Consider the following 57,671-nt stretch of genomic DNA (forward strand, 5'->3'; position numbering starts at 1 on the left):
GCCGATCCTACCAATGAATTTCAAGCGCTTGTCGAGGCTCCCTCTCAGCCTGGTGTAATTGGATTAACCAACGGAAATACGGTCACAGTGAATGTGAATGACGCCGATGCCGATCCCACCAATGAATTGATTACCTCCGGAACCCTCAATGGTACCGACCTGGAAATCGTCGATGCCGGTGGAACCACCACCGTAGACCTTTCCGCACTCGATAACTCCGGTACCGATGATCAGAACCTGACCTCGGCAACCATCTCCGGAAACATCCTGACCATTGAAATCGAAGATGGGGATCCCGTAACGGTCGATCTATCCGCTTACCTCGATAACACCGATGAGCAGGACCTGACTTCGGCAACTCTTGCCGCTAACAATGTGCTGACCATTGCCATTGAAAATGGGGCTCCTGTAAACGTAGACCTCTCTGCCCTGCTTAGCGACGGCTCTGAAACTGATCTTCAAGCCGGTACCAATGCCACTGTCACAGGTACAGGGACCACGGCCGATCCCTATATCGTCAGCGTGCCTAGTCTGGATGATGCCGATGCCGATCCTACCAATGAATTTCAAGCGCTTGTCGAGGCTCCCTCTCAGCCTGGTGTAATTGGATTAACCAACGGAAATACGGTCACAGTGAATGTGAATGACGCCGATGCCGATCCCACCAATGAATTTCAAGCGCTTGTCGAGGCTCCCTCTCAGCCTGGTGTAATTGGATTAACAAACGGAAATACGGTCACAGTGAATGTGAATGATGCCGATGCCGATCCCACCAATGAAATTCAAACCTTATCCGTCAGCGGTACTGATCTAACCATTTCAGGAGGGAACACTGTCTCCCTACCAGCAGCCGGACCTCCTGGAGATAGCTTTATCAAAGCCTTCGGAAAAGTCCGCGCAGATGGATCAACTGCTAAAATAAAAGGAGCTACAGCCACCCTTATTCAAACAGGGATTTACCGTATTGACTTTACAACACCAATGTCCGACGGAAATTATATCATTCAACTTACGAATGAAGCCGGGAATTCAATGGTTTATGGCACGCAAGATGCAACTGGATTCCTTGTTCTGATTAAAGGAAACAATGGAAAAGCAGAAAATACCGAATTTATGTTTACAGTGATTGATCTTTAGAGGCGTCCAATTTTCCTATAAACCCATAATCTTAACTCCATATGCAAAAAAATGGATCGAATTACTTTTTATGCAGCCCCAACATTTCTATAGGGTATGAATCAAAAAAGTGATCTAACCTCCAGCTCCTAAGGTGAAGGTAAACACTGAGATTAACATGAGTCGAATATTTTCCTGTTTATCCGAGAAGCAACTCCAAAAGTTCATAGGATTAGAAATTCGTAGAATAAACAATTAATACCCATACTTATCTCCCCAGTTTCTTTTTAGGTTTTTTCGGAGCTCATTTTCCCTGGCATTTTCTCCAGGTTCATATAACTTGGTTCCTTTGATTTCATCAGGCATGAATTCCTGCTCCACAAAGTTGCCAGGGTAATCGTGGGAATATTTATAAGCCTTCCCATAATTCAGATCTTTCATCAACTTGGTAGGTGCATTTCTCAAATGGAGTGGAACAGACAAATCTCCTTTTTCCCGCACTAAAGACTGCGCTTGGTTGATGGCCATGTAGGCGGCATTGCTTTTGGGAGAGCTAGCCAAATAGGTCACACATTGTGAAAGAATGATTCTGGATTCTGGGTACCCGATTAATTTGACCGCCTCAAAACAATTGGTCGCCAACAACAGGGCATTAGGATTGGCATTACCTATATCCTCTGAAGCCAAAATCACCAATCTCCTAGCAATAAATTTCACATCCTCTCCACCTTCGATCATCCGGGCCAACCAATACACGGCTGCATTTGGATCTGAACCTCGGATTGATTTGATAAAAGCAGAAATGATATCGTAATGTTGCTCACCGGATTTGTCATAAAGCGCGACTTTCTGCTGCGCAATTTGCATCACTTTTTCATCTGTGATCACGCATGGATCTTCGTTGATCCCATCAATGACTATCTCTAAAAGATTTAGCAACTTTCTTCCATCCCCACCAGAGATTCTCAACAAGGCATCCGTCTCTTTCAACTGTACATCCAGTTTCTTCAGCTCCAAATCCTTTTCCAAAGCCTGATGGATCATCGCCTCCAATTCTGGCTTCCCTAACGAGTTGAGCGTAAACACCTGACATCTGGATAAAAGGGCCGCGTTCACTTCAAAAGAAGGGTTTTCAGTGGTTGCGCCAATCAAGCGGATAATCCCTTTTTCCACTGCACCTAATAGCGCATCTTGCTGGGATTTGTTAAAGCGATGGATTTCATCGATAAAAAGTACCACTCCCATTTGAAACTTTGCTTTTTCAATCACCTCACGGATATCCTTGACCCCAGAGCTAATCGCCGAAAGCGTATAAAACGGTGCTTTGATTTCATTGGCAATGATATTCGCAATGGTCGTTTTCCCAACCCCAGGAGGGCCCCATAAGATCAATGAAGGGACATTTCCCGACTTGATGGCTTTATATAAAAATGAATTAGGAGAAGACAAGTGCTCTTGGCCAATCAGATCTTCCAAGCGGATTGGACGCATTCGCTCTGCCAGTGGTGTATTATTCATTTGTTGGAATCTAGATTCTATCGGCAAGATACAGAGAAATGAAAAAAGGGACCGCAAAGCCCCCTTTTTATGACAAAAACTGTCTCCGATTTATAATTCCCCAATTCGTTTTCCAAACTCTTCCAAGTGATCATCCCCAAAATCATGATGGGTAACAAATCGGACTAAGTCTGGACCGAATTTAACCGCTTTAATGTGCTTCTCTCCCAACTTCTCCAAAAAGAACTCTGGTGTGATTCCATCCAACCTGGCAATAGCGATATTGGTAGCAACTGGCAACACTTCAGGAACAAAAGATTTTTTTAATAACATCTCTCCTAAAGCTTTGGCTCTTCCGTGATCCTCTTTCAAACGCGCTACTTGATGGTCCAAAGCATAGATTCCAGCAGCTGCCAGAAATCCTGCCTGCCGCATTCCACCGCCCATTACTTTCCGTACTTTTCTAGCCCGCTTTATATCGGTTTTTGAGCCTACTAGAAGAGAGCCTACCGGACAACCCAAGCCTTTACTCAAACAAATGGATATCGTATCAAACTGGGCGCCCCATTCTTTTGGATTGTCTCCGGTTTCTACCAATGCATTGAATAATCTCGCTCCATCCAAATGCAATTTCAATCCATACTCTTCACAAACCTTTTTGATCGGGATGACTTCTTCCAATTCATAAATACTACCCCCTCCTTTATTCATGGTATTCTCCAGAGAAACCATGGTGGTCTCAGGAGCATGGATATCATCTGGATTAATAGAGGCAGCCACTTGAGAGGCTGTAATTTTACCTAGATTACCTTCCAGCAATTTGACGGAGGCCAGGGAGTTAGACATAATTCCTCCTCCTTCATACAAATAGATGTGGGAATATTTATGGCATATTACCTCGGTTTGAATTCGGGTATGAAGACGTATTGCTATTTGGTTAGTCATGGTGCCAGAAGGGCAGAAAATCGAAGCTTCCATCCCGAAAAGGCTGGCAATTTTCTCTTCCAGAGCCGAAACCGTAGGGTCTTCTCCAAAAACATCATCTCCTACAGGAGCTGAAAACATGGCTTCTTTCATGCCCTTAGTAGGCTTTGTGACAGTGTCACTGCGTAGGTCAATGATCATTTTATAAAATACTTAGATTTAGAACTTTGTGATGGAGTCAAGGTTTTTATAGCCTTCGCAGCTTCAATGGGCCTATCAGTGGCCAAGATATCTGCGCCATTTTGCACAAAACTAGCATAGATTTGATCTCCTCTGCTTACTGCACTTTGATCCAGGTTCCCCAAGACCCCTAATATGGTAAAAACACCTTTTTTATGAAGAGCCTGATTGAATTCCCTAGGCCTTTCGGCCAAACCTGTAAAAGCTATTACCCGGGTCCAAGGAATTCCTGTCTCCTCTAACCTTTTGATTTCTTCTTCATTTCTGATGGTAATGGAAAGCATTAAATCCGGAGCCATAGAATGTAATTTCTTCGCCGCCGGAAAAGTATAGGTGATCAATGCAGCATGTCCTTCAGAACCTGTACTGCGAACTTCCTCAATGATCTTTTCGAACGGAACAGATCGCTTGATATCTACGGTCAATAATGCTTTCCCTTTAGACCAGGTTAATGCCTCTCCTAAAGTCGGTACCCTAAAGCTGGTCAACTCCCCATTTTCATCCTCCAAAAATAGGGATTGAATATATTCATAGGTCACCTCCTCCACCTTGCCTGTTCCATTGGTTGTTCGGTCCAAGTCGTCATCATGCATTAATACCAATACCGAATCCTTGGTCATAGCCACATCCAATTCGATGATGGATGGAGTAAATTTCAATACGTTTTCAAATGTTTCAATGGCATTCTCCGGGAATCCAGGATAGGGTCCACCACGGTGAGCCGAAACCATAGGAATTCGATCAGAAGTCCAAGTATAAAAATCGTAGGAAGTCCCAACTCCTCCCAAATCGATGTAAAACCCTTCCCCAGTTGCCTCCGTGGAATTTTGTTCCACAGTTGCGGTTTCAACCGTTGATTTAGAATTACAACCAAGTAAACCAACGAGCCACAGGAAAGTTAAGAAAAGACTATTTCTCATCTTTTTTTGCCTCTTTTTTAAAGATAAAATCCAACCCACTGCTTCGGTTGTTAAAAACTTCTTCCATATCCTTCAATTCCAAATTCAATGCCTTAGTAGAAATTTGGATTTCTATTAATGACAAAGCCAAAGCAATCAACAAAGAACCCATACTACCAACAAACACCCAGTTGGCCGCTTCTATATATCCAAGGAACAACAAATACATACAGACGATGCATAATAAAAAGCTGAATACTCCAAAGAGCTGCATATTCTTGATCAATGTCAATCGTTTCCGTAGGTTATGGATTTGATCTACGATCATTTCTTGATCAGGCGCATCCATGTATTTTTTATGAAGCCCTCGAATCAAACTGGCTATCGCTAAAAAACGATTGGTAAATGCCAGCATGAGTAAGGTAATCGCTGAAAAAAGTAAGGCAGGTGTAGAGAGTTGAAGTTCCATAGGTCTAAATTAGCTTACTAAAGATCAATCAAAAACCTTTAAATGAAAAAAAGCCTGTCCTTTTCGAACAAGCTCTTTCTTAAATCTTCATTTCCTTACTTATGCCACCTCACCTAGCACTACTAATTTTTCAAGTGTTGGTGATTCAGAACCACCTTTAGGTTCAATGGTAATAGCAAATGCCCCAGCTTGAGCCACCGCTTCCATTTGTTGAAGGGTGAATTTTTCCCCAGGGTTAACCAAACCAATACCGATCGGCCCATCATCTCCGATGGCCCACAATTGGTAATCATATTCCTCACTTAGAGAATTAAGGTTATTGACTGCCACTAAGACTTCCTGGGCATTCTGATCCCAGTAGACATCTACTTTCGCGTCTTTTTGCATGTCAAAACCTTCGCCTTTCATCTCTACCCGTTTGTAATCTCCGGCAACAATTTTATCGAGTTGGCTTTCCTTCTGTTCAAATTCCATCTTCACCTGGTTCAAATTGTCAGCCATCACGCTTTGTTCTTGAAGCAATGCCGTAAACTGTTCATCTTTCTCGTAGAACTTATTTGCATAAAATAATGCTGCACCTACTGCCAATACTGCCACTACCGAAGCTGCTGCTGCATAGGCTTTCCAAAGGGATAGTCTGACTACTTTGGCTACTTTAGGTTCTTCTACTGCTGTAGTATCTTCTTCAGTAGACTTAAATTCTGATTCCAAGCTGGCAAAGATTTTATCTTTTACCGCTTTGGAAGGTTGGGTCCCGGTCAACTCATCAAAGGCAAACATGGTCTGCTCTAGTTCCTCCAGTTCTTTTTTGATCTCCGGATGCAATTTCGCCAAGGTCAGAACCTCCTCACGCTCGCGCTCATTGAGCTCTCCTAAGAGGAAAAGCTCTAATTTGCCTGATGCTATGTATGATTGAATATCCACTAGATTCTGTCTAAATTCTTTTTCAAAACTTGTAATGAAGCCCTTACTCTGGACTTGACGGTGCCGAGAGGAATTTCAAATTCCTCGGAAACTTCCGAATGTGTATATCCTTTGAAATAAATATACTCAATAATGAAGCGCTGGTCTTCATTAAGCTGGTCCATTAACTCACGTACACCGATTCCATCAGTCATTGCCTCCGTCCCAGATTTGCTTTCTAAACCATATACGAAGTCATCAATTGCGTTGGTCTTACTAGATTGAGAAATTTCCTTGGACCTCAATTTATCAATGGCTGAATTCCTGCAAATATTTGCCATCCATGTGTATAAACGGCCTTTTGACTCGTCGTAGCGATCTATTTTCTTGGTGATTTTGACAAATGCATCATGAAAAATCTCTTCGGCTATATCGGAATCATGGACTATTCTGGAAATGACTGCAAAAAGTGCGCGGGAATATTTCTCATAGAGGTAATCCGTGGTTTTCTTGTCTTTCGCTCTTAGCCCGGCTATTAATTGTTCTTCCTCCAAAAGTTGGTTGTTTACAATGGGTTTACCCTAAAAGTAAAACACAAGACCGAATGTTTTCAGTCTTGTGTCTTTTATTTTCAAAAATGTGAGTTTTTACAAATGGATCACCTCGTCGTATGCTGCAGCAGCAGCCTCCATAATCGCCTCTGACATGGTTGGGTGAGGGTGAACTGTTTTAATCAACTCATGCCCTGTAGTTTCCAGTTTACGGATGGCTACGATTTCGGCAATCATTTCAGTTACGTTAGCCCCGATCATGTGCGCTCCAAGCAACTCTCCATATTTCTTATCGAATACCAATTTCACAAAACCGTCTTTTGCCCCGGCAGCAGATGCTTTTCCAGATGCTGAGAATGGGAATTTACCAATTCTTAAATCATATCCTGCTTCTTTAGCTTTTGCTTCCGTCATCCCTACAGAGGCGATTTCTGGAGAGCAATAGGTACATCCTGGGATGTTGCCATAATCCAATGGTTCAGGAGAATGTCCTGCGATTTTCTCAACACAGATAATTCCTTCTGCGGAAGCAACGTGTGCCAAGGCAGGCCCCGGAATTACATCACCGATGGCATAATAACCCGGCATATTGGTTTTGTAGTATTCATCTACCTTGATCTTACCTTTATCTACCAAAATACCTACATCTTCCAAACCGATGTTTTCAAGGTTTGAAACGACACCAGCAGCAGAAAGCACGATGTCACACTCTAAAGTTTCCTCACCTTTTGCGGTTTTCACAGTCACTTTACAGCCTGATCCTTTGGTATCCACCGCAGTCACTTCGGATGAAGTCATGATCGTCATTCCTGACTTTTTATAGATTTTTTCCAAAGCCTTGGAAACTTCTGCATCCTCTACAGGAACAATTCTATCTAGGTACTCCACAATGGTTACTTCAGTACCAATGGAAGCGTAGAAATAGGCAAATTCCACTCCGATTGCTCCAGAACCCACAACCACCATTTTCTTTGGCTGCTTCTCCAAGGTCATTGCCTTTCTATAACCGATGATTTTTTTATCGTCGATTTTCATAGAAGGAAGTTCTCTTGATCTTGCTCCTGTTGCGATGATAATATTGTCTGCAGAATAGACTGTCTTCTTATCGTCTTTGTCAGTTACTTCAACTTTCTTGCCTGGCTGGATTTTACCCCATCCAGAAATCACTTCGATTTTATTCTTCTTCATCAGGAAGGTCACGCCTTTGCTCATTCCATCAGCTACTCCTCTACTTCTCTTCACCATTCCCTCGAAGTCAGCTGTAGCCTCCTTTACAGTAATGCCATAATCAGATGAATGGTTAATGTATTCAAATACCTGAGCACTTTTCAGCAATGCTTTCGTAGGAATACAACCCCAGTTAAGACAAATACCACCTAGTTCAGCCGCTTCTATTACAGCAGTTTTCAAACCGAGTTGGGAAGCACGAATAGCAGCAACGTATCCACCTGGACCACTACCCACCACGATCAAGTCAAATTTGGTCGAAGACATATCTAAATATTGTTTTATAACGAATTGAAACTATGCAAAAATAGACCTTTTGGCTTCAGAAAAAAATTTGTAGCCCTCCACAAAAAGTCAAATGATTTCGTAAATACTGTAGCAAAAGCCAGATGAAAATACAGAATTTTACCAAAGTCGACTTTCATCCAATTTTATTTTACAAAAACAATTTTTGAGAAAAAATACGAAGGGAGAAAGCCGATTTCCAAAAGGCTTTACTTTTCAAATCGGAAACTTTCAGTTTTTTTCTAATTTTGGCAAAACAAAATTTTAGAATCAATGGGATTACTTTCCGGAAAAACTGCTTTGATCACCGGTGCCTCTAAAGGGATCGGAAGAGCCATTGCGATCAAATATGCTCAGGAAGGCGCCAACGTAGCCTTCACTTTTTTGTCCAGTGTAGAAAAAGGCCAGGCGCTTGAAGGCGAATTGGCAGCTTTTGGTGTCAAAGCGAAAGGATATCGCTCGGATGCATCAGACTTCAAAGCTGCAGAGGAATTAGTAAACAGTGTAGTGGCTGATTTCGGCGGACTGGATATTTTGATCAATAATGCTGGAATCACCAGAGATAATTTATTGATGAGAATGACAGAGGAGTCTTGGGATGAGATCATGAATGTGAACTTGAAATCCTGCTTCAATACGGTGAAGGCTGCGACCCGAACTATGATGAAAGCTAAAGCAGGCTCTATTATCAACATGACTTCTGTGGTAGGTGCCAAAGGAAATGCAGGTCAGGCTAATTATGCTGCATCCAAGGCAGGAATTATCGGCTTCTCCAAGTCAGTAGCTTTGGAATTAGGTTCCAGAAATATCCGATGTAATGCCATTGCTCCAGGATTTATCGAAACTGAAATGACAGAGGTTTTGGATGAAAAAACTGTACAAGGCTGGAGAGATGCCATCCCAATGAAAAGAGGTGGTAAACCAGAAGAAATTGCAGATGCTTGCGTATTCTTGGGATCTGACATGAGTACTTATATTTCAGGTCAAGTGCTTCATGTGAATGGAGCAATGTATACCTAAATTGGAATTATGAAATAGGAAGCAAGCAATTTGAAATATGGACGGCTGAGGAAACTCAGCCGTTTTTTTTTGTTTCCGATTTTCATAATAAAAGAACTAGAAGCAAGACCGCTTTTCCTGAAACACCACTTGGGGCCATGTGATTTTTGCCCCCCTTTCTTAACAGGGAACTCTTCTTATTTAAAGAAATTGATAATTAATTGACTATCAAAACAATCCGATGATACAGTAGGTTACGTACATACTTTTATCAATTAACTAACCTAAATAATCGTCTTATGAAAACGTCTTTTCAAAAACTCGCATTGCTATCTTTTTTAGCATTTTTCGCATTTGCCTGCCAAAACTTTCAGGAGGAGACTCCAACCATGAATCAACTTGGAGATGACAATTCATCCGCTTTCGCATCTGAATCAGATCTTAACGCCAGAAAAGGACAGCTCGCTGAATTCGGGGCCTTTCTAATAGGGTCTGAAGAAGTTCCTTCAGTAAGTTCTCCTGGATCTGGTGCTGCCAAAATCTCTCAAATTGATGAAAGCACTTTAAAATTTGAACTTAGAGTAGCCAATACCTCAAATATTGCAGCTGCTCACCTTCATTATGCAGCTGCCGGTACCAATGGACCTGTCGTGGTTGCTTTACTTACCACTCCAATTCCTGGTCTTTCCAATGGATTGATTGCTGAAGGCATGATCGATGCGTCCAAATTAGTTGGGCCATTAGCCGGAATGTCGATATCTGATTTAACAGCCGAATTTGAATCAGGAAATATCTATGTCAATTTACATACCTCCGGTAATCCCAGCGGCGAACTTCGAGGACAGGTAAGTATGGTAGAAGCCAGTGATAATAAAAATTATGGCACCAAATTAAGCGGAGCTAATGAAGTGCCCGCTGCAATGACAGACGCCACAGGGGTTGCAAAATTCAATTTTTCCAACGACGGAACTGCCTTATCCTTCCAAGTAAATGTTGATGGCATTGAAGACGTACGATTCGCTCATATTCATTTAGCAAAAGCTGGATCCAATGGAGGAGTAGTATATACATTAAGGATGGATAAAGTGGTAGGTCCTGTTTCTGGAGTCTATGCAAAGGGTGAAATTATGCCCGCTAACTTTATCAACCAGCTTTTGGGAGGAGATCTAGAAATCCTTAGAGAAGCATTCCGAACAGGAAATGCATATGTGAACGTTCATTCTGACGATTTCCCAGCTGGGGAGTTAAGAGGACAAGTGAATTAAGTTGTTTAAATTCACCTCACCAATCAAGGCCAGCGATTGCTGGCCTTTTTCATTTATAAAAATAGCATGGATTAGCATAATAAATCAAACTAAAAAAGCCTCAGAAATAAATCTGAGGCTTTGAAAATTGAATTTGATCATATAAGGATTCTTAATCCTCTCCCAAGAAAGGGTATTTGTAGTCTTCTGGCGAAACGAATGTTTCTTTGATGGTGCGTGGAGAAACCCAACGAAGTAAGTTAATCATAGACCCTGCTTTGTCATTGGTTCCGGAAGCTCTGCTTCCTCCAAATGGTTGCTGTCCTACCACTGCACCGGTTGGCTTGTCATTGATATAGAAGTTACCTGCCGCATTTTTTAATTTAGTGGTCGCCAATTCAATCGCATAACGATCCTGAGAGAAAACGGCACCTGTCAAGGCATAGGGTCCTGTTTGATCTACCAATTCCAAGGTTTCTTCAAAATTCTCAGCATTGTATACATAAATGGTCAAAACTGGGCCAAAGATCTCTTCACACATGGTCGTGTACATCGGATCTTGTGTAACGATCACAGTAGGCTCAATGAAATAACCTTTTGACTTATCGAAATTTCCTCCAGCGATAATTTCAACCCCGTCTGTTTCTTTTGCTTTCGCAATGTAACGGGAGATCTTATCAAAAGCTTTCTCGTCAATTACCGCATTAATGAAATTGGTAAAGTCTTCCGTACCTCCCATTTTCATGGAAGCCAAATCTTCCAACATATACCCTTTTACCTCATCCCAAATATTGGATGGGATATAAGCTCTGGAAGCAGCGGAACATTTCTGTCCTTGGTATTCAAATGCGCCTCTCACCAAACCAACAGCCACTGCTTTAGGAATCGCTGATTTATGAGCAATAACAAAGTCTTTTCCACCGGTCTCACCAACGATTCTTGGGTAAGACTTAAATTTATTGATATTGGCTCCAATTTCTTTCCAGATGTGTTGGAATACGCCTGTAGAACCTGTGAAGTGGATACCTGCGAAATCTGGATGTTTAAAAATAATATCTCCAGCTGTCGGTCCATCTACGTAGATCAAGTTGATCACACCATCCGGCACTCCTGCTTCTTTGAACACCTCCATCAATACATTGGCAGAATATATTTGGGTGTAAGCAGGTTTCCATACGATGGTATTTCCCATCATTGCAGCGGATGCTGGCAAGTTACCGGCAATAGCTGTGAAGTTGAAAGGAGTCAAAGCAAAAATAAACCCTTCCAAAGGTCTTTGCTCCAATCTATTCCAAACTCCATTTCCAGAAACTGGGGGTTGCTGAGCATAAATCTCAGTCATGTATTTCACGTTGAAACGCAAGAAGTCAATAAACTCACAAGCCGCATCAATTTCGGCCTGCATCGCATTTTTCGATTGACCCAACATGGTAGCTGCATTGATTTTAGCTCTATATGGACCAGCAATCAAATCGGCAGCTTTTAAGAAAATAGCAGCTCTTTGTTCCCAAGCCATATTTTCCCAAGCATGCTTTGCTCCCAAAGCAGCATTGATTGCCTGCTCTACATGGGAAGCATCTCCTTCGTGGAAATGACCTAACACATGCTGATGATCATGAGGAGGAGACATAGATTTCTTATTCCCTGTTCTTACCTCTTCCGAACCAATATACATGGGTACATCAACTTGCATCGCTCTTGCTTTTGCTAAAGCTGCTTGCAATTCTTTTCTTTCCGGGCTTCCGGGTGCATATGCTTTTACCGGTTCGTTAACCGGAGTGGGTACATTGAAAAAACCTTTGAGCATGATATCTGGGGTTATGATTTTCTGATGTTGGCAAAGATAACCAACCGAATTTTATTGACTAGTGATTTTGATAACAAAAGCATCATAAGATGCTTTCTAGTTCCCGGAGATGTGAAATAGTATACGTTGGCTTCAATTCTATTGCTTTACCTTCAGGATTGAAATACACTTGATCTATGGATGCATTCTGGGCTCCCAAAATATCTGAATTGGGATTATCCCCGATCATGATGCATTGTTCCGGATCCGTACCAAGCGTCTCCATCGCATGAAAAAAAATCCTTGGATCTGGCTTTTTATGGCCTGTGGTCTCTGAAGTGACAATCAGATCAAAATATTGGTCCAAACCAGAAGCTTTTAATTTTTTGGCTTGGGACTCATTGAAACCATTGGTAATCACATGAAGAGGATATTTTTTTTTGAGGTAATTCAATATCTCTTTTGAATAAGGAAACAAATGTGGTTTAGAGGATGTACGATGCATGAAATCCTCCTCAAAAGGGCTAGGTACCGAGTCTTCATGTGCTCCAGCGTGTGAAAAAATGCGCTTAAACCGTTCTATTCTAAGATTATGTTTGTCTATTTTTCCCACATTGTACAAATCCCATAATTGGAAATTGACATGATGGAATGAACTGAAAAAAGTATCAAAAGTAGGGATTCCCAGTTCTTCCAGTTTATAAATTTCATATAATTCGGAAAGGGATTCTGAGACATTCCGGTCGTAATCCCAAAGGGTATGATCCAGATCAAAGAATATATGTTGGTAAGTCTTCAAGGTAATTATCTTCTATACTGATTATTCTGGATTTTATTAATCGCAAGTTCCCTGTTTGATTTCAGGATTTCGAATGTTTCCTGGTCTTTTATCAAACTGGAATCTTTTTGTATAAACTTAAAAACTGCTTGAAAGATTTCGAGGTATTCTTCCAGAATGTAATAAAACATCCATTGGTCTACCCTCCTACTTCCAAGCAAGCCTGCATTCTTTAAATAAATTAAGTGCCTACTTGTTTTCGTTTGGGTGAAATCCAGAATATGTTCCAAGTCAGAAATGGATAATTCCTTGTTCAACATTAATAAATGGATAATTCTTACCCTAGACTCCTCAGAAAGTGCTTTAAATATTCGGAGGCCATAGTTTAAACTTATATTTTTAAGTCTCATTTAGTAAGTTTTAACTCAGTTTCTGCTTATTAAATAAAATTTCAGACGAAATTAGGGTATAATCGCATCCGATTTACCAACCTTTCGTCGTTCAATTAGTTAATTTATTTGTGAATAATTCAATAATCATCAGATCCATTTTCATTTTCCTACTGGGATTAATTTTTTCAGTTCAGTTTGCTTCTGCCCAAGATCAGCAAGAAAAGAAGGTTATTCAGCTATCTGGAATTATCTTAAATGCCGATAGTACCGATGCGGTAGCAGGTGTAAACGTATACGTACCAAAGAAAGGAAGAGGTACAAGTAGTGGTCGATTTGGTTATTTCTCCATGCCTGTTTTGGAAGGTGATAGCGTGGTGTTCAGTTTCATCGGTTTAAAGCGTCAGACATTCAAAGTTCCTGAATCAGTCGAAAATGATAGAATCAGCTTGATTTTGACAATGGAAATAGATGAAATTGCGCTAGCCGAAGTAGAGGTTTTACCCTACCCTACAGAAGAAGAATTTAAGCAGGCAGTTATTGCTATGAATGTGGTAGATCCAATGTCGATCAGTAGAGCCAACATGAGCCCGGAGATGCTACTCCGATGGGCAGAAAGTATGCCTGCATCTGGTGGAGAAAACTTCAGGTATTTCCAGCAAGGCCAAGTACTTCAGAATCAGGATTTGTACGGACCTAGACCCCTTAGGCTTCTGGATCCATTTGCTTGGGGTCAATTCATCCGATCCATTAAGAGAGGTGATCTGAAGAAAAAGGATTAATCAATTAGATTATAGTTTCGTGAATTAAGACTCCCGCAAAGGAGCAAAGGCACTATTTTTTCTTGGCTAAATATATTTTTATGAATGAAAATGATCTTTCAAAAATCATAGTTGATACCGCTTTTAAAATCTATAAAAAGTTTGGCCCAGGTTTATTAGAATCAGTTTATGAAGGAATATTTGCCTATGATTTAAGACAAAAAGAATTACTTGTGGAAACTCAAGTAATTATTCCTGTTTTATGGAACAACATCAAATTCGATCAAGGGTATAGGGCAGACATCATCGTCAACAAGAAAGTATTAATAAAACTTAAGTCAATAGAAAAGCTAATGCATGTCCATGAGAAACATGTTCGTACGTACTAAGACTAACTGACTTGAAATTAGGCATGTTGATTAACTTCAATGAAAATCAACTTACGGATGGAATTAAGAGAGTTGTAAACGAACTTTAGGTTAACCTAAGATAAGTTGCGGCTTTGCAGCTTTGCAGGAAACCGATTGAATTTTATTTTAACTCTGGCAAGACCCACTCTTCCAAGACGCTTGGGATTTTCATCATTTGCTCTATTGCTGCCACCGTTCTAGGGGCATCTCCTGACAAATTAACCGGCCCTTCTTTGGTTACTAAAATATCATCTTCAATTCTCACCGCTATCCCCCACCATTTAGGGTCACAATCTGAACCATCAGGTATATAAATACCTGGTTCCACTGTAATAATCGCTCCCTCTTTTAACGGACCTCTTGCGCCTCTATCATGTACGTCTAACCCTACATGATGGCTGGTTCCATGAGGAAAATAAGTATGTCTTTGTCCTGCTTTAATAATTCCAAGCTCGACCAATCCCTCATCAATGATTCGTCTGGTTTCTGTTCCAATAGTAGCGAAATCCACTCCGATTTTACTGAGAGCAATTCCCGCATCCTGGGATTTCAATACCAACTCGTAAATAGCTTTTTCTTCCTCATTGAATTTCCCATTTACCGGAATGGTCCTGGTTACATCTGCAGTATACCCTTTCCATTCTGCTCCAAGGTCCATCAGCAATAACCTATCGCTGATATTCTCCATATCATTTTCTATGTAATGGAGAATACATCCGTTGTTTCCAGCCCCCACAATAGACGGGTATCCTACATCTTCTGCTCCATATCTTTTATAGATAAATTCATGAATTCCCTGAATCTCTCGCTCCGACATACCTGGTTTAGCAGCCTTCATCACCTCTATTTGTCCTATGGCTGAAATCCGAGCAGCAGCTTTCATTAATTCTTGCTCCTCCACCGTCTTCACTTCACGGAGCCCTTCCATAATTTCTGTCAACAGAAATAAATCAACTTTTTGCTGAGGCAGCTTTTCTTTGACCTCCATTCTTTTTTCTGGAGAGTCTGCATTCAAAAAATCTTTCAAAACCGGATCATCCTCTACTTCTGGATATCGTTGTTTCGCACGGTTGATGATTTGAACCACATTTGCAGCATTATCTGTGTTGCTTGCCCTAATCATCTCATACATCTGAAGGTTAATAGGAGCAACTTCCTTTGGGTAACCAGAAGAAGTTTTAAAAGAAGCTACCATCTTTTTCAAATCCGCATTGGCACTACTTCCTTCTATATCATCAGATAAATCAAAGGACAATATTTTATCAAAAGAGGAAAAATCTAGTTGTTGGTCGCCGGTAAACTCTTCATATAAATAGACATGTTCGAAGCCTAGTTTCTCTTTTACTCCTTCCACTCCCAATCTTTTTCCATTCCACATCTCTGACATGGGGTCTCTAGGCTGAACATAAATCATTTCATCGCGCATCACTCCATTCAGTTCTCTTTTTTCACTAAAAATCACCAAAACCGCATTGGGTTCCCTAAATCCTGTCAAGTAATAAAAATCGGTATTGGGGTGATAAATATAATCGACATCATTGGACCTGTTTTTTACAGGATTGTTAAAGATCACAGTAGCCGAGTTAGCAGGCATTTTACTTCTTAGTGCAGCTCTTCTTTCTTTGTGCCAGTCACTACTGAGGGCATCCTCAAAATAAGACTGGGCATGAATACTGAGTGATAAGAGGAAAACCGAAAGAAGAATGAAAATATTTTTCATTGTTAATAAAATTAAGACGCCTAATCTCACATGTTTTATCCATTTAACAAAGTCAGCGCACACAGATCGAAGCATATGCTTATCTTTAGGTTCAAATTTTACAGATTATGAAAAAAATCGGGATTTTACTTTTCCTTACAGTACTGGCTATTGGGCCCATATTGGCACAAACCAAAACTGAAAAGCCTAAACTAATTGTAGGAATCATTGTCGACCAAATGCGTCAAGAATATTTGTACAGGTTTGCTGACCGATACAAAGAGGGAGGCTTTAAACGTCTAATGAACGATGGCTACATGATGAAAAATGGTCATTACAACTACATCCCTACCTACACAGGGCCTGGACATGCTTCCGTTTATACTGGGACTACCCCTGCCACACACGGGATCATCAGCAATAGCTGGTATGTCAGAAGCCTAAAAGGATCTCTATACTGCTCAGGAGATTCAACAGTAACTGCTGTGGGAGGGTCTGCCGCAAGTGGTCAAATCAGTCCAAGGAATTTATTGACTACCACCATTACAGATGAATTGAGGTATGCCACAAATAAAAGGTCCAAGGTAGTGGGCGTTGCCATCAAAGACAGAGGGGCAAGTTTACCTGCTGGACATCTGGGAGATGCCTATTGGTATGATAGCGGAACTGGCGAATTTATGACTTCTACCTATTATTATGATTCTTTACCTTCTTGGGTTCAGAATTTCAATGAGGAAAAATTAGCTGAAAAGTATTTAAGCCAAACTTGGAATACACTTTACCCAATTGAAACTTACATACAAAGTATTGAGGATAACAACGCCTTTGAAGCGCCTTTTGCTGGTAAAGACACACCTACTTTTCCATATATTCTAGACTCTCTCAAACAGGGCAATGGGGAACTGGGACTGATTGCGTCCACTCCGTTTGGCAATACTTTAACGCTGGATTTTGCTATTGCAGCAATGGAAGGCGAAGACCTTGGTAACAGAGGGGAGACAGACTTTTTAGCTTTGAGTTTCTCTTCTCCTGACTACATCGGTCACCGATTCGGCCCCATGTCCAAAGAAGTTGAGGACAATTACCTTAGGCTAGATTTAGAGTTTGAACGATTGCTAAACTACCTGGATGAAAAATACGGTAAAGGTGAATACCTTGTATTTCTTACCGCTGACCATGCCGTGGCAGATGTAGCTACACATATGATCAGTGAAAACATCCCAGCAGGCAATCTTAACAACAGCTATATCTATGCGCAGCTCAGGGGATATACTCAACTGGCTTATGGTGAAGGAAATTGGATAGAAAACCTTTCAAATGAACAAGTTTTCTTGAATCATGAATTGATCAAAGAAAAAGGAGTGAATCTAAAAGATATGCAAGATGACCTAGCTAATTTCTTGTTGAAATTCCGTGGTATTAAAGAAGTTTATACTGCTTATGCCATGAAAAATTCCGAGTTCACCTCTGGTAGGGCAGGTAGACTACAAATGGGCTACAATCAAAAATCTTCAGGAGATTTATTGATTACTCTGGAGCCAGGCTGGTTAACAGGTGGTGCAAAGGGGACCTCCCATGGGACAGGCTACAGCTACGACACGAATGTCCCTATGGTATTTTATGGATGGAATATTCCAGCTGGAGAGACTTCTCGGTACGTTTCAATCACCGACATAGCTCCTACACTTTCCATGATGTTGGACATCAAGTTACCAAATGGTACTACAGGGAATCCAATCACCGAAATAACTGATCAAAAATAAACTAAAAGGCCTGAATTTATACTTCAGGCCTTTTTTTTCACTTATTCGGTCCAACTCATTGGATAGTTTTTATCTACAAATTCCATGGCTTCGGTAGTAATTTGAAGAGACTTAAAAGTATCCAACATAACTGCATATTCCTCCGTAGCTTTGGCTCCGATTGATTTCTCAACTGTTCCAGGATGAGGACCATGCGGTAAACCACCCATATGGATCGTAAATGAGCCTCGATCTATCCCTTTTCTACTCATAAATTCTCCTTCAGCATAATACAGTACCTCATCAGAATCAATATTGGAATGATTGTAAGGTGCAGGGATCGCTAATGGATGGTAATCAAAAAGCCGTGGGACAAATGAACAAATCACAAATCCCCAAGCTTGAAAAGTCTGATGAACCGGTGGTGGCTGATGAATTCTTCCAGTAATGGGTTCGAAATCGAAAATCGATAGCGCATAGGGATATAAATAACCATCCCAACCCACGATATCCAATGGACTATGTGCATAAGTATAGGGATGCAACATTCCCTGCTTTTTTATTTGAACCAGATAGTCCCCTTTCTCCCGCTCAATTACTAATTCTTCTGGAGTCCGTATATCCCGTTCACAGTATGGAGAATGTTCTAACAATTGACCTACTTCATTTCTATATCGTTTGACTGTCTCAATCGGGCCATGAGATTCAATGACCAGCAGTCGTAATGGGCCTTCTTCTTTAAATTCAAATCTATAAATAGTTGTTCTTGGGATGACAATATAATCTCCTTTCCTCACAGGCAATTTGCCAAATTGAGAATACAACACTCCTTCTCCATCATGAACATAAATTAATTCATCTCCATCTGCATTCTTGAAAAAGAAATCCATCTTGCGTTTTCTAGGAGTACAAATTCCCATCATTACATCGGAATTCATCATAAGCATTTTCCTGGCGCTTAGATAATCTTCACCTGTAATTTCCACCCCAGAGGTTTTTAGATGAGTTTGACTTAATCCATGCTCTTTGACTGGCTCCCAAGAATACTTCGAAGGCTTCCCTATGGCCTTTACTTCATTGGGGTTAAAAATATGGTACAAGTTGGAATAGATGCCTGAAAAACCTTTTGAACTTACTAATTCCTCTTTGTAAAGGCTCCCGTCGGGCTGTCTGAATTGAGTATGTCTTTTGGGAGGAATCTCTCCCAATCGATGATAATATGCCATTTGTATTTGGGTTTATATGCTAGCTAAATTACGAATATTGTGAATACAATGATGAAACATGCAAATGAGATTTATCCTTATATTAAAACAATACTTAATCATTTAAGTTTTTGTATTTTCCCGTAATCAATAAGCCCATGAAAAAAATTCCATTCATAATTCTTCTTATTTGGAGCTTTCAGGTTCATGCCCAAAAAGCAAAATTACTTTGGTCTGATGAATTTAATCAAGAAGGTTTGCCAAATCCTAAAAATTGGAGTTATGATGTAGGAGATCATGGTTGGGGCAATGATGAATTAGAATATTACACTGAAGCAGATCTGGAAAATGCGAGGGTTGAAAATGGTGTTTTAATCATAGAAGCAAAAAAAGACCCTTCCTATCCAAAAGGATATACTTCTGCCAGATTGGTCACAAAAAATAAAGCCTCTTGGAAATATGGTTATATAGAGGTGAAAGCTAAACTTCCTACAGGAAGAGGAACTTGGCCAGCCATCTGGATGCTGTCAGAAAAAAACAAAAATGGAGGTTGGCCAGCAAATGGTGAAATAGATATCATGGAGCATGTAGGTTATGACCCTGGAAAAGTTCATGGAACCGTTCATACAGAAGCATTTAATCATAAAATCGGGACGCAAAAAGGAAATTATCTTATGGTTGCTGATTTCGATTCTGAGTTCCATCTTTACGCCATCAATTGGACCAAAGAGAAAATCGATTTCTACATAGATCAAAAACTCTATTTCTCATTTGAGAATACAGGGGGAGATTTTAAGGAATGGCCTTTTGATCAACCCTTTCATTTGATTTTAAATATTGCCGTGGGTGGCGGATGGGGAGGTCAAGAAGGAATAGATCCTAGTATTTGGCCTCAGAAAATGGAGATTGATTATGTTCGGGTTTATAATAAAAATCCCTTTAATTAAGAATTTGAATTAAAAAATTGATTATGATTAACCCTGGTTTAAAAAAAAGAAGATTTCAGGCAATAGCTATTATCTCCGTCCTTTTGCTTTTGATTTATGGCAAAAATCTAACAGAGAGACAGGCTTTTAAAAGTATCAGCAAAACTTTTACGGAAGTTTATCAGGACCGCCTAGTGGTGGAAGGATATATTTTTGAAATATCAGATCGCCTTTTCTCAATTCAAAAGTTGATAGATCATTGTAATCTTGACTATGACTACACTCGAGTAATCAATGAAATCCAAAATCATGAAGAAGGAATCATGGAATTAATTGAGGAGTTTGAACAGACCAATTTGACAGTAGAAGAATCAGATTATTTGATGGATTTCAAAAGAATTATTGAAAACGACCTAACGATCAAAAACTACGACCTTTTATATACAGACTCTTCAGGAGTTAATGAAAAGCAGGTAAAATTATATGACAAAAAAATCGCTTTGGCGAAACAAGACCTGGAAAATCTGAGCAAAATCCAGATGAGTGAAGGAGAAAAATTAATCAGCAAAGCAAAAGTCCAAATTAACCGTTCCCAAATATGGGCTCAATTTGAAGTTGCTTTACTGATTATTCTGATTATTGTGATTTATATCTTCTTATTTAAAAGACCAAGTACCAATCAAGAAACATTTTCTTAATTAATATACAAAGGTGTTTTTCAGATAGGCTGCGTTTTTCTCAGCAGCTTCCATTGGAGTGGTATTTACAAAACGCTCCTGTTCGATAATGAAATATTCCATTCCCAGAGATTTGGAATCTTTTACTATTCCTTCAAATGGAATTTCTCCTGAGCCAAATAAAACACCTCTTTCTTCTCCATTTCCTTGATCAGATTCCGCATCTTTTAAATGACATAATTTGAATCTTCGAGGGTATTTCGCAAGGTATTCAGCTGGATTTACTCCTGCCACATATACCCAATACATATCCATTTCAAAATCCACCAAAGCAGGATCTGTATTATCCATCAACACATCTTGGGGAAGCACTCCTTCCAACATTTCAAATGTATAATCATGGTTATGATAGGCAAACTTCAAACCATGCGATTTTAAAGTCTCTCCGGCCTGGTTAAATTTCTCTGCCATTATTTTATACTCATCAATGGTTTTCTGAGCACCTATCCATGGGCAAATCAAATACTCCAACCCAGCCTCTTTGGCTTCTTCTGCTTGGGTGTCAAGATTTTCAAAAACATTGGCATGAGATGCTACCATTTTCACTCCAAGGTCTGTAGTCAAGCTTTTAAACTCTGCAGGCTTCATACCCCAAAGCACTCCTTTCCCTCCGTCAAAACCTTCAAATTGGGAATATCCAAAACCAGCTAATGCAGTCATGGTTGCTTTCGCATCCGCTGCCATTTCGTCTTTTACGGAATAGAGTTGAATTCCAAAAGATTCCAATTTGGATTTGGCTTCTTCAGAAGTTTCTAATGCAACACTTTCTTCTTTTTTTGCGGGGGAACAAAACTGTAAAGGCATGAAGGCAGAGCCTACACTCAGCATCGCTCCCATTTTAATGAATTTTCTTCTAGGGTTGTTCATCATGTAAAAAGCCTGCCCCTTTTCTGGAGCAGGCATGATTAGTATAGTTTAATTATTAAATCGCGTACGCTTTATCCCCTGAGTTGTAAGGAATACATGGATCGTATCTACCAGGAACTTCTATATAATTCAATGCTTGAGTTGCACCAATCTCTGAAGTAAAATAACCTAGTACAGTAAGATCCTTTAACATGTAGATGATTTCAGGTTTTCTATCCCCACTGGCTTTGGCTGCTTCATACATCTTATTCAAATAAGCTGTTCTATCCTCTGCAGAAGCCTCCGCGAATGGTTTACCATATTCAGCTTTAAACTCTTTGTTGATGGTATTCAATCCATCGACAAAAGTTTTCTGTTGGTTTGCATCATAGCAATCCTTCACCATCATTACCATAAAGGAACCAATACCCACAGCTTTTGCACCAGGAGTATCTGTAGTTGGGATAATGGTATCTCCAAGTTCATCGAGGAAAGCAATATCCTCTGGCATGAAATCAAGTCCTTCGATTTGATACTCAGGAGTACAACCCGTGAGGATGGCGGTAGCACCTACCATTGTTCCTCCCATCATTAGGACAACGCTTTTCAATGCGTCTCTTCTATTCATAGTCATAGTTTCCGTCGTTTAAATTAGAGATTTCCTTTTTTCAATTCATCTACTGCAAATGCTGCAGCTCTAGCAGTCAAAGCCATATAAGTAAGAGATGGGTTTACTGCAGCTGCTGAAGTCATACAAGCTCCATCAGTTACAAAAACATTCTTCGCTTCCCATACCTGATTGTTTCCATTCAGTACAGAGGTTTTAGGATCTCTACCCATTCTTGCAGTCCCCATTTCATGGATACCTTGACCAAAGGTATATCCGGCATCCCATTGGTTTACATTTTTAAATCCGGCAACTTCCAACATTTCAGCTGCATCAGCCATCATATCCTTACGCATTTTAAGTTCATTATCCTTAATCTCTGCGTTCATCACCAATGCTTCCATTCCCCACTTATCTTTGACAGTATCACTTAATTTGATGGTATTGTCATGATAAGGCAGAATTTCACCAAATGCGGTAATACCCATGGACCATGGCCCTGGTTTTGTAAGGGCTTCTTTCAATGGGGCTCCAAAATTGATTTCAGCTACATCTCTACTCCAACCACTTCGGCTAGCTCCTCCTTGATAACCAAAACCTCTCAGGTAATCCCGCTTGTCTCCATTGACATTTTGGAATCTAGGTATATAAAGTCCAGTTGGTCTTCTTCCGAAGTAATATTTATCATCATACCCTTCCATAGTACCACTAGCACCTAGACGAAAATGGTGATCCATTACATTATGTCCAAGTTCTCCGGAGCTACTTCCTAATCCACCTGGCCAAATATCCGTAGCAGTTCTCATTAAGATCGCTGTGGAGTTGAAAGCAGATGCACATAAGAATACCACTTTTGCATCGTACTCTACAGTTTGATTGGTCTCTGCATCCAATACTTCTACCCCTGTTGCTTTCTGAGTATCTTTATCATAGATCAATCTTCTTACAATTGACCATGGCCTTAAGGTCAAATTTCCGGTAGCTACTGCAGCAGGTAAAGTAGATGCCTGAGTACTAAAATACCCCCCGAAAGGACAGCCCAAAGAACACTTGTTTCTGTATTGACAGCCCGGTCTTCCAGGAAGTGGCTGGGTAATATTGGCAGGTCGACCAATAGTCCAAGTTCTGGCTCCTTTATAATGTTCTTTAATTTTTGCTGCCGCATCCTTTTCAACACAATTCATCGGCATAGGAGGCATAAATTCGCCATCAGGCAATACATCTAAACCATCCTTGGAACCGGAAACCCCAGCAAACTTTTCAACATATGAATACCAAGGTGCTATATCTTTGTATCGAATCGGCCAATCCACAGCAATTCCTTCTTTAGCATTTCCTTCAAAGTCCAGGTCTGACCATCTGTAGGACTGTCTTCCCCAAAGTAGAGAACGACCTCCTACTTGATACCCCCTGAACCAGGTAAATGGTTTTTCTTCCACATAAGGAGATTCATCCTCATGCGCCCACCAATCCAAATTCAATTCATTCAGAACATAGTCCCTTCTCAAGTTTGGATGGTTTTCCAACTGTTCTTGAGTTCTTCTACCTCTATGTGGCACCTCCCAAGGGGCAAGGGTAGCCGATTTATAATCCTTGACATGTTCTACCATGGGGCCCCGCTCCAATAGGAGGACTTTGAGGCCCTTTTCTGTAAGCTCTTTTGCAGCCCAACCTCCACTTATCCCGGAGCCAACTACAATTGCATCATATGCTTGATTTGCCATAAATATGGTTTTGTTAGTTATTTGGTTTATACATCACAGATTGCAACTCCCTCTGCAAGGGAGGCCATTTTATCTTCTTTTTTAGGTATGAATTCATGTGAAACATACCCGTCAAAGCCAGTTTCATAGATGGCTCTCATTACTGCTGGGTAATTAATTTCCTGATCATCACCAAGTTCATTCCTACCAGGATTTCCTGCTGTATGATAATGACCGAAATATTGATGGTAATCTTTTATGTTTCTGATCAAATCTCCTTCATCAATCTGCATATGGTAGATATCAAACAACAATTTGAAGTTAGGACTATCCAATCTTTTACATAATTCAACTCCAAAAGCAGATTTGTCACAGAGGTAATCTTTATGATTGATTTTACTATTCAACAATTCCATTTGGATCATGATCCCATGCTTCTCTGCCAAAGGCAAGATTCTTTCCAAACCTATCTGACAGTTTTTTAAACCGGTTTCATCATCCATTCCTCTTCTGTTACCGGAGAAACAAATAAGATTTTTATAACCTGCTTCTGCCACCATTGGAATCATCTTGGTATAGTTCTCTACCAATTGATCATGGTATTTTACTTCTCCAAACCCTTCAGTCAAACTTATTTCAGCGCCATTACACATGGATGAATCCAACCCATGCTTCTTTAGGGTATCCCATCCGTTTGGTCCTATTAGATCCACGCCTTTAATTCCGATCTTCTTGACCTCTATACAAAAATCTTCTAAACTATAATCACGAAAACACCAATGACATACTCCGTGATTGATATTTCCTTTTAAAGCTTTAGGCTCTTGTTTCATTTCAAAGGATGATAGGGAGCCAAATGCGGCACCACCCAGAATTAATTTTTTGAAAGAATCTCTTCTTCCGTTGTCAATAGGTTTGGACATTTTGAATTATTGTAGGGGTTGAACTCGCTCTTTCTTAAAAAGTGCCGTGAAAAGTAACAAAACCATTACAGAAATACCAGAAGGAATCAACCAAATTGACTTCCAATCATGATTCCCAGCCAAATCTGCATAATTCTCAGAAATCAAACCTGCAATCCAAAACCCTATCAGCATCCCAACACCATAAGTAGCTAAAGTAATCATTCCTTGGGCTGAGGATTTGTATTTCTCCCCTGCATGGGAGTCAGTATATATCTGACCGCTCACAAAAAAGAAATCATAACAAATCCCATGCAATGCAATCCCAATTAATAACATCCAAACTCCTGATTCGGCATCTCCAAAAGCAAATAAGAAATACCTCACTGCCCAGGCAAACATTGCCAGCATCAAGGTTTTTTTCACTCCAAACTTTGAGAAGAAAATAGGAAGGGCCAACATAAACAAGACCTCAGAAACCTGACCTAATGCCATTTTGCCTGTAGAATTTTCTAAACCAATCTCAGTCAAAAAGGGACTCGTGTTTTGGTAATAAAATGCCAAAGGGATACAAATCAGAATAGAACAAACAAAGAAGATTGCAAAATTTTTATGTTTCAGTAAAGACAACGCATCTAACCCTAAGGCTTTTGAAATCTCAAATGGACCCGAGTCTTTCCCTTTTGGAGGTGTTTTAGGCAATGAAAAACTATAAACTCCAAGAAGCATTGACATTGCAGAAGCCATTAACAAGGTGTTCTCGAGCAACCCCTGGCTTAACCCTTCCTGGCTATCCCAACCAAAAAAACTAATGATAAACCCTGCCGTAATCCATCCCACAGTACCCCAAACCCTAATGATAGAAAACTCCTTTTCAGGATTGGACATTTGGTTAAATGAAATGGAATTTACCAAAGCCAAAGTTGGCATAAACAATATCATATAGCCCAAGAGGATCGGGAAAAAGAGACTAAAGTCACTGGTCTTGTAGAGCCAAAACATTAAGGCTCCTCCAATAATATGAATCAACCCTAAGATTTTCTCAGCATTAAAATACCTATCGGCAATCATCCCAACTATAAAAGGGGCAATGATCGCTCCAAATGATTGGGTGGAGAAGGCCAATGAAATCTCCGAATCCTTTGCCTGTAAATTCGTTCCAACGAAGGTTCCTAATGTCACGAACCATGCCCCCCATATGAAAAATTCTAAAAACATCATAAAAGAAAGCTGGAACTTGGTCTTGAGTATCATTTGAGAAAGTTTGGGGATAAACGGGTTGATTCTATTTAAAGGGAATTTTAAAGTTTTGGCAAATTGCCGTATTTTAAGCCCCTGATTGATAAATCAAACATCGGGTAAAGTGGGGATTATTAACAGCCATTCATAACTCGATGAGGCAATTAATCAATTAATGGTTCGCCTCAATTAAAGTATCAAGGAATTTCAGCATTTAATCAATTATTTCAAAAAGTTAAACCCTCAAAATAAACTCTCTTTTACCCATGTCAACAACAAAGAAACTAAAACTTGGATTAGTCGGAGGAGGCCCCGGATCATTTATTGGCGCTATTCATTTAAATGGAGCATTGATGGACGGAATGTTTGAACTTGCCGCTGGGGCATTTAGCTCAGACCCCGAAAAGTCCAGAATTAGAGGAGAGGAATTAATGCTTCCTCCTAATAGGGTTTATGGAAGTTATGATGAGATGTTTGAAAAGGAATTGGAACTTCCCGAATCCGAACGGATTGATGTGGTATGTATTGTCACCCCAAACAATGTGCATTTTGACCCGACTATAAAAGCACTGAAATATGGATTTCATGTTGCACTTGACAAACCCTTGACCTTAAATTATCAAGAGGCCAAAGAGCTTTATAAGGCGGTAAAAGCCTCAGACAAGTTATTCCTGCTTACCCATACTTACTCAGGATACCCAATGATCAAACAAGCCAAGCAAATGATTGCAGAAGGCCAAATTGGAGAGGTAAGAAAAGTATATGTGGAATACCCACAGGGGTGGCTTTGGAAATTGCTTGAATCGGAGGAAAATAAACAAGCTGCTTGGAGAACAGACCCAACAAAAAATGGATTAGCGGGTTGTATGGGTGATATTGGAACACATGCCTTTCACATGGCTGAATACATTACTGGGCTAAAGGTAAGCCAACTTTGCGCAGACCTTTACATCAAAATAGAAGGCAGACCTATTGATGATGATGGAGTTGTGTTGATGCGGTTTGAAAATGGAGCTTCCGGTGTGTTGATGGCTTCTCAAACCGATACAGGAGCAGAAAACAATTTGAAAGTTCGTGTGTATGGAGATAAAGGTGGTTTAGAATGGGAGCAAGAGCTTAACAATTCTCTACTTGTACGTTGGCCGGACCAACCTGATCAAATCTACAGAGCAGGAACAGGTTATTTAGGATCCTTGGCAAATGAAAATACCCGAACTCCTGCAGGTCATCCTGAGGGATATGTCGAAGCCTTTGCTAACTTGTACCGAAATTTCGCAAGGTGCATTTATGCTCAACAGAAAGGAGAAACCCCTAAACCTGAATGGGAGGATTTCCCTGGAATAGAAGATGGAATCAGAGGAATGGCGTTTATTGATCATGTTTTAAAAAGTAATAAATCTGATCAAAAATGGACTCCATTCATCGTTGAAAAATAAAATTAAATAAACTCAAAAATTCAAACCTTAACCCAAGTCTTACTTCTGAAAATATTTTGACTTGGAAAAAACCAAATTTGAAAATGAAAACTATAAAAGGACCCGCCATTTTTCTTGCACAATTCGCAGACGACAAGGCTCCATTTAACAATCTTGAAAACATTTGTAATTGGGTAGCAGGCCTTGGATACAAAGGCGTTCAAATCCCCACCTGGGATAGTCGCTTGATAGATCTCCAAAAAGCTGCTGAAAGTAAAACTTATGCTGAGGAGGTAAAAGGAATCGTAGAAAATGCTGGGATGCAGATAACGGAACTATCTACTCACCTTCAAGGGCAATTGGTGGCAGTTCACCCTGCTTACAATGAATTATTTGATGGTTTTGCACCAGCAGAGTTAAAAGGGAATCTTCAAGGCAAGACTGAATGGGCAATCCAACAATTGAAGTATGCAGCTAAAGCTTCCCAAAACATGGGATTAACAGCTCATGCGACATTCAGTGGAGCCTTAATGTGGCATACCGTTTATCCTTGGCCTCAAAGACCAGCAGGGTTGGTAGACACAGGCTTTGGAGAGTTAGCAAAAAGATGGACTCCAATTTTGGATGAGTTTGATGCCAATGGTGTGGATGTATGTTATGAACTTCACCCAGGAGAAGACCTTCATGATGGAGTGACTTTTGAAATGTTCTTAGACAAAGTCAATGGACATAAGAGAGCCAATATCCTATATGACCCAAGTCACTTTGTCCTTCAATGTTTAGACTACTTACAATTCATTGATTTTTACCATGAAAGAATCAAAATGTTTCATGTTAAGGATGCTGAATTTAATCCTACCGGTAAGCAAGGTGTCTATGGAGGTTTCCAAGGTTGGGTAGAAAGAGCTGGACGTTTCCGTTCTTTAGGAGATGGACAAGTGGATTTTGCTGGTATATTTAGCAAACTTTCTCAATACGATTTTGATGGATGGGCCGTTCTCGAGTGGGAATGCGCAATTAAGCACCCTGAACAAGGAGCTGCCGAGGGGGCACCATTTATTGATTCACATATTATCAGAGTTACAGAAAAAGCATTTGATGATTTCGCTGGTGTAGGCGCCGACGAAGCATTTAACAAGAAAATTTTAGGAATTTAAATACCCATATTAATCAAATAAAAATGAAAATCACAAAACCGTTAAACCTAGGACTTGCAGCATTGGCAGGATTGGCATTTGCTTGTGGTGGTGGAGAAAAATCAACTGACACTTCAACTCCTGCAGTTTCTGAATCAAAACCAGCTGAGCCAGCACAAGAAATGAGCCTGGAAGATAAGTACAAGGATGACCCTATCTATATCAAGGGAATTGCGAAGGTTAAAGCTTCTGACTGTACTTCATGCCATATGGTAGAAAGAAAAATTGTTGGCCCTTCTTATGCGGATGTTGCAGCAAAATATGAAAGCACTGATGAAAATATCACCATGCTTGCTGAAAAGGTAATTGCTGGCGGTGTAGGCACTTGGGGAGAAGTCCCAATGCCTCCTCACCCTAACTTGAGCCTTGAGGATGCAAAAGACATGGTCGCTTATGTTCTTTTGCTAAAGTAATTCAAGTATGAAGAGAAACTATTTAGCAATTGCCGCTCTGGCAGGAATGTTAGCCTCTTGTTCAGGAGAAAAAACTGTGGAAACCGAAGCTGAAGAGGCTACGGAAGTTAAAGAAGATGCATCTGAATGGATTTCCTTATCCGATGGAGCCACCTTTGATGGTTGGCATAAATACGGAGGCGGAGAAGTAGGAAAAGCCTGGAAAATCGACGAAGAAGGAGCAATATACCTGGATGCAGTCAATAAAGATGGATGGCAAACTGGAGACGGTGGTGACATCGTCACTGATGAAGAGTTTGATAATTTCCACTTCAAATACGACTGGAAGATAGCTCAGAATGGAAATAGTGGCGTCATGTTTTATGTTCATGAGGCACCAGAATACCAGTATCCTTGGAACACGGGTCCAGAAATGCAAGTATTGGATAACGAAGGACATCCAGATGCTAAGATCGTTAGCCATAGAGCAGGTGACTTATATGACTTAATTGTAAGTAGCGAAGAGACTGTAAAACCTTTTGGTGAATGGAATCATGCTGAAATCATAGCTGATCATGGCAAACTTGAGCTAATCCTTAATGGAACAACAGTGGTAAGCACTACCCTTTGGACTCCAGAATGGGAAGCACTCATTGCAGACAGTAAATTCAAGGATATGCCAGGCTTTGGCACCTTTAAGAAAGGACGAATTTCATTGCAAGATCATGGAGATCTGGTTTATTTCAAAAACCTCCTCATCAAAAAGCTATAACATAAAAAAGCTCCCGAATTAAGTTCGAGAGCTTTTTTTATAACCTAGTCACATTATCCTTTTTGATGTATGCTTTTTGATTTTTCCATTCCACTTCATACCAAATATCTTTACTGGATTTAATTTTTACTCGGTGGCCAGGCTCCACTCGATCGACTAATTCCCCCCCTGCTGTAGGCTTAGAAACGATCATGGTAGGACTTTGCGTAATTAAAGCTGTTTTCGGGGCCTTCAAAAAGTTATTCGCAACAAAAATCAAAAGGATCAATAATAGAGAGGGCCAATAAACTCGGGATCCTGAAGCTCCTTTACTATTGGTCCATAATAGAATAAGAGATATCAGAAGGAATACACTTAAGAGCCCCACCATAATTTCCTGATACTCCACTAAAAACAGGATAAATCGCTCTGAATCACTTACCTCATAGCCTACTAGGTTACTCTGCCCTGTCAGGCTTTTAATCTTGCTAATGGTCTGAGTATTTGGACTGAGGTCGTAATATTTACTCAAGTAAAGTGTCGCATGTTCCTTGTCTCCTATCCCCTCAGAAATGAAGGACATTTTCAGTAACATCGCAGGAGAATAAATTCCTAGTTGATAGTTTTCCTGGTAAATTTCCATCGCTTCCTTATAACTTCTTTGTTGAAACAAAGAATCTGCTATTTCTATACCTTTCACATCTGCCTGACAATTAAAGCTTTGCAAAAGGAAGATAAAAAATATGAAAAGTTTTGTGAGAAAGATTGAATTAGGGTTTGGCATTTATAAATCAGTAGCTTAAATTTGCAGTCCAATTACGACAATGATCTGGCAAAAAGCAAGGCTAGGGAGTCAATTTGAAAGTATAAAAATCACATTTTGGTGGTTAAAATCTCTGAAATATTTCAGACAACATGATTCCGTAGCTCAGCTGGTAGAGCAATACACTTTTAATGTATGGGTCCTGGGTTCGAGCCCCAGCGGGATCACTTCTAATTGAAATCAATGGGTAGGGCGAGAAGCCTGTCCCGATAAGCAAAGCGATATCGGGAAGCCCCAGCGGGATCACTTGATTTAACTTGCAAGGAGTTAAAACTTATTTGAGTTCATAAAAAAGTTTCGGGGTGTAGCGTAGCCCGGTATCGCGCCACATTTGGGATGTGGAGGTCGTAGGTTCGAATCCTGCCACCCCGACTTTATTTACCTTTAATTATCTTTGGTAATTAATTTTATCCAGGTCCTGTAGCTCAACTGGATAGAGCAACTGCCTTCTAAGCAGTAGGTTTCAGGTTCGAGTCCTGACAGGATCACAAGCAAGCGGAATAACGTTCCGCTTTTTATTTATAGATCGTACAAGCATTTGTTGCCAAAATATCAGGTAACAATAAAAATGATTCCGTAGCTCAGCTGGTAGAGCAATACACTTTTAATGTATGGGTCCTGGGTTCGAGCCCCAGCGGGATCACTCTGAAAATCTAGCCACTCTGGCTAGATTTTTTTGGTTAAATCAACCTTTTCCAGGTCTTGTAGCTCAACTGGATAGAGCAACTGCCTTCTAAGCAGTAGGTTTCAGGTTCGAGTCCTGACAGGATCACAAACAAGCAATCTCAAAGATTGCTTTTTTTGTTTCCATACTTCCTAAATCATCCCTTGGTTCATGGATTTTCTCTTGCGAATCCATGGATTTATGTAGAATGTTGGATTATGAAAAATCTGCTGGCATTCCTCCTTTTGATCCTAATTCTTTCTTCCTGCTCCAAGAAGGTTTCAGACGAACATTTTTACGATCCGGGAATCTCCTTGGAACTAGCAAAATACAGAAAGCAGCAGGTATCAGACCTTCATTACACATTGGACTTCTCTATCCCTAAGGAAAAAGACGCTCCCATCCAATCAGAATTACAGTTAAGCCTATCTATTTCCAATCTTGACCACCCTCTAATTCTGGATTTCAATGAAAAACCTGAAAACATTAAATCTATTTCGGTAAATGGAAAGAGTAGTCCTATCGTACATCAAAAGGCGCATATTATCATTGACCTCGCATTTTTAAAATCAGGTTCCAACCAAATCACTATTGAGTTTACTGCCGGAGACCTTTCCCTAAACCGAAATGAAGACTATCTGTATACGTTATTAGTTCCCGATCGGGCTAGTACCTTATTTCCTTGTTACGACCAGCCAGACTTAAAAGGAACCTATAAATTAAGCATTAAAGCCCCCAAAGAATGGGAAGTACTAGCAGGTGCACCAGAGATCAATTCAACCCAGGAAGGAGCATTTATAAGACATGAGTTTGGTCCCTCAGACCTTATGAGTACCTATCTCTTCTCGTTTGTGGCAGGTGAGTTCAAAACTGCCAATACCATGGAAGGATTCCCCCAAAAGATGCTGTACAGGGAGACCAATCCTGAAAAAATTGAGGCAAGCATTCCAGAGGTGTTTGAGCTTCATCGTAAATCCAAAGAGTTTTTAGAGAACTATACAGATTATCCATTCCCTTTTCAAAAGCTAGACTTCGCCACCATTCCTATTTTCCAATATGGAGGAATGGAACATGTCGGAGCAATCCAATACAGGGAGTCTGCTTTATTTTTGGATGAAAACGCCACCGACTCAGAGCTGCTCAGCAGAGCAAAATTAATTGGTCATGAAACTGCCCATATGTGGTTTGGAGATTTGGTTTCCATCGAATGGTTTAATGATGTTTGGATGAAAGAAGTATTCGCTGGATTCATGGCTGGCAAAATAGCAAATCCTAACTACCCTAAAATAAACCATGATTTGGCATTTTTAACTTCAAACTATCCAGCTGCATATGGAGAAGACAGGACAGCGGGAACCAACCCTATCAGACAAAATTTGCCTAACCTGAAAGATGCAGGTTCTCTCTATGGCAGCATCATCTATAGCAAAGCTCCAATTATGATGAGACAGCTGGAAACGGCCATGGGAGAAGAAGCGTTTCAGAAAGGAATTCAAGCCTATATTAAATCGTTCGCCAATGGCAATGCCAATTGGAATGACCTAGTCACTTTATTGGACAAAGAGACTCCCTTAGACCTCCAAAAATGGAGTGACATTTGGGTGAATCAATCAGGAAGACCTGTTATCACTGAACAAATTTCCTTTGCTCAGGACGGCACTGTTTCAAGTCTTTCCATTTCTCAACAAGCGGAGGATGGATCCAATAAACTTTGGTCCCAGTTGTTTGACATTACCTTGGTTTACCCAGATCGTCAAATAACTATTCCGGTTTCCATTGAAGGCAAAAACTTGGTAATTGAGGAAGCTAAAGGCCTTGAAAAACCTGAGACTATATTATATAACAGCAATGGTCTTGGCTATGGAGTATTCCCTATTGACCAGTCCGCCACCGCTGGATATGCTCAACTCAAAGATGAGGTCATGAGAGCCCATGCCTATATCAACCTCTATGAAAACACCTTATTGGGCAATATACCCGCTGAAAACACCTTAAATGTCATAAGAGAAGGTATAGTAACAGAGCAGAATGAAATCCTAATGAGATTATTGTCTTCAGAGGCTAATAGTATCTTCTGGACCTATCTATCTGAAAATTCAAGAGCGCAGATTTTACCTGAATTTGAAAACCAAATTTGGAATCTTTTACAATCAGACCTAGCCGCCAACATCAAAAAAAGTTTATTCTCTTTATACAGTGGAATTGCTTATTCTAAATCAGGAATTGAAAAACTTTATAGTATTTGGCATCAGGATCTAGAGATTCAAAACTTAAAGTTGAACCCAGACAACTTTACAAATTTGGCGATGACTTTGGCACTTTATAATCACCCAGATTCAGAAGCTATACTAGAAGAAGAAAGAAATAGAATTTCCAATCAGGATAAGCTTAATCGTTTTGACTTTTTGAGACCTGCCTTATCCCAAAATAATGAAGAAAGAGATCAATTATTTGAGTCTTTTAAAGATGCAAAAAACCGAGAAAAAGAATCATGGGTATTGGCTGCTTGTAGTTACATACACCATCCAATACACCAAGGTCATAGCGTAAAATACGTCCCACTTTCCTTGGAGCTATTAGAGGAAATTCAGAAAACCGGAGACATATTCTTTCCAAAAAGGTGGATCAGCAGTACAGTGGGCCAATACACTTCAGGAGAGGCAGCAAATGATGTGACTAATTTCCTTAATGATCATCCTGACTTTAATCCGATTTTAAAGAATAAAATTCTTCAGGCAACAGACGACTTGATGCGTGTGCAAAAAATTGCAAGCAAGAAGTAGTGATCAGAAATTTAAGGGATCAAGGTGTTTAAAATGTCCATTTTGCCTGATTTTCTTTTTCGCTTCTTCTAAGGCTTTGATGGCTGGGATCATTCTCTTGAAATGTCTGATCAAATAATCCACTCGTAAGCTTTCTGAAGGCATGATCAACAGTTCAAGCTCCTCCTCAATCTTCAACCCTATCTTATGAGCATAGGTGAATGAATTAGTGTTTTCCGGGTTTACTTCTACCTGATGGTTTAAAAGATAAAGCATTTCTTTTAGGTAAAATAAAAATTCGAAGTATTGAACATTGGTAAGACTGGGGTCATCTTCAAGGTATTCTACCTCACCTCCAGCATACAATTTACCTTCCATTGGATTTTGAAAGTCTTTGATTTTAAAAGCCTTCAATCCAATGGTTCGTATATCCAGTCTCCCATCGTCATATCGATGATGAATTGCTTCTAGCTTCACCTCTGTCCCGAAGCCTGTTAAATTATCATTATAAACACAAACACCAAAGGTCTGGTCGTGCTCACTGATATCGGAAATAAGCTGTTTATACCTAGGTTCAAAAATATGAAGATTGAGTTCTTCACCCGGAAATGCAACTAACTTTAAGGGAAACAACGGCATTTTCATAGCTCATCTTTTTTAGGATAAACGCAACAAAACACCTAGAAAGTTTTATTCTAAAAGCATTTTAACAAAAAAGCCGGTCTAGGACCGGCTCTTAAAATTATTTAGAAGCAATAAATGCTAACAAGTCAACAACTTTGTTGGAATAACCCCATTCGTTGTCATACCAAGAAACAACTTTCACGAAGGTGTCAGAAAGCTGGATACCCGCTCCGGCATCAAATATAGAAGTTCTTGAATCACCAATAAAATCATTGGAAACCACTTGATCTTCAGTATAACCTAAAACTCCTTTCATAGTAGTTTCAGATGCTTCTTTCATTTTCGCACAGATTTCCTCATAAGTAGCAGCTTTCTTCAATCTAACTGTCAAATCAACGACAGAAACATCTGGAGTAGGAACTCTGAATGCCATACCTGTCAACTTACCATTCAATTCAGGAATCACTTTACCTACGGCTTTAGCAGCACCAGTTGAGGATGGAATAATGTTTTGACCTGCGCCACGTCCACCTCTCCAGTCTTTTGCTGAAGGACCGTCTACAGTTTTCTGAGTTGCAGTAGTCGCGTGAACAGTTGTCATCAAACCTTCTTCAATACCGAAGTTATCATTCAATACTTTTGCGATTGGAGCAAGACAGTTAGTAGTACAAGATGCATTGGATACGAATACCATGTCAGAAGTGTAAGCATCCTCATTTACACCCATTACAAACATAGGGGTATCATCCTTAGAAGGAGCTGACATAATTACTTTCTTAGCACCGGCATCAATATGCCCTTGAGCAGTTTCTTTGGTCAAGAATAAACCAGTAGATTCTACTACATATTCTGCACCTACTTCATCCCACTTAAGGTTGGCAGGGCTTCTCTCAGCAGTAACTCTGATTGCATTGCCATTTACTACCAATTTACCATCTACTACTTCTACAGTACCTTTGAATTGGCCATGAGTGGAGTCATACTTCAGCATGTATGCCATGTAATCCACATCAATCAGGTCATTGATACCTACTACTTGGATATCATCTCTTTCCTGGGCCACTCTAAAAACTAGTCGACCGATTCTTCCGAATCCATTAATTCCAACTTTAATTTTGCTCATAATTTATATTGATTAGCGTATAGGTTTGATTTTTCAAACATTTCCCCTCAGGCATGCCTCTTTTGGCTAAAAGTGGCTGAGGGAGGGCTAAGTTATTATAAATAATTGGCTAGCCCAAACAGATTGCATACCAAGGAAAACAGAAAGCCCACTTTTTGAAAATCAATCGATTTCGAAGTCATAAATATTTCCCCAAAACAAGTAGAAAAATCCACTATTGGAAGAAATGGCTATTTTCGGGTAAAGACTTTACATCATGTTTGCAAAAGCCATCCAAGAAGTAGCTGGATTTACAAGAGCCATTCACTCCATTTCTAGAAATTTCAATTCCCATCAAGTTCAACGTGGTTCTGCCACCTTATTTTTCGTCAATGATCAAGGATATGCATTAACCTGCAAGCATGTGGCTCAATGGCTTTCACAAGCTGATCAAATCAACAAGTTATACTCCCAGTATCTAAAAGGAAACCATGATGGTCAACAAACCAAGCAATTGGCCTATCAATTTGGATTAGCTACTGATAAAACCGCAGAAATGCGAGTTACTTTTGTGGATTGTGTAGACCACCTCAAAAACCTGAAAATACATATTCATCCTGAATACGATTTGGCCCTGATTAAATTTGAGGGGTTTGATAAAAAATTGTATACGAACACTCCTCGATTTTTAAAAGACACCCATTCCATCCACCCCGGAGAAATGCTCTGCAGACTAGGGTTTCCTTTTCCAGAGTTTTCCAATTTCCACCTTAACTTGGAACACAACATTTTGGAATGGATTAATACCGGAAATGCAAGATCTCCCCGTTTTCCTATTGAAGGCATGGTCACCCGATTTTTAGGAGACAAACAGGGAAAAGTTTATGGAATTGAAATGAGCACTCCTGGACTAAGAGGACAAAGCGGAGGACCACTTTTTGACAAAGAGGGAAGAATTATTGGTATGCAAAGCCGCACCAAACACTTACATCTTGGGTTTGACATTGAGGACAAATCCATCATAGTCCAAGGTAAAGAGAAGAAAATCAATGATTACTCTTTTATCCATTTAGGAGAATGTATTCACGTAACTGTGATCAAGGAATTTCTCCAGAAGCATCAGGTCTCATTTAAAGAGGCATAAAAAAAGCCCCGATTAAAATAAATCAGGGCTGTTATTTTTGATTAAGAGAACTTATAAGCTCTCAAGCACTGCATTAAAGGTTGCACTTGGCCTCATTGCAGCCGAAGTCAATGCTTCATCCGGCTTGAAATAACCTCCGATTTCATTTGGAGAACCTTGGCTTCCATTAAGTTCCGCTACAATCTGTTCTTCGGTTTCGGTCATCTTTTGAGCGAAAGGAGTAAACTTGGCTTTCAATTCAGCGTCCTTATCCTGTGCCGCTAGAGCCTGAGCCCAGTAAAGTGCCAAATAGAAATGACTCCCTCTGTTGTCCAGCTTACCTACAACTCTTGCAGGTGACTTATCATTTTCCAAGAATTTTCCAGTAGCTGCATCTAAGGTTTCACCCAACAATAAAGCTTTATCATTATGGAATGTTCTTCCTAAATGCTCCAATGAAACTGCTAATGCTAAGAACTCACCTAAAGAATCCCATCTTAAATGGCCTTCTTTTACAAATTGTTCTACGTGCTTTGGAGCAGATCCTCCAGCACCAGTTTCAAACAAACCTCCACCATTCATCAAAGGAACGATGGAAAGCATTTTTGCACTGGTTCCAACCTCCAAAATAGGAAACAAATCTGTCAGGTAATCTCTCAGCACATTTCCTGTTACTGAAATCGTATCCATTCCTTCTTTGATTCTTGCCAAAGAGAAATTGGTAGCCTCCACTGGAGACATAATATGAATTTCAAGACCATCAGTATCATGATCTAGCAAATAGGTATTTACTTTTTTGATCAACTCTTGATCATGCGCTCTTTCTGGATCTAACCAAAATACTGCTGGAGTAGCAGATAATCTCGCTCTGGTCACGGCAAGCTTTACCCAATCCTGAATAGGAGCATCTTTCGTCTGACACATTCTCCAGATATCACCTGCTTCCACTGGATGCGAAAGAACAACTACTCCATTTTCGTCCTTCACTTCTACTGTTCCAGCTGCAGTTATCTCAAAAGTTTTGTCATGAGAACCATATTCTTCTGCCTTTTGAGCCATTAAACCCACATTTGGAACGCTCCCCATGGTAGATGGATCGAATGCCCCATGCTTTTTACAGAAATCAATGGTTGCTTGGTATACTCCTGCATAGCTTCTATCAGGGATAATTGCCTTGGTATCCTGAGATTTCCCTTCCTTATTCCACATTTGTCCAGAAGTACGGATCATGGCAGGCATAGAAGCATCAATGATCACATCACTAGGCACATGCAAATTGGTAATCCCTCTATCAGAATTTACCATGGCCAAATCTGGGTTATCCGCATAGCACGCATCTATATCAGCTAAAATTTCAGCTTTCTTATCTGCAGGAAGCTTTTCAATATTTGCTAGCAAATCGCCAAAACCATTGTTCACATCTACACCAAGCTCCGCAAAAGTAGTAGAATGCTTTGCGAATACCGGTTCGAAGAATACTTTCACAGCATGTCCAAAAATGATAGGATCAGACACCTTCATCATGGTTGCCTTCATATGGATAGAAAACAATACCCCTTTCGCTTTGGCATCTGCTTTCGCCTTCTTTAAAAAGGCTTTCAATGCAGACACACTCAAAGTAGAGGCGTCAATTACTTCACCTTCTTGAAGCTTGAGTCCCGATTTCAAGACCTCTTTACTTCCATCATCCTTTTTAAGTTCAATGGAAACAGTAGCTGCTTGAGTCATGGTATGGGATTTTTCACTTCCGTAAAAATCCCCCTCTTCCATACTATCTACATGAGATTTTGAATCAGCAGACCATTTCCCCATGGAATGCGGGTGTTTCTTCGCATAAGCTTTTACAGCCTGGGGAGCTCTTCTATCCGAATTACCCTCTCTTAAAACAGGGTTTACCGCAGAACCTTTGATTTTATCATATTTACGTTTAACGGTCTTTTCTTCTTCCGTTTTTGGCTCTTCAGGATAATCTGGAAGTGCATACCCTTTGGCTTGTAATTCCTTAATAGCCGCTTTCAATTGCGGAACTGAAGCAGAAATATTTGGAAGTTTAACAATATTCGCCTCTGGAGTTTTAGCTATATCTCCCAATTCTGCCAAAGCATCTTTCATTTGTTGCTCTGGTTTTAGGTATTCCGGGAAGTTTGCGATAATTCTACCAGAAAGTGAGATGTCTCTCGTTTCTACTTGCACACCAGCAGAGCTAGTAAATGCTTGAACAATTGGAAGTAAAGAATACGTTGCTAGGGCTGGCGCCTCATCTGTTAGCGTATAAAGGATTTTTGGAGTCTGGTTACTCATGGTTTGATCAGAATTCTTAAAAAGATTGGTAAGACCTTGCTATAGCTCATGAATTTCATTTTGCTTCAAATTTCTCTTGATATCAAGAAAACTTAGAACAGGGTCAGGAAATTTTGCGGCTAAATTACAGAAAATATCCTTGTTTCAAATCCGGTTCATACAATGAGATGGACCCTTCGTCAAAGCATTTTACCGAATTGTGAATTTATCGGCATCTCTCCAAGCAGGAAATTTCTCCCGATATCTCTCTAATTCATCGGCATGTAGCTGAAAAACCTGGATTTCTTCAGACTCTCCCAAATGGGTAATTACATCTCCTTTGAAATCATAACAAGCGGAATGTCCTACATATTCAATTCCATTTCCGTCCCGCCCCACTCGATTTACACCTGCCACATAACTGAGATTCTCTATCGCTCTAGCAGGCAATAGTGCATCCCATGCGGAAGTCCTCACTCCAGGCCAAGAAGCTACATAAAAAAGAAAGTCATAGGAAGCCCCTTCTTCCGTCCAAACATTTCTGGAGTAAACGGGAAACCGGAGATCATAACAAATCTGAGGGCAGATCTTCCATCCTTTTAAGTTAAAAACAGGCAGTTTCTTTCCGGCTGAGAATGTTTCATCTTCTTTGGCCATTCGAAATAAATGCTTCTTATCGTAGGTGGAAATTTCCCCCTCGGGAGTTACCCAAAGAAGGCGATTAAAATAATTTCCTTTATCTGAAATAATGGCACTTCCTGTAATGACTGCACCAGACTGGGCTGCCACCTGTTTCATCCATTTACAAATGGACAAATTCATCGGTTCCGCTAACTCAGAGGCATCCATACTGAACCCAGTAGGAAACATTTCAGGAAGAACAATTAAATCTATTTCAGAAGGAATCCCCCAGAGTTTTTCCTCCAGCATGGCCATGTTGGCTGTTTTGTCTTTCCAAAACAAGTCTGTCTGAACCAGCGCTATGGACAATTGGGGGGATCGGCTCATTTGAGCGGGTATATCATTCTGTAATCAGTAGATACTTTTCCTTTGCTGACATCAATCAACTTTGATTTCATCAAACGTTTTTTCAGGCCTTTCAGGTAATCTACAAATAGGATTCCCTCAAGGTGATCGTATTCATGCTGGATCACTCTGGCAGTCATTCCTGAAAACTCTTCTTCTTTCAAGTTCCAGTTTTCATCGAAGTACTCAATGGTCAACTTCTCAGGCCTGGTGATTTCAGCCCTAACATCAGGAATACTCAAACATCCTTCTTCAAAGCTGTAATCATCACCATATTCATCCAAAATAATGGGATTGATAAACGCTCTTCTAATTCCCACCTCCTCATCTTCTTCATCAAGCATAAGAGTACTGTCAATCACAAAGAGTCTAACTCCTTGATTGATCTGTGGAGCTGCCAATCCAACACCGCTGGCATTATCCATAGTAGCAAACATATCCTTGATCAAGGAATCAAGCTCTGTTCCCTCATTAATTTCTTCCGCCTCTTTCTTCAAAATAGGATTCCCGTAAGCAACTATTGGGTAAATCATTGTCTTTCTAAATACGATTGTAAAATAATCGCTGCACTTACCTTATCCAGGTTGCCAGCTTTTTCGCGACGATCTTTCTTTTTACTTCCCATGGCAATCATACTTTGCATGGCCATTTTAGAGGTAAATCGTTCGTCTATTAATTCAATTTTTTGGCTTGGAAAGTTTTTCTCCAATAGCTCTTTCATAGCCATCACCTTAGGTGTCATTTCATTATCCTGCCCATTCAAGCGGGTAGGCAAGCCTAACACCAACGTATCCACTTCTTCTTTGGAAATATAGGTTTTGATGTAGTCCAACAACTTGAAGGTTTCAATGGTTTCCAAAGGATTAGCCAACATCTTAAGCGGATCTGTAACAGCCAAACCAGTTCGTTTGGTTCCTAAATCAATTGCGAGAATTCTAGGCATCAGTTGGTCCTTATTTTATTTCGGATTTTCCTTAGTGCCTCTCTTTCTAATTGAATGGCTTTTGGAAATAGCAACTCATCTTCAATTTGGGCATGGATGGTAAGCTCTCTTTCAAAATTCTGAAGTTCGTGATATAATACCTTCATGGTCAGTGGAGCATTTTCCGGAAGGGAATAATCTTTGGTTAATTTTCTGATCCCCTCCATCTCATCATCATGGACCTCATGCATTTCTGCCAGTAAATGGATTGGATCCTTCTTTAACACTTTTATTGCATCCACGATACTGTAATTACCTTCCTCAACATCTTGCAAAAGCTTAATACGGTTAAATAAACCGCTTTCTTCTTCATGAATATGATGAATGAAGTCCTCTACAAATAAGGGGAACATAATTCTCAAATCAGCAATCAAGGAAGCATATTCAGGTTCTGGGGTAATTCCTGAAATGATATTTGCTAGAAAAGGCAACTCCTGTCTTACAAAAAAATAATGCTTCCTCTTCAAATAGGCTACAAGAACTTCTATGGGATTGAGATATAACTCTTCATTGGTCGGCTCTTTTCTCAAAGCCCATTCCTCCAACTCTGTAATTAATTGATTAGGATGTACTCTATGCTTTTTGCAGACTGTCTCTAATGACTGCGTTTGATATTGGTAGAAGCTAATTCCAAAATAATGCAACACCGCTGCAAAAACATAGTTTTCAGACACCAAATCACCTACTAAAGCTTTATTAAATCCATTTTCAGCTCCCATGTCACAAAAATAATTTTTTTTAACAGAAAAAAGGGGAATAATTTGGATCATTATCATCCCCCCTCGTATAAACATTCGTTAACTTTATCAAAAGTCACTATCAAAACACTAGCTTATTATGCTAGTTTATAAATCAATAGCAATAAATTAAAGAAAGGCATAGACGTGAGCGAGACAAAAAACACGAAAGCGCAAATTAGACTTCCAATCATATTGGCTCTGGCTATTTCAGCTGGAATCTGGATTGGGGCCACTTTTGCTGAACCCAAGAGTAATCAAAATGACCTGAGAGCTGCCCTATATAAGCTTCAGGAAATCATGACATATATCAATAGGGACTATGTAGATAGTGTAAATACCAATGAGCTGGTAGAGTACGGGATTACAAAGATGCTTGAAAACTTAGATCCCCATTCAAGCTACATCCCTGCCCGAGACGCATCTTTGGCTCAATCCCAGCTAGACGGAGAGTTTGATGGAATTGGAGTTGAATTCGGAATCATCAGAGATACTATTTATGTGGTCGCTCCATTGACCGGTGGACCTTCAGAGGCACTTGGTATACAATCAGGTGATCAGATTATCACAGTGGACGGCAAAACAGTTGCAGGGATAGGAGTAACCAACCGAGATGTTTTTGATCTTCTTAGAGGACCAAAAGGGTCAAAAGTCACTATAGATATCAAAAGGAAAAATCAGAGTGAATTAATTCCTTATGAAATCACTCGAGATAAAATCCCGCAATATAGCATCAATGCTTCCTACATGGTCAATGATGAAGTTGGGTATATAAAAGTAACGCGTTTTGCAGCTACAACTTATGATGAGTTCAGAACTTCAATTGAAGATTTAAAGTCTAAAGGAATGCAAAAATTGATCATTGACCTTCAAGGAAATCCTGGAGGTTATATGGGTGCTGCAATTAACATGGCTGATGAATTATTGGGCCAAAGAGCGTTGATTGTATCTCAAGAAGGAAAAGTAGATCAATACAGCCAAAAAGCCTTTGCCTACAAACCAGGTCTATTTGAGGAAGGTCCAGTGATTGTCTTGATCAACGAAGGAAGTGCATCTGCATCTGAAATTCTTGCCGGCGCAATCCAGGATAATGATAGAGGTTTGATCGTGGGAAGGAGATCATTCGGTAAAGGATTAGTCCAATTACCAATAGATTTATCAGATGGTGCTGAATTGAGACTGACCATTGCCAGATACTACACCCCTTCTGGCAGATCCATTCAAAAGCCATACGGAGCTAATTATGAGGACTATGAAAAAGACTTTGTCAAGAGATTCGAACATGGAGAATTCTTTTCTGCAGATAGTATCACTTTCAACGATAGTTTGAAATATGAAACTGCCAAAGGTAGAACTGTCTACGGTGGCGGAGGAATCATGCCTGATTATTTTGTTCCGTTGGACACTACTCAAAACAGCGTTTATATCAATAGATTATTCAACTCAGACTCCAATAGAGAATTTGTTCTAGAATATGCGAACGATCATAAGGATCAATTTGCAAACATGTCTGTAGAGGAATACCGGGATGAATTCGAAGTAAGTGACGCCATGTTGAAAGATCTTGTTGGTATCGGAGAGAAAAACAAAGTCAAATTTGACCAGGAAGATTTCAACAAATCAAAAGACTATTTGAAGATTCTGGTAAAAGCGCACTTGGGCAGACAGTTGTACGATGATAGTGCCTTCTACATGGTAGTAAATGATATCAATGAAGTGTATGTGCAAGCACTAAAGCTTTTTGACCAGGCAGAAAAAATAGCCATGGCAGAAGACCTAAGCGATGTAGAAGAGTAAATGCCTATACAGCCAATTAAAGAGCAATTCGAAAGAGTTGCTCTTTTTTTATATTAAATTTTCCTTTCAAACCTTTCATAAATGTATGACATTGAATTTCAATTTTACTTTAAACAATTTAGCCTCAACTAATCAATAAGCTGATGAAAGCCCTTTTAACCTTCCTCCTATTTTCTGGAATCATCATGACATCATTTTCGCAAATCAAAGTCAATCACATTGCGGTCCATGTTTCAGAATTAGAAAACAGCAAAAAATTTTATGAAAACATTGTAGGCCTCAAAGAAATTGAAGAGCCTTTTAAAGATGGCCTCCACGCTTGGTATGACATAGGCAGTGGAGCCGCCCTTCATATCATTGAAGCTCCAAACACCCCTTCTGAGATCTCCAAAGTCAACCATCTTTGTTTCAGCATGGAAGACATGGACTCATTCATTCAAACGTTGAAAAATGCTAATTATCCCTTCGAAAGCTGGTTAGGTGAAAAAGGGAAGGTAACGATTCGAGTGGATGGAATCAGACAAATTTATATTCAAGACCCCGATGGAATGTGGTTAGAGATCAATGATGATTATTGATCTAATCTAGAAAGCAAAAAATAGCCCGACTGATGAATCGGGCTATTTTTTTTTAGTTATCGTAAATCTCCTGAGGCCAGCTATCATTGCCTAAGTTGACATCTGGAAGAATCTTATCCGGATCCAATACCACAGATTTCACTTTCTTATCTGTTTTGATGATATGGTTCCAAGTGTCACCTCTTTGCCAAATCTCTACCGGTAAAGTAAATCGCTCTTTTGAATCATCTTCATAGGTCACCTCAAACAAAACAGGCATCGGGATGTCTCCTTTGTTGGAAATACTCAACAAATAATTTCCAGTATAGGGGAACACGCCATTGATTCCCAAATCAATATTTCCATTTCCATAAAACCAACCTTGCCAAAACCATGAAAGGTTTTCACCACCTACATTTTCCACGTGATTAAAGAAATCGGAAGGTTGAGGGTGCTTATAAGCCCAAGTTTTGATATAGGATTTGAACGCATTATCAAATCGCTCTGGACCCAAAATATATTCTCTTAACATAATCAACCCAATAGCAGGCTTGTTATAGGCTACCATCCCCAAATTGGAAGTATTTGCTACATCTGGATAAGTATCAATTCCTTCTCTGGTTTCGCTATTGAAATAATTTAACGATCTTCTGGTTTGCTGTAATCTGGAAGGATATTCTCCATTATTGAAAGCCAACGTGCTATAGTGGTTGATAAAGGAGTTAAAACCCTCATCCATCCAAGCATATCTTCTTTCATTTGAACCTACGATCATTGGAAACCAGTTATGACCAAATTCGTGGTCAGTCACGCCCCAAAGGCCTCTACCTTTGGATCTAAAATGACAGAAATTCAAGCCAGGATATTCCATCCCTCCAATTTCAGCAGCCACATTGGTCGCGGTAGCATATGGGAATTCAAACCAAGTTTCAGAATAATATTCAATGGATGCCTTGGAATATTCAGTAGATCTTGACCAAGCTTCGACTCCATCCGATTCTTTTGGATAAACTGATTGTGCCAAAATCTTTTTCCCACTTGGAAGATTGATCTTAGCTGCATCCCATATAAAGGCTTTAGAAGAAGCAAAGGCAATGTCTCTGCTGTTTTCAATAGCAAAATGCCAAGTAACCATTCCCTCTTGCTTAGGCCTGGTTAGTTCGGTATTTCCAATTTCTTCAGGAGAAACCAAATATACTGTTTCATCGCTTTCTTTTGCCTTTGCATAACGATCCTGAAGCTCTTTACTCAACACCTCTTTCGGATTCAACAACTCCCCTGAACCTACAACAATATGGTTGTATGGGACGGTAATTTTGTAATCAAAAGCCCCATATTCCAAATAGAATTCACCGGCTCCAAGGTAAGGCTCTACATTCCATCCCTCGATTTGATCAAATACAGCTACTTTAGGATACCATTGAGCCAATGCATAGATGGTTCCATCCTCCACTTCCAATCTCCCCATTCTATCCATCCCTTTCTCAGGGATTTTGAAAGAAAAATTCATAGAGACGGTAGCTTTTCCACCTTTTGCTGGAATGGGCTCTGCAAACCAAACTTGCATTCTGGTATCAGAAATAATATGCTTGTTTGAAACTGCTCCTTTGGAACCCACTTTTGCGGAAACATTGCTGATATCAAAACCACCATCAGTATCTCCATTGTACCTATTTCCCTGAATAGGCGTAGTCAAGGTACCTCTTGAATCTTCCTTAAACCTATTTTGCTCCAATTGCATCCAGATAAAATCTAGTCTCTCCGGGCTATTGTTGGTATAGGTCATGATTACCTGTCCTGTTAAGGTATGAGCTTGGTCGTCAAGAGTAGCTTCAATTTGGTAATCGGCCGCATTTTGCCAGTACCCAACGCCTGGTTTTCCGGATGCCGTTCTCGAGTAGGAACCTCTTCGATCCATAAACTCTCCAAAAATGCTTTGATTATTTTCTTTTACCTCTTGGGCAAATGAATTGGACACTTCCGCAAAACCGATTCCGGCCAGAAGAAGTGATAACATCAGTTTTCTTTTCATACTACTTGTTAAATAATAGGCACTAAAAATAAGGATATCCTTTGGAACACCCAGTTTCTTTTACACCAGCATTTCAGCATTAACTAAATTTCACAATTATTCAAGGTTGGATTTAGACTTTTTTAGCAAGTTCTTTGGGCTGGATTTTTAAAAATTCATATGAAAAAAACACTATTATGCATTACTAGTTTCGGCTTGTTTTTCCATTTAAAAGCCCAAACTGACACCACAACCCAAAATCTTGAAACAGTAATCATTCAAGAAAATCGCATTCAAATTCCTTTTTCTAAGCAGAGTAGAAACATTGCTTTGGTGGATAAGCAGGCAATAGAAACTACTCCGGCCAGAAGTTTACAAGAGATTTTATCATTTGTTCCTGGGGTAGATGTGAGGCAAAGAGGTGTAACTGGAATACAAGCGGACATTGGTATCCGGGGTGGTTCTTTCGCACAAACCCTCATGCTTTTAAACGGGATCAAGCTTTCCGACCCTCAAACTGGACATCATATGATGAATATTCCCGTCCCTTTGGTGAATATAGATCGTGTGGAAGTATTGAAAGGGCCAGGATCAAGAATCTTTGGACAAAATGCCTATGCTGGTGCAATTAATATCATCACAAGTCTGAATGATGAGCGGTATTTGAGAATGCAGGGTTATGCAGGTGATTTTGGTATGAAAGGAATCAATTTTTCGGGGTCTTTACCGGCAGGCAACTACAAACAAAACCTTTCTATCTCCTATGATGACTCCAATGGATATCAATACAACACGGATTATCAAGTCAGCAATATCTTTTATGAGGGTGGGATGGACTTAAATAATCGAAACGCCCTGAGAGGAATGATTGCCTATACCGACCGGACATTTGGGGCAAATAGTTTTTACTCCAGTTCTTTTCCAGATCAATGGGAAAGTATCCAAACTACTTTGGCTTCCTTAAGTCATACGCTTAATCTATCTAACTTCTATTTGAATACAAGAGCGTACTACCGATACAATACGGATGAATATAGATTGAGGAGAAATGAACCTGAATTTTATCAAAACAATCACACCTCCGACGTTTTTGCCTTGGAAGCCAACGGTAATTTTCAAACAACACTGGGAACGACTGGATTTGGAATTGAGACTAGAAAAGAAAAACTAGAAAGCAATAACCTAGGTGATCGTGAAAGAACTTTGAGCGGAATTTTCTTGGAACAATTAATCAACTTGAGTTCCATAGTAGAATTAAGAGCAGGGCTATACTCCAATTATAATACAGGATATGGATGGAAGCACTTCCCTGGGGCAGAAATTGGTTTTCAAGCCAACCAAGAAATCCGCCTATATACTGGGTACGGAGTAAGTTACAGAATCCCTACCTTCACGGACCTCTATTATGTTGGACCTACGAATATTGGAAACGATCAACTTGCACCAGAGGAAGCACAAAACTTTGAAATTGGGGCAAAATGGGCAAAGTCAGGGTTCAGAGCTGAATTGGTTTATTTCCTAAGAAACACGGATAATTTAATCGAATGGACCAGGCCGGATGAAGAAACCCCTTGGCAGCCGAAAAATTTTAATGAGGTGAAATTTAACGGTATTGAAGCCTCTCTATTCTATCGTGTCAATCCTAGTGCCACTACTGTTCAGGTAAAAGAATTCCATTTTTCTTATAACTACATCCATGCAGATTTAATCCAGCAACCTGGAGTAGAAACCAGGTATGCTTTAACTGCTTTAAAGAATCAAGTGATCGGAGGAGTATTAGTAGGAATCGGGAAAAAATTGGAGTGGAACACCAAAATGCGATATATAGAACGCATGAATCAGAATCCTTACTTCTTGTTGGATATGAGGGTAGACTATAATCGGATTGGGAAAATAGGGCTATTTGCCGAAGCATCTAATCTAACAAATACCGAATACATCGAAGCAGCCACCATACAAATGCCGGGAAGATGGTTTCGAGCCGGGTTTATGTTGAATTTGGACTCAGGCAATTAAGCCCTGCCTACAAAAATAATTTTCACTCTCATTATCAAGCAATTATTTAGAGAGTTTAAAAAAAAGCAACCCAATATTTGCTACAAATAAATTTCAAACTACCTTTGCATTCCCTTTCAAAAGGAAAGGAATACAAAGATGGGAGTTTAGCTCAGTTGGTTCAGAGCATCTGCCTTACAAGCAGAGGGTCGGGGGTTCGAATCCCTCAACTCCCACATCTTAAATTCAGCTCAACTAGAGCATTATTCATTTCTTGGGAGTTTAGCTCAGTTGGTTCAGAGCATCTGCCTTACAAGCAGAGGGTCGGGGGTTCGAATCCCTCAACTCCCACATTATAGCCTCAGAGATTTCTGGGGCTTTTTTTTGCTCTAAACCATTGCTGTAGTAGTATTAAAAAGCCTCATTCACAAATCAATAAACCCTATTGACATGCCTATCACTAAACCAGTTTACAATACACTTCCACTCTAAGAAAATATAGTATTGACTTGAAAATGAGAGCCCATGTATTGGGGCGGGGTTCGCCCGCGATAATTATCGGGGCCCTCAACTCCCATATTATAGCCTCAGAGATTTCTGGGGCTTTTTTTGCTCTAAACCATTGCTGTAGTAGTATTAAAAAGCCTCATTCACAAATCAATTAACCCTATTGACTTGCCTATCACTAAACCAATTTACAATACACTTCCACTCTAAGAAAATATAGTATTGACTTGAAAATGAGAGTTCATGTATTGGGGCGGGGTTCGCCCGCGATAATTATCGGGGCCCTCAACTCCCACATTATAGCCTCAGAGATTTCTGGGGCTTTTTTTTGCTCCTAAAGTTCTTATGGCAAAAATCATGAAAATCAAATGTAAAGAACTCGTCCTAGTCCACCTAAATAGAGACCAAAACCTAGGAAGATTCAAAACACACTATGAAAAAGTATAAAAGAATTAAATTAAAAAAGGTCAATGAATTGCTCCATTGACCTTTTACCAGATTCTTAAATATCAAATTTTATCCCTTGTGCTAAGGGAAGTTCTGAAGAATAGTTGATCGTATTGGTTTGTCTTCGCATATAGGCCTTCCATGCATCTGAACCAGATTCTCTCCCTCCACCAGTCTCTTTCTCTCCTCCAAAAGCACCTCCTATTTCCGCTCCTGAAGTTCCAATATTCACATTGGCAATTCCACAATCAGATCCAGCAACCGACAAAAAGGCTTCAGCTTCCCGCATATTTAAAGTCATAATAGCAGAAGATAAGCCTTGCGGCACTCCATTTTGGATAGCAATTGCCTCCTCTATGGTTTCATATTTGATCAAATATAGAATTGGAGCAAAAGTCTCATGCTGTACAATCTGGTAATGATTTTCTGCTTCATAGATTGCAGGTTTCACATAGCATCCAGACTCATAACCTTCCCCTTCCAGTACACCGCCTTCTACCACAACCTTCCCTCCTTCTTCTATCACTTTTTTGGTTGCTGCCAGATACATATTAACAGCATCTTGATCTATTAAAGGGCCCACGTGATTTTTTTCATCCAGGGGGTTTCCAATTACTAGTTTTGAATAAGCGTTTGCCAATCTGGTTTTTACCTCCTCAAATACAGAGGAGTGTATAATTAATCTTCGGGTAGAAGTACACCGTTGCCCAGCTGTCCCAACAGCCCCAAACAAGGCACCTCTGATCGCCATATCCATATCCGCCTCCGCGGTAATGATGATTGCATTATTACCTCCTAATTCCAACAAAGACCTTCCCAATCTGCTCCCTACAGCTTGACCAACCAATTTCCCCATTCGGGTAGAACCAGTAGCGGAAACCAAAGGAACTCTTGGATCATGAGAGATCATTTCTCCAACTTTATAATCTCCTATTATCAAGGAACAAATTCCTTCAGGCATTCCATGTTTTGCAAATACAGCAGAGGCGATTTTTTGACAAGCAATTCCTGACAAAGGTGCTTTTTCAGAAGGTTTCCAAAGACATACATCTCCGCAAACCCATGCCAATGCAGCGTTCCAGGACCAAACAGCCACAGGAAAATTGAAAGCAGAAATTATCCCTACTATCCCTAATGGATGCCATTGTTCGTACATGCGGTGACCTGGACGCTCAGAGTGCATAGTCAATCCATAAAGTTGCCTAGAAAGACCTACTGCAAAATCGCAGATATCGATCATCTCCTGAACTTCCCCTAACCCTTCTTGGTAGGATTTTCCCATTTCGTATGAAACCAGTTTCCCTAGATCGGCCTTTACTTCCCTTAATGCGTTCCCAATTTCTCTGACAATTTCCCCTCTTTGAGGGGCCGGAACTTTCCTCCATTGGATAAAAGCCTCCTGTGCCTGCACAATCAAAGAATCATAGACTTCTTTATTTGCCAATTGAACTTCGGCAATCAATTTACCGTCAGCGGGTGAAAACGAAGAAATATAAGGCTCTCCTGAATCCTGCCAATTTACACCTGTAGATGCACCAAGATTTTTTGGTTGAATCCCTAGCTTCATTAAAGAGTCCTGGATTCCAAAATGATCAGTCATAATTTGGGTTGTTTATTAAATGCTTTCAAAGCTAAAAATAATTGAAGGAATCGTTACCCAACCAGCCCTTTAATTCAATCCCAAAATGGAAAAGAGGTTGATTTTTTTGAATCCTTTGTCAAATTTATCACTCGTATTAATTTTATAAATGAGATTGATTCGGTAGTTACCAGTATTGATAGCATTATTATAATCAGCCACTTTTACTAAATCGGACTGTTTGTAAACATAGTTTGCATTGATGGAAAACCTGTCATTATTATATCCGAAAAACCCTCTCAAATAATAGGTGGGGACTACCCCCCAACTTTTTGTCTTTTCTTGATTTTCCCATTCAGAGAATCCCAGACTTAGGTTTGCTGAAGCCACTCCTGTAAGAAAGAAACCTCCTCCGAAAACCAAGGTTCCTGCTAAGCCTGCATTTGGTCCTCCTTGGAAATACCTAGATTTTCCAAAATTGTATTTTGGGTCTATTTGTTCTGTGGTAGGGATCAATAGAGAATCTCCTTCAATAGATCCGCCGTAAGCTTCAAAACCTACAAAGGGAGAAAAAGCTGATCTTTTTTGGATATCCTCTTGGGTAAAAGATGCTTGAAGAGACAACTTCTCTCCAAAAAACAGGTAATTCACATTTAGCCCGACCGTGATTAACCTCATATCCTTCCTTGGATAAGGTTCCGTTGAATTTTGAAGGAAATCAGAGTCTATAGAATATCCTTTATAAAACTGACCTAAAAAATCAATAATGAAATTTTTAGGATAGGCGTGCGCTTGTAAATCCAGGTATTTTGGCCAATTCTTATATCGGTTTGGGTTCATGAACCCCAAAGGAGCAGCCACATTAATAGTGACCCCTTGATAGGTGAAACCCAACCCCAAGTTTAATCCAGTATTTGGATTATATCGATAGCCTTGATCTGCCTCAGGCACATTTACTACCAAGTCAGTATATTTTCGAGAGGTATATAGGCGAAACAACATTTTCTTAGATGCACGCTCTACATAGCTGGAGTCATAACCAGATTTCTTTTCCTGAGCGGAAATAGATAAAATGGGAACAATACTGAAAAATAGAAAAATGAAGAATTTAGGAAATCGGGCCATTCAGATGAATTATTCCTAAAAGTTCTATTTAATTTCGACAAAAAAAAATCCGGATCGTAATCCGGATTTTTGAAAACTGATAGAGCTCGAAAAATGGAATTCTATTCGAATTCAAAGTCTTAAAAAATCAAATAATAGAGAAAAGTTGTTTAATCACCGTTATAAATTTATCATATTCCTTTAATTAAACAAATTATTGTTTGGATTTTTTTAGTTTATTCAAATAAAAAAAGGCTTTAACTTTGATTAATCCCATAATTAATAATCTGTTTTTACTATACCCCAAACCTTTCTAATTAAAGTCAATCCCAGCACTATGAGTCATCAATCCCCTCTAGTTTCAATTATTATCCCTTGCTATAACCAAGTAGAATATTTAGAGGAGACAGTATTATCAGCCCTAGCATCAGATTATTCTCCTATAGAAATAATTATCATTAATGATGGATCAACAGATGGCAGTGAGGAAATCGCAAAAAACCTTGCCTTGAAACAAGAATTGGTAAGCTATATCCATCAGAAAAATCAAGGAGTAGAGATTGCTAGGAATACCGGAATAAAAGCTACCTCAGGAAAGTATATTCTCCCCTTAGATGGAGATGACCTAATTGCTACCAATTATATCAGTGAGGCAGTAAAAGTTTTGGAAAACAATCCTCAAGTAAAAGTAGTGTATTGTGAAGCAATGAAATTTGGTCCAAAGGGCAAAAAATATTGGAAGCTGAAACCATTTGACATCAATGCTCTGGCAAGAGACAATATGATTTTTGTTTCCGCACTGTATAAAAGGACAGATTGGGAAAAGATTGGAGGTTATGCTGAGGATTATAATCTCGGAAGGGCAGATTGGGAGTTTTGGATCAACATGCTCAAAGATGGAGGGGAAGTAGTCCAACTACCATTCATTGGCTTTTATTATAGACTCACTGGAGGGGTCAATAGCCTGAGAAAACGTACCGGTTCTGATGAAGCCAAACGGAAAAGAATCGCATATCTCAATGCCAAATACCCTGAATTCTTTGAGCGGGAATTAAATGGGCCATTACGTTTTCAAAGGACCTGGTCAAAGCCTTACAACACACTATTAAAATTCCTAGGGAAACTTTAATCAGATCTTGTCCAAGCCCTTCCAGAATTTCAAAAAGTAGTACTTCAAAGGATTGGTATATTTCAATTGCTTCCAAGGTCTGCTCGCATGAGGTCTATGCCATACAGGAGAATCCATCAGCACGTAATTCTCAAAATCCAGCTCGATAGATTTCTTTGAAATAAAGGTATCATACCAATCTTTTGCCTCATCTAATTCAGTAAAATCAAACGCTTTCAAAAAAGGAAGTGAAAAAAGAGTACAGCAAAAGCTTAGGCTTCTATGAGTTGAAATAACTGATTCTTTTACCCCTTTGAACTTCAAATAAGGGAAATTTACAACCCCTTGTTCATCTACTGTCACAGAACCCACCAATCCGGATTTCGGATGGCTTTCTTGAAATTCCAATAAGCTTTCTATTGTATCTGGTTTTACCACCACATCCGATTCTATCACCAACACAGGTAAGTTCTCTTCAAGCCCCATCTTTTGGGCCATTTGCAAAACCAACTTGTAATTCGGAGATGGATGATCGGTAAGGTCTTCTATATGGATCAATTCATATCCAAATTCAGCCTGTTCCTCCTTCAGTTTCAATTTCGTTTCTTCCGTACTGAAATCATTAAAAATCACATGCTTTACAGGAACAGATGAAGCTGCAATTGCTCTTGCAGTATCCAATGTGGTTTCAATGGAATTTTTAACGGGGGTGATGACAATCGCGTAGATCATAAAAAAGATTTGTTCAAAATTAAGGCTTTCCGACAAGGCAAAAAAATAACCCTGAAATTCTTCAGGGTTATTCTATCTACATTCAAAACCTTAAGCTAGTTCTCCTAGGGCTTTTTTCATTCTTCCCAAGGCTTCTTTCAACTCCTCCTCAGAGGCAGCGTAAGAAAGTCTCACACAGGATGGTGCACCGAAAGCAGCTCCTGTTACCAATGAAACATTGGCTACTTCTAACAAATACAAACAAAGGTCATCTGCATTATTGATGGTTTTGCCATGAGCGGATTTACCAAAGAAAGCGGTCACGTCTGGGAAGAAATAAAATGCACCTTCAGGCACATGTGTTTTGATACCTGGAATCTCTTTCAATAATCCCATCACCAATTCTCTTCTTTTGAAATAAGCTTCCGCCATTTCCTTTGAAGGTGTCTGATCACCAGAGATTCCCGCTAAAGCAGCTCTTTGAGCGATACCAGTGCCACCTGAAGTAAACTGACCTTGGATTTTTTCGACAGCTTTTGCCATAAACAAAGGAGCGCAGATATAACCTACTCTCCAGCCTGTCATTGCATATCCTTTGGAGAAACCATTCACTGTGATTGTTCTTTCAAACATTCCAGGGAAAGATGCAATACTGTAATTTCTACCCACAAAGTTGATCAATTCATAAATTTCATCAGCGATCACCATGATATTATCATGCTTCAAAATCACTTCAGAAATTGCTTCTAATTCTTCTTTACTGAATACTGATCCAGTTGGGTTACAAGGAGAAGAATAAATCACTGCCTTGGTTTTTGGAGTGATCGCTGCTTCTAGTTGTGCAGCAGTAGCTTTGAAGTTATTTTCAAGAGTTCCTTCAATCAACACTGGAATACCACCTGCCAATTTGATGATCTCTGCATAACTTACCCAATAAGGAGAAAAAATCACTACTTCATCTCCTTCATTGATCATACACATGAAGACATTAGCAATAGAGTGCTTCGCTCCTGTAGAAACTACTATATTTTCTGCTTTCGCTTGAGAGATTTCATTCTCTTCTCTTAATTTCTTTGCGATAGCCTCTCTCAAATCCTGGTAACCCGCCACAGGAGGATAGGAGAAATATTTTCCCTCATCGATCGCATCTTTGGCTGCTTCTTGGATGTGCTTAGGTGTTTTAAAATCTGGTTCACCGAGGCTCAATCCAATGATATCAATGCCTTGGGACTTCAGCTCTCTGGCTTTCTTTGCCATTGCCAGGGTAGCTGATTCTTCCATATTAATAATCCGATCTGATAGAATAGAATTCATTATTTTCTGTGGTTTATTCAAAATCCCTCAAAAATAGAGAGAAGATTATAAAATCTAAACAATTGTCTGCTTTTGATAATGAAATGTTATTTTTGAAATGAAATACTCGGGAGGAAATTCCGTTTTCTGCATATAATGAGCAAGTTTTCTTTTCTTCTTCTATTCTTCCTTTTACTTAGTAAAGTAGCCTGGACTCAAAACAATGACTCCAATACTGATCCGGACTCTTCAGGTGTAGTCAACTCCAGTCTTTTACCTACCACCATGCCCCTTCTTTTATTTGACGAAAACAAAGAAAAAGAGGAGAAAAAGGAAAAGAAGAAAAAGGAACGAAAAAACATCTGGTTTGGAATTAAAACCAGAAGAGGGTATGCCAAAAGAGAAATTCGCGGCCAGGAAATTTATGAGTACTTCAACTACACAGAGGACTCAAGAAGATTAGACCCCTATATCCGCGATGTGTATTGGTTCGATACCCAAGAAAGAAGTATTCGAACTTCCGGCTATGAGGAAGGAAAAGGGTATTTATTGCACGGGCCTTACGAGCGAACCATTAATGAGACAGTTGTAGAAAGTGGAATGTTCTATTATGGGACTAAACATAAAACCTGGATGCTTTTTGACTCTAACAATGTACTTCAGGACAAAAACCATTATACGGAAGGCTGGCCAAAAGAATCCCGAATCTCTTATTATGAATCCAGCTCAAGATCCGTGGAAGAAATCATCCCGATTCAATATGGATTGGAGGAAGGAAATTATTTCTATTTCTACGACGACAAGCAAGTTGCCGTAACTGGGGAATATCAATACGGAGAAAAAGTGGGGCTTTGGACAGAGTATTGGGACACTGGAAATACCAAAGCGATTCGAAAGCGAGAAATCCAATATCAGGATGAGCCCTATACAAAAAATTTCCGCCCTTATATTCGTGCAGAATGGGATAAGGACGGAAACTTGGTTTATCGAAAAGAGATGTAATCGCTTATTTTTCTCTATACCTGAATTGCTGTCCACCAACAGAAGCCTCATACATTAGCCCTGCTTTGGCTCTGGTAAATACCGCCACACCATCAATGTATTCTGCGTTTAAAGATGCTCCAGATGCAGCAGCCACAGCAGAAACCTGTGCAGCCATTTCAATCTTACCTTCTTTGAATCGATCAAACTCTTTCTGTGATTCAAAAAAAACTACCTCACTATAAGCCTGCCCACCTGCTTGAAATCCAATAGTCACTTGCGTCATTCTGGCATATCCGATCATTTCTCCCTGTTCAAAAGCAACCCCATTACCAGCAGCCCCCCCGACACCAAGTCCTCCTTTACCTACATTAGGTAAAATTATATAGCCATATGAATTATCGAAAAATTTCTGCATATCGGGATCATCTTTTAAAAAAGCAGCTTTTGCATCTTGGCTATCTTCAATAATCTTTTTGTCTTTATCATTTTGGGCAAAAGCAACACAAGCTAAAAATGACATACTAAGGGTGAATACTAACTTTTTCATTTTTCTAACTAATAGATGGTTTGTTTTCAATAAAAGGCATCTTCAAAATGCTTGAAGTTTATTTCGCCTGAATTGTTCCTATAAACGCCAATAATGTCAAATCGGATATCAAATTTCCAATTATTATCATGTATATACTGATCCGCAGCTTTTATGATTAACTTCCTCTTGGTGTAGTCTACAAACTCCTCAGCATAACCAAAACCAGTGCCAGAACGGAATTTTACCTCCACAAAAACCAACAGCTTCTGATAAGTAAGGATTAAATCTATTTCAGCATAACCATGCCTGAAATTCATCTCCTTCAATTCATAGCCTTTTGAAATGAGCCATTGAGCTGCGAGCTCCTCCGCCATCCTCCCTGATTTATTGTGTTCTGCCATCTTGAATAATTGCTTAATTTTGAAAAAATATTGAAAAACAAGTTCAAAAATGGTTTTAAGGAAAACCAATTAAATTACTAGATGAACGAAATTATTAATAAAAAGGTAAAATTCCGAGACTTGGGTTTCATGGATTATCAGGAAGCCTGGGATTTTCAAGAATCAATATTTGCTAAAACCGTAGCCCAAAAAATAGAAAACCGGAACTCTTCAGTAGACCGACAAGTCCCTACAGAAAACTATGTGTTTTTTGTAGAACATCCCCATGTCTACACGCTCGGTAAAAGCGGCAAGGAGGAGAATTTATTGTTAGATCAAAAAGGACTTGAAGAAAAAAAAGCTACCTATTATAAGATCAATCGAGGCGGAGATATCACATACCATGGTCCAGGGCAGCTGGTAGGATATCCCATTTTAGACTTGGATAATTTTTTTACTGACATACATAAATATTTGAGGTTATTAGAGGAAGCTATCATTCTCACTCTCAAAGAGTACCAAATTGAGTCAGGAAGAATTGAAGGATTGACTGGAGTATGGATTGACCATATAGAACAAAAAAATCCAAGGAAAATTTGCGCTTTGGGAGTGAAATCCAGCCGGTGGGTGACCATGCATGGTTTCGCTTTTAATATCAACCCAGATCTAAGTTATTTCGGAAACATTATTCCATGCGGGATTGATGAC

52 protein-coding genes and 7 tRNA genes (1 of these 59 running past the window's edge) are annotated in these 57,671 nt (G+C 39.7%); 27 read left to right on the plus strand and 32 right to left on the minus strand.

All coding sequences use genetic code 11. The features are described 5' to 3' along the window. Positions 1-1,137 (plus strand): hypothetical protein (locus JYB62_RS10450; RefSeq protein WP_205645311.1); only part of this gene is annotated, 1,137 nt, incomplete at its 5' end. 234 nt (positions 1,138-1,371) lie between these two features. On the opposite strand, the gene JYB62_RS10455 is transcribed toward JYB62_RS10450, so the two are convergent. The 7 genes from JYB62_RS10455 to lpdA form a co-directional block, all read right to left on the minus strand. Further along, positions 1,372-2,634, minus strand: coding sequence for a replication-associated recombination protein A (locus JYB62_RS10455; RefSeq protein ID WP_205645312.1), 1,263 nt, complete (start codon positions 2,632-2,634; stop codon positions 1,372-1,374). A gap of 90 nt (positions 2,635-2,724) precedes the next feature. Beyond that, positions 2,725-3,738: a threonine aldolase family protein gene (locus JYB62_RS10460; RefSeq protein WP_205645313.1), complete on the minus strand. Its 1,014-nt coding sequence runs from the start codon at positions 3,736-3,738 to the stop codon at positions 2,725-2,727. After that, positions 3,735-4,613 (minus strand): glycerophosphodiester phosphodiesterase family protein, encoded by an 879-nt coding sequence (locus JYB62_RS10465; protein ID WP_317194653.1) that lies wholly within the window; start codon positions 4,611-4,613, stop codon positions 3,735-3,737. Before JYB62_RS10465 ends, JYB62_RS10460 begins: the two co-directional genes overlap by 4 nt. A gap of 73 nt (positions 4,614-4,686) precedes the next feature. Then, the gene (locus tag JYB62_RS10470; protein ID WP_205645315.1) at positions 4,687-5,145 is read right to left on the minus strand and encodes a DUF2721 domain-containing protein; all 459 of its coding nucleotides are present in this window, start codon (positions 5,143-5,145) and stop codon (positions 4,687-4,689) included. A gap of 99 nt (positions 5,146-5,244) precedes the next feature. Next, entirely contained in the window at positions 5,245-6,069 is an 825-nt protein-coding gene (locus JYB62_RS10475) for an anti-sigma factor (protein ID WP_205645316.1), read from the minus strand. Beyond that, a complete protein-coding gene (locus tag JYB62_RS10480; protein ID WP_205645317.1) occupies positions 6,069-6,602 on the minus strand; it encodes an RNA polymerase sigma factor in 534 nt (177 codons plus the stop codon). The genes JYB62_RS10475 and JYB62_RS10480 overlap by 1 nt, the downstream gene beginning before the upstream one ends. A gap of 93 nt (positions 6,603-6,695) precedes the next feature. Next, complete coding sequence (lpdA, locus tag JYB62_RS10485) at positions 6,696-8,093, minus strand: dihydrolipoyl dehydrogenase (RefSeq protein ID WP_205645318.1); 1,398 nt, start codon at positions 8,091-8,093, stop codon at positions 6,696-6,698. A 291-nt stretch (positions 8,094-8,384) separates the two neighbouring features. Between lpdA and fabG the strand changes: the two genes are divergently transcribed. Continuing rightward, on the plus strand, positions 8,385-9,131 hold the full coding sequence (fabG, locus tag JYB62_RS10490; protein ID WP_205645319.1) for a 3-oxoacyl-[acyl-carrier-protein] reductase: 747 nt from the start codon (positions 8,385-8,387) through the stop codon (positions 9,129-9,131). A 278-nt stretch (positions 9,132-9,409) separates the two neighbouring features. Further along, positions 9,410-10,375: a CHRD domain-containing protein gene (locus JYB62_RS10495; RefSeq protein WP_205645320.1), complete on the plus strand. Its 966-nt coding sequence runs from the start codon at positions 9,410-9,412 to the stop codon at positions 10,373-10,375. 151 nt (positions 10,376-10,526) lie between these two features. Here JYB62_RS10495 and pruA read toward each other — a convergent pair whose 3' ends face one another. The 3 genes from pruA to JYB62_RS10510 all read right to left on the minus strand — a co-directional run bounded on the left by pruA (position 10,527) and on the right by JYB62_RS10510 (position 13,328). Further along, positions 10,527-12,161, minus strand: coding sequence for an L-glutamate gamma-semialdehyde dehydrogenase (pruA, locus tag JYB62_RS10500; protein WP_205645321.1), 1,635 nt, complete (start codon positions 12,159-12,161; stop codon positions 10,527-10,529). A gap of 82 nt (positions 12,162-12,243) precedes the next feature. Next, positions 12,244-12,939 carry a YjjG family noncanonical pyrimidine nucleotidase gene (locus tag JYB62_RS10505; RefSeq protein ID WP_205645322.1) on the minus strand — a complete coding sequence of 232 codons (696 nt, stop codon included), beginning with the start codon at positions 12,937-12,939 and terminating at the stop codon, positions 12,244-12,246. A 5-nt stretch (positions 12,940-12,944) separates the two neighbouring features. After that, complete coding sequence (locus tag JYB62_RS10510) at positions 12,945-13,328, minus strand: ArsR/SmtB family transcription factor (RefSeq protein WP_074222860.1); 384 nt, start codon at positions 13,326-13,328, stop codon at positions 12,945-12,947. Between the two features lie 110 nt (positions 13,329-13,438). Here JYB62_RS10510 and JYB62_RS10515 point away from each other — a divergent pair, with 110 nt between their 5' ends. After that, positions 13,439-14,089 carry a carboxypeptidase-like regulatory domain-containing protein gene (locus JYB62_RS10515; RefSeq protein WP_205645323.1) on the plus strand — a complete coding sequence of 217 codons (651 nt, stop codon included), beginning with the start codon at positions 13,439-13,441 and terminating at the stop codon, positions 14,087-14,089. Positions 14,090-14,169: 80 nt separating this feature from the next. Further along, on the plus strand, positions 14,170-14,457 hold the full coding sequence (locus JYB62_RS10520) for a GxxExxY protein (protein ID WP_394369686.1): 288 nt from the start codon (positions 14,170-14,172) through the stop codon (positions 14,455-14,457). Positions 14,458-14,599: 142 nt separating this feature from the next. On the opposite strand, the gene JYB62_RS10525 is transcribed toward JYB62_RS10520, so the two are convergent. Then, on the minus strand, positions 14,600-16,198 hold the full coding sequence (locus JYB62_RS10525; protein ID WP_205645324.1) for an aminopeptidase P family protein: 1,599 nt from the start codon (positions 16,196-16,198) through the stop codon (positions 14,600-14,602). Between the two features lie 107 nt (positions 16,199-16,305). On the opposite strand from JYB62_RS10525, the gene pafA reads away from it, so the two are divergent. Next, positions 16,306-17,940, plus strand: a complete 1,635-nt coding sequence (gene pafA, locus JYB62_RS10530; protein WP_205645325.1) for an alkaline phosphatase PafA — start codon at positions 16,306-16,308, stop codon at positions 17,938-17,940. Positions 17,941-17,981: 41 nt separating this feature from the next. On the opposite strand, the gene JYB62_RS10535 is transcribed toward pafA, so the two are convergent. Next, positions 17,982-19,145, minus strand: coding sequence for a homogentisate 1,2-dioxygenase (locus JYB62_RS10535; protein ID WP_205645326.1), 1,164 nt, complete (start codon positions 19,143-19,145; stop codon positions 17,982-17,984). A gap of 137 nt (positions 19,146-19,282) precedes the next feature. On the opposite strand from JYB62_RS10535, the gene JYB62_RS10540 reads away from it, so the two are divergent. Together JYB62_RS10540 and JYB62_RS10545 are read left to right on the plus strand one after the other, a co-directional pair. After that, the gene (locus tag JYB62_RS10540) at positions 19,283-20,071 is read left to right on the plus strand and encodes a glycoside hydrolase family 16 protein (RefSeq protein WP_205645327.1); all 789 of its coding nucleotides are present in this window, start codon (positions 19,283-19,285) and stop codon (positions 20,069-20,071) included. A 23-nt stretch (positions 20,072-20,094) separates the two neighbouring features. Next, on the plus strand, positions 20,095-20,748 hold the full coding sequence (locus JYB62_RS10545) for an MCP four helix bundle domain-containing protein (protein WP_205645328.1): 654 nt from the start codon (positions 20,095-20,097) through the stop codon (positions 20,746-20,748). Here JYB62_RS10545 and JYB62_RS10550 read toward each other — a convergent pair whose 3' ends face one another. From JYB62_RS10550 to JYB62_RS10570, 5 genes are read right to left on the minus strand one after another with little or no spacing between them, the layout of a single operon-like run. After that, positions 20,749-21,690: a sugar phosphate isomerase/epimerase family protein gene (locus tag JYB62_RS10550; RefSeq protein WP_243431504.1), complete on the minus strand. Its 942-nt coding sequence runs from the start codon at positions 21,688-21,690 to the stop codon at positions 20,749-20,751. It lies immediately after the preceding gene. Positions 21,691-21,709: 19 nt separating this feature from the next. After that, positions 21,710-22,267 (minus strand): gluconate 2-dehydrogenase subunit 3 family protein, encoded by a 558-nt coding sequence (locus JYB62_RS10555; RefSeq protein ID WP_205645329.1) that lies wholly within the window; start codon positions 22,265-22,267, stop codon positions 21,710-21,712. A 17-nt stretch (positions 22,268-22,284) separates the two neighbouring features. Next, entirely contained in the window at positions 22,285-23,964 is a 1,680-nt protein-coding gene (locus JYB62_RS10560; RefSeq protein ID WP_205645330.1) for a GMC oxidoreductase, read from the minus strand. A gap of 26 nt (positions 23,965-23,990) precedes the next feature. Continuing rightward, the gene (locus JYB62_RS10565; protein WP_205645331.1) at positions 23,991-24,866 is read right to left on the minus strand and encodes a hydroxypyruvate isomerase family protein; all 876 of its coding nucleotides are present in this window, start codon (positions 24,864-24,866) and stop codon (positions 23,991-23,993) included. 6 nt (positions 24,867-24,872) lie between these two features. Beyond that, positions 24,873-26,099 (minus strand): nucleoside permease, encoded by a 1,227-nt coding sequence (locus tag JYB62_RS10570; RefSeq protein WP_205645332.1) that lies wholly within the window; start codon positions 26,097-26,099, stop codon positions 24,873-24,875. Between the two features lie 251 nt (positions 26,100-26,350). Between JYB62_RS10570 and JYB62_RS10575 the strand changes: the two genes are divergently transcribed. The 4 genes from JYB62_RS10575 to JYB62_RS10590 all read left to right on the plus strand — a co-directional run bounded on the left by JYB62_RS10575 (position 26,351) and on the right by JYB62_RS10590 (position 29,859). Then, positions 26,351-27,520 (plus strand): Gfo/Idh/MocA family protein, encoded by a 1,170-nt coding sequence (locus tag JYB62_RS10575; protein ID WP_205645333.1) that lies wholly within the window; start codon positions 26,351-26,353, stop codon positions 27,518-27,520. Positions 27,521-27,603: 83 nt separating this feature from the next. Then, complete coding sequence (locus tag JYB62_RS10580) at positions 27,604-28,656, plus strand: sugar phosphate isomerase/epimerase family protein (RefSeq protein WP_205645334.1); 1,053 nt, start codon at positions 27,604-27,606, stop codon at positions 28,654-28,656. Between the two features lie 23 nt (positions 28,657-28,679). Further along, a complete protein-coding gene (locus tag JYB62_RS10585) occupies positions 28,680-29,108 on the plus strand; it encodes a c-type cytochrome (RefSeq protein ID WP_205645335.1) in 429 nt (142 codons plus the stop codon). Positions 29,109-29,115: 7 nt separating this feature from the next. After that, positions 29,116-29,859 (plus strand): 3-keto-disaccharide hydrolase, encoded by a 744-nt coding sequence (locus JYB62_RS10590; RefSeq protein ID WP_205645336.1) that lies wholly within the window; start codon positions 29,116-29,118, stop codon positions 29,857-29,859. Positions 29,860-29,896: 37 nt separating this feature from the next. Here JYB62_RS10590 and JYB62_RS10595 read toward each other — a convergent pair whose 3' ends face one another. Further along, on the minus strand, positions 29,897-30,538 hold the full coding sequence (locus tag JYB62_RS10595; protein WP_317194654.1) for an SH3 domain-containing protein: 642 nt from the start codon (positions 30,536-30,538) through the stop codon (positions 29,897-29,899). 217 nt (positions 30,539-30,755) lie between these two features. Between JYB62_RS10595 and JYB62_RS10600 the strand changes: the two genes are divergently transcribed. From JYB62_RS10600 to JYB62_RS10625, 6 genes are all read left to right on the plus strand, one after another. Then, positions 30,756-30,828: transfer RNA gene (locus tag JYB62_RS10600), tRNA-Lys, on the plus strand. A 131-nt stretch (positions 30,829-30,959) separates the two neighbouring features. After that, positions 30,960-31,033, plus strand: a tRNA-Pro gene (locus JYB62_RS10605). A 42-nt stretch (positions 31,034-31,075) separates the two neighbouring features. Next, positions 31,076-31,149, plus strand: a tRNA-Arg gene (locus JYB62_RS10610). Between the two features lie 82 nt (positions 31,150-31,231). Further along, positions 31,232-31,304, plus strand: a tRNA-Lys gene (locus tag JYB62_RS10615). A 55-nt stretch (positions 31,305-31,359) separates the two neighbouring features. Next, positions 31,360-31,433: transfer RNA gene (locus JYB62_RS10620), tRNA-Arg, on the plus strand. A gap of 110 nt (positions 31,434-31,543) precedes the next feature. After that, complete coding sequence (locus JYB62_RS10625; RefSeq protein ID WP_205645338.1) at positions 31,544-34,108, plus strand: M1 family metallopeptidase; 2,565 nt, start codon at positions 31,544-31,546, stop codon at positions 34,106-34,108. A gap of 3 nt (positions 34,109-34,111) precedes the next feature. Here the strand turns inward: JYB62_RS10625 and JYB62_RS10630 are convergent, their stop codons facing one another. Next, positions 34,112-34,732, minus strand: coding sequence for an LON peptidase substrate-binding domain-containing protein (locus JYB62_RS10630; protein WP_205645339.1), 621 nt, complete (start codon positions 34,730-34,732; stop codon positions 34,112-34,114). 97 nt (positions 34,733-34,829) lie between these two features. After that, on the minus strand, positions 34,830-35,834 hold the full coding sequence (gene gap / locus JYB62_RS10635) for a type I glyceraldehyde-3-phosphate dehydrogenase (protein WP_205645340.1): 1,005 nt from the start codon (positions 35,832-35,834) through the stop codon (positions 34,830-34,832). A gap of 256 nt (positions 35,835-36,090) precedes the next feature. Between gap and JYB62_RS10640 the strand changes: the two genes are divergently transcribed. Further along, positions 36,091-36,957 carry a S1 family peptidase gene (locus JYB62_RS10640; protein WP_205645341.1) on the plus strand — a complete coding sequence of 289 codons (867 nt, stop codon included), beginning with the start codon at positions 36,091-36,093 and terminating at the stop codon, positions 36,955-36,957. A 51-nt stretch (positions 36,958-37,008) separates the two neighbouring features. Here the strand turns inward: JYB62_RS10640 and JYB62_RS10645 are convergent, their stop codons facing one another. The 5 genes from JYB62_RS10645 to JYB62_RS10665 form a co-directional block, all read right to left on the minus strand. Further along, positions 37,009-39,237 (minus strand): NADP-dependent isocitrate dehydrogenase, encoded by a 2,229-nt coding sequence (locus JYB62_RS10645; protein WP_205645342.1) that lies wholly within the window; start codon positions 39,235-39,237, stop codon positions 37,009-37,011. A 189-nt stretch (positions 39,238-39,426) separates the two neighbouring features. Then, complete coding sequence (locus JYB62_RS10650) at positions 39,427-40,224, minus strand: amidohydrolase (protein WP_205645343.1); 798 nt, start codon at positions 40,222-40,224, stop codon at positions 39,427-39,429. Then, positions 40,221-40,775, minus strand: a complete 555-nt coding sequence (gene def, locus JYB62_RS10655; RefSeq protein WP_205645344.1) for a peptide deformylase — start codon at positions 40,773-40,775, stop codon at positions 40,221-40,223. Before def ends, JYB62_RS10650 begins: the two co-directional genes overlap by 4 nt. Beyond that, a complete protein-coding gene (ruvX, locus tag JYB62_RS10660; RefSeq protein WP_205645345.1) occupies positions 40,772-41,185 on the minus strand; it encodes a Holliday junction resolvase RuvX in 414 nt (137 codons plus the stop codon). Before ruvX ends, def begins: the two co-directional genes overlap by 4 nt. Continuing rightward, complete coding sequence (locus JYB62_RS10665) at positions 41,185-41,943, minus strand: hemerythrin domain-containing protein (protein WP_205645346.1); 759 nt, start codon at positions 41,941-41,943, stop codon at positions 41,185-41,187. The genes ruvX and JYB62_RS10665 overlap by 1 nt, the downstream gene beginning before the upstream one ends. 165 nt (positions 41,944-42,108) lie before the next feature. On the opposite strand from JYB62_RS10665, the gene JYB62_RS10670 reads away from it, so the two are divergent. Together JYB62_RS10670 and JYB62_RS10675 are read left to right on the plus strand one after the other, a co-directional pair. Beyond that, positions 42,109-43,758 carry a S41 family peptidase gene (locus tag JYB62_RS10670; RefSeq protein ID WP_205645347.1) on the plus strand — a complete coding sequence of 550 codons (1,650 nt, stop codon included), beginning with the start codon at positions 42,109-42,111 and terminating at the stop codon, positions 43,756-43,758. A 143-nt stretch (positions 43,759-43,901) separates the two neighbouring features. Further along, a complete protein-coding gene (locus tag JYB62_RS10675; RefSeq protein ID WP_243431505.1) occupies positions 43,902-44,336 on the plus strand; it encodes a VOC family protein in 435 nt (144 codons plus the stop codon). A gap of 52 nt (positions 44,337-44,388) precedes the next feature. Here JYB62_RS10675 and JYB62_RS10680 read toward each other — a convergent pair whose 3' ends face one another. After that, a complete protein-coding gene (locus tag JYB62_RS10680) occupies positions 44,389-46,347 on the minus strand; it encodes a M1 family metallopeptidase (protein WP_205645348.1) in 1,959 nt (652 codons plus the stop codon). A gap of 159 nt (positions 46,348-46,506) precedes the next feature. On the opposite strand from JYB62_RS10680, the gene JYB62_RS10685 reads away from it, so the two are divergent. The 3 genes from JYB62_RS10685 to JYB62_RS10695 all read left to right on the plus strand — a co-directional run bounded on the left by JYB62_RS10685 (position 46,507) and on the right by JYB62_RS10695 (position 48,672). Beyond that, complete coding sequence (locus JYB62_RS10685) at positions 46,507-48,342, plus strand: TonB-dependent receptor plug domain-containing protein (protein WP_205645349.1); 1,836 nt, start codon at positions 46,507-46,509, stop codon at positions 48,340-48,342. Positions 48,343-48,482: 140 nt separating this feature from the next. After that, positions 48,483-48,557: transfer RNA gene (locus JYB62_RS10690), tRNA-Val, on the plus strand. A gap of 40 nt (positions 48,558-48,597) precedes the next feature. Further along, positions 48,598-48,672: transfer RNA gene (locus tag JYB62_RS10695), tRNA-Val, on the plus strand. A gap of 658 nt (positions 48,673-49,330) precedes the next feature. On the opposite strand, the gene amaB is transcribed toward JYB62_RS10695, so the two are convergent. Then, positions 49,331-50,875, minus strand: a complete 1,545-nt coding sequence (gene amaB, locus JYB62_RS10700) for an L-piperidine-6-carboxylate dehydrogenase (RefSeq protein WP_205645350.1) — start codon at positions 50,873-50,875, stop codon at positions 49,331-49,333. Positions 50,876-50,944: 69 nt separating this feature from the next. Next, entirely contained in the window at positions 50,945-51,979 is a 1,035-nt protein-coding gene (locus tag JYB62_RS10705; protein WP_205645351.1) for a DUF4421 domain-containing protein, read from the minus strand. 316 nt (positions 51,980-52,295) lie between these two features. Here JYB62_RS10705 and JYB62_RS10710 point away from each other — a divergent pair, with 316 nt between their 5' ends. After that, the gene (locus JYB62_RS10710) at positions 52,296-53,087 is read left to right on the plus strand and encodes a glycosyltransferase (protein WP_205645352.1); all 792 of its coding nucleotides are present in this window, start codon (positions 52,296-52,298) and stop codon (positions 53,085-53,087) included. On the opposite strand, the gene JYB62_RS10715 is transcribed toward JYB62_RS10710, so the two are convergent. Continuing rightward, on the minus strand, positions 53,088-53,798 hold the full coding sequence (locus JYB62_RS10715; protein WP_205645353.1) for a glycosyltransferase family A protein: 711 nt from the start codon (positions 53,796-53,798) through the stop codon (positions 53,088-53,090). 90 nt (positions 53,799-53,888) lie between these two features. After that, positions 53,889-55,091, minus strand: coding sequence for a pyridoxal phosphate-dependent aminotransferase (locus tag JYB62_RS10720; RefSeq protein WP_205645354.1), 1,203 nt, complete (start codon positions 55,089-55,091; stop codon positions 53,889-53,891). A 135-nt stretch (positions 55,092-55,226) separates the two neighbouring features. Between JYB62_RS10720 and JYB62_RS10725 the strand changes: the two genes are divergently transcribed. Continuing rightward, positions 55,227-56,072, plus strand: a complete 846-nt coding sequence (locus JYB62_RS10725; RefSeq protein ID WP_205645355.1) for a toxin-antitoxin system YwqK family antitoxin — start codon at positions 55,227-55,229, stop codon at positions 56,070-56,072. Between the two features lie 4 nt (positions 56,073-56,076). On the opposite strand, the gene JYB62_RS10730 is transcribed toward JYB62_RS10725, so the two are convergent. Together JYB62_RS10730 and JYB62_RS10735 are read right to left on the minus strand one after the other, a co-directional pair. Continuing rightward, positions 56,077-56,601: a YSC84-related protein gene (locus tag JYB62_RS10730; protein ID WP_205645356.1), complete on the minus strand. Its 525-nt coding sequence runs from the start codon at positions 56,599-56,601 to the stop codon at positions 56,077-56,079. A gap of 26 nt (positions 56,602-56,627) precedes the next feature. Further along, complete coding sequence (locus tag JYB62_RS10735) at positions 56,628-56,984, minus strand: YraN family protein (RefSeq protein WP_205645357.1); 357 nt, start codon at positions 56,982-56,984, stop codon at positions 56,628-56,630. Positions 56,985-57,065: 81 nt separating this feature from the next. On the opposite strand from JYB62_RS10735, the gene lipB reads away from it, so the two are divergent. Continuing rightward, positions 57,066-57,671, plus strand: the 5' portion of a protein-coding gene (lipB, locus tag JYB62_RS10740; RefSeq protein ID WP_205645358.1) for a lipoyl(octanoyl) transferase LipB. It continues 114 nt past the right edge of the window; the window shows 606 of its 720 coding nt (coding positions 1-606); the start codon lies at positions 57,066-57,068; its stop codon lies beyond the right edge, outside the window.

This window comes from Algoriphagus lutimaris (assembly GCF_017051705.1).
In the GTDB taxonomy this organism is placed as follows: domain Bacteria; phylum Bacteroidota; class Bacteroidia; order Cytophagales; family Cyclobacteriaceae; genus Algoriphagus; species Algoriphagus lutimaris.

Coding starts and splice junctions, on each gene's coding strand:
- JYB62_RS10455 (WP_205645312.1), bottom strand. CDS start 2,634: ATGAATAATACACCACTGGCAGAGCGAATGCGTCCAATCCGCTTGGAA.
- JYB62_RS10460 (WP_205645313.1), bottom strand. CDS start 3,738: ATGATCATTGACCTACGCAGTGACACTGTCACAAAGCCTACTAAGGGC.
- JYB62_RS10470 (WP_205645315.1), bottom strand. CDS start 5,145: ATGGAACTTCAACTCTCTACACCTGCCTTACTTTTTTCAGCGATTACC.
- lpdA (WP_205645318.1), bottom strand. CDS start 8,093: ATGTCTTCGACCAAATTTGACTTGATCGTGGTGGGTAGTGGTCCAGGT.
- fabG (WP_205645319.1), top strand. CDS start 8,385: ATGGGATTACTTTCCGGAAAAACTGCTTTGATCACCGGTGCCTCTAAA.
- JYB62_RS10495 (WP_205645320.1), top strand. CDS start 9,410: ATGAAAACGTCTTTTCAAAAACTCGCATTGCTATCTTTTTTAGCATTT.
- pruA (WP_205645321.1), bottom strand. CDS start 12,161: ATGCTCAAAGGTTTTTTCAATGTACCCACTCCGGTTAACGAACCGGTA.
- JYB62_RS10510 (WP_074222860.1), bottom strand. CDS start 13,328: ATGAGACTTAAAAATATAAGTTTAAACTATGGCCTCCGAATATTTAAA.
- JYB62_RS10520 (WP_394369686.1), top strand. CDS start 14,170: ATGAATGAAAATGATCTTTCAAAAATCATAGTTGATACCGCTTTTAAA.
- JYB62_RS10525 (WP_205645324.1), bottom strand. CDS start 16,198: ATGAAAAATATTTTCATTCTTCTTTCGGTTTTCCTCTTATCACTCAGT.
- pafA (WP_205645325.1), top strand. CDS start 16,306: ATGAAAAAAATCGGGATTTTACTTTTCCTTACAGTACTGGCTATTGGG.
- JYB62_RS10535 (WP_205645326.1), bottom strand. CDS start 19,145: ATGGCATATTATCATCGATTGGGAGAGATTCCTCCCAAAAGACATACT.
- JYB62_RS10540 (WP_205645327.1), top strand. CDS start 19,283: ATGAAAAAAATTCCATTCATAATTCTTCTTATTTGGAGCTTTCAGGTT.
- JYB62_RS10545 (WP_205645328.1), top strand. CDS start 20,095: ATGATTAACCCTGGTTTAAAAAAAAGAAGATTTCAGGCAATAGCTATT.
- JYB62_RS10550 (WP_243431504.1), bottom strand. CDS start 21,690: ATGCCTGCTCCAGAAAAGGGGCAGGCTTTTTACATGATGAACAACCCT.
- JYB62_RS10555 (WP_205645329.1), bottom strand. CDS start 22,267: ATGACTATGAATAGAAGAGACGCATTGAAAAGCGTTGTCCTAATGATG.
- JYB62_RS10560 (WP_205645330.1), bottom strand. CDS start 23,964: ATGGCAAATCAAGCATATGATGCAATTGTAGTTGGCTCCGGGATAAGT.
- JYB62_RS10565 (WP_205645331.1), bottom strand. CDS start 24,866: ATGTCCAAACCTATTGACAACGGAAGAAGAGATTCTTTCAAAAAATTA.
- JYB62_RS10570 (WP_205645332.1), bottom strand. CDS start 26,099: ATGATACTCAAGACCAAGTTCCAGCTTTCTTTTATGATGTTTTTAGAA.
- JYB62_RS10575 (WP_205645333.1), top strand. CDS start 26,351: ATGTCAACAACAAAGAAACTAAAACTTGGATTAGTCGGAGGAGGCCCC.
- JYB62_RS10580 (WP_205645334.1), top strand. CDS start 27,604: ATGAAAACTATAAAAGGACCCGCCATTTTTCTTGCACAATTCGCAGAC.
- JYB62_RS10585 (WP_205645335.1), top strand. CDS start 28,680: ATGAAAATCACAAAACCGTTAAACCTAGGACTTGCAGCATTGGCAGGA.
- JYB62_RS10590 (WP_205645336.1), top strand. CDS start 29,116: ATGAAGAGAAACTATTTAGCAATTGCCGCTCTGGCAGGAATGTTAGCC.
- JYB62_RS10625 (WP_205645338.1), top strand. CDS start 31,544: ATGAAAAATCTGCTGGCATTCCTCCTTTTGATCCTAATTCTTTCTTCC.
- JYB62_RS10630 (WP_205645339.1), bottom strand. CDS start 34,732: ATGAAAATGCCGTTGTTTCCCTTAAAGTTAGTTGCATTTCCGGGTGAA.
- gap (WP_205645340.1), bottom strand. CDS start 35,834: ATGAGCAAAATTAAAGTTGGAATTAATGGATTCGGAAGAATCGGTCGA.
- JYB62_RS10640 (WP_205645341.1), top strand. CDS start 36,091: ATGTTTGCAAAAGCCATCCAAGAAGTAGCTGGATTTACAAGAGCCATT.
- JYB62_RS10645 (WP_205645342.1), bottom strand. CDS start 39,237: ATGAGTAACCAGACTCCAAAAATCCTTTATACGCTAACAGATGAGGCG.
- JYB62_RS10650 (WP_205645343.1), bottom strand. CDS start 40,224: ATGAGCCGATCCCCCCAATTGTCCATAGCGCTGGTTCAGACAGACTTG.
- def (WP_205645344.1), bottom strand. CDS start 40,775: ATGATTTACCCAATAGTTGCTTACGGGAATCCTATTTTGAAGAAAGAG.
- ruvX (WP_205645345.1), bottom strand. CDS start 41,185: ATGCCTAGAATTCTCGCAATTGATTTAGGAACCAAACGAACTGGTTTG.
- JYB62_RS10665 (WP_205645346.1), bottom strand. CDS start 41,943: ATGGGAGCTGAAAATGGATTTAATAAAGCTTTAGTAGGTGATTTGGTG.
- JYB62_RS10675 (WP_243431505.1), top strand. CDS start 43,902: ATGAAAGCCCTTTTAACCTTCCTCCTATTTTCTGGAATCATCATGACA.
- JYB62_RS10680 (WP_205645348.1), bottom strand. CDS start 46,347: ATGAAAAGAAAACTGATGTTATCACTTCTTCTGGCCGGAATCGGTTTT.
- JYB62_RS10685 (WP_205645349.1), top strand. CDS start 46,507: ATGAAAAAAACACTATTATGCATTACTAGTTTCGGCTTGTTTTTCCAT.
- amaB (WP_205645350.1), bottom strand. CDS start 50,875: ATGACTGATCATTTTGGAATCCAGGACTCTTTAATGAAGCTAGGGATT.
- JYB62_RS10705 (WP_205645351.1), bottom strand. CDS start 51,979: ATGGCCCGATTTCCTAAATTCTTCATTTTTCTATTTTTCAGTATTGTT.
- JYB62_RS10710 (WP_205645352.1), top strand. CDS start 52,296: ATGAGTCATCAATCCCCTCTAGTTTCAATTATTATCCCTTGCTATAAC.
- JYB62_RS10715 (WP_205645353.1), bottom strand. CDS start 53,798: ATGATCTACGCGATTGTCATCACCCCCGTTAAAAATTCCATTGAAACC.
- JYB62_RS10720 (WP_205645354.1), bottom strand. CDS start 55,091: ATGAATTCTATTCTATCAGATCGGATTATTAATATGGAAGAATCAGCT.
- JYB62_RS10725 (WP_205645355.1), top strand. CDS start 55,227: ATGAGCAAGTTTTCTTTTCTTCTTCTATTCTTCCTTTTACTTAGTAAA.
- JYB62_RS10730 (WP_205645356.1), bottom strand. CDS start 56,601: ATGAAAAAGTTAGTATTCACCCTTAGTATGTCATTTTTAGCTTGTGTT.
- JYB62_RS10735 (WP_205645357.1), bottom strand. CDS start 56,984: ATGGCAGAACACAATAAATCAGGGAGGATGGCGGAGGAGCTCGCAGCT.